Genomic DNA, 57,197 nt, shown 5'->3' with positions numbered 1-57,197 from the left:
CGCAAAAAATCAGCGTACTTGGGCAAACGCTCGCGCAGCACCTTGCCGAGGTTGCCTCCGGCGCCAGTCAGTAGAAGGCGATGGCAACGCGTGGTGACGCCTGCGAGCGGGTCGGTTTGATGAGTCACTTCAGTGGTCATATCAGATCAGGAGATCAGGTTACCGGGGCGGGGTTGAACAGGGCCAGGGCATTATGCAGGCCCAGTTTGTCGGCGCAAACCTGCTTGCGGCCGCTCGCCACGTCAAGAATCAGGTGGAACAGTTCCCAACCGATGTCGGCGATGCTCGCCTCGCCGGTGGCGATGCGGCCGGCGTCGAGGTCGATCAGGTCGTGCCAGCGCTCAGACAGCGCCTTGCGTGTCGACACCTTGATGACCGGCGCCATGGCTAGGCCATACGGTGTGCCGCGTCCGGTGGTGAAGACCTGCAGGTTCATGCCCGAGGCCAGTTGCAACGTACCGCACACGAAATCGCTGGCGGGCGTGGCGGCAAAGATCAGGCCCTTGCGGCGCACCTTCTCGCCCGGGCCGAGCACATCGACGATGGGTGTACTGCCCGATTTGACGATCGAACCCAGCGCCTTTTCCACCACGTTGGACAGGCCGCCCTTCTTGTTGCCCGGCGACGGGTTGGCGCTGCGATCGCTCTGGCCGCCGCTGAGGTAGTTGTCGTACCAGGCCATCTCGCGCAGCAGTGCACGGCCGACGTCTTCGTCGATGGCGCGCGGCGTGAGCAGATGGATGGCGTCGCGCACCTCGGTCACTTCCGAGAACATCACGGTGCCGCCGGCACGCACGATCAGGTCCGCCGCAAAACCAACCGCCGGGTTGGCGGTGACGCCAGAGAACGCATCGCTGCCGCCGCACTGCACGCCGACTACGAGGTCGGAAGCCGGGCAGGTTTCGCGCTGGCGCTTGTTGAGGTGTTCCAGACGACGCTCGGCCATTTCCATGATGGCGTCCGTCATGCCGATAAAGCCGTCGAAGGCTTCGTCTTGCAAACGCAGTACGGGCGAATCTGCAGTGCCAGCCACTTCAATGGGAATGCGGCCACCCGGCGCGAGCTTTTCCGGCACCAGGCGTTCTGGCACGAGCTTCTCGCAGCCCAGGCCGATCACCATGATCTCGCCGCCAAAGTTCGGGTTGAGCGCCAGGTTTTGCAGCGTGCGAATCGGTACGATGGCAGCCGGCGCGTTGATGGCGACGCCGCAGCCGTACACGTGGTTGAGCGCAACCACATCGTCAACATTCGGGAAGCGCGGCAGCAACTCGCGCTTGATGCGGCCGACCACGTAGTCCGTCACACCCGCCACGCACTGCACGCTGGTCATGATGCCGAGCACGTTCTTCGTGCCGACGGTGCCATCTGCGTTGCGATAGCCCTCGAAGGTGTAGCCCTCGAGCTTCGCCAGCTTCGGATCGGGGCGCGTTGCCAGCGGTAGCTCATCCAGCGCGGGGGCAGACGGCAGCTTCACGGCGTGCTCGTTGACCCAGCTACCGCGCGGCAGTGGCTTCACGGCATAGCCGATCACCTCGTTGTAGCGGACGATGGCATCGCCTTCGGCTAGGTCGACGAGCGCCACCTTGTGACCTTGCGGCACGCCTTCGACGAGCACGGTGCCATCGTCCAGTGCCGTGCCGGCGGGCAGGCCGCGCGCGTTGACGACGATGGCGACGTTGTCGCTGTCGTGCACGCGAATGGTCAGCGCCTTCTCGGTTTCATTGCCGGCCGAGGGGGCCAGCGTGGTTTCAGACATCACAGACTCCGTGATTGATTCAAGTGATGATGGAATGTTCGTTCAGCGCCCTAGGCTCGGGCGCTTCGGGTCGTACGTCCAGCCCGGCACGAGGTATTGCATGGCCATGGCGTCATCGCGCGCGCCCGGGCCGAGGGTTTTGTACAGCGCATGAGCTGCCATGACGCGGTCCATGTCGATCTCGATGCCGAGGCCCGGGCGATCAGGCACGGCCACATGGCCGCCCTGGATACGCAGCGGCTCGTGCGTCAGGCGTTCCTCGGCTTCCTGCCAGATCCAGTGGGTATCGATGGCCGTGATGTTGCCTGGCGCAGCGGCCGCCACATGCGTGAACATCGCCAACGACACATCGAAATGGTTGTTGGAATGCGAGCCCCACGTCAGGCCCCATTCGTCACACAACTGCGCCACGCGCACCGAGCCTTGCATGGTCCAGAAATGCGGATCAGCCAGCGGAATGTCCACCGCGTGCAATTGCACCGCGTGGCCCATCTGGCGCCAATCGGTGGCGATCATGTTGGTGGCAGTCGGGATGCCGGTGGCGCGCTTGAACTCGGCCATGACCTCGCGCCCCGAATAGCCGGCCTCGGGCCCGCACGGGTCTTCGGCATAGGCCAGCAGATGGCCCTGCCCCTTGCACAACGCAATCGCTTCATTGAGCGACCAGGCACCGTTCGGGTCCAGCGTCACGCGGGCGTGTGGGAAGCGCGCCTTGATGGCGGCAATCGCTTCCATCTCTTCGGCACCGCGCATGACGCCGCCCTTGAGCTTGAAATCGGCAAAGCCGTAGCGGTCGGTAGCGGCTTCGGCCAGGCGCGCAATGGCATCGGGCGTCATGGCGGCTTCGTGGCGCAGGCGCAGCCAGTCGTCAGCGCCGTTGGCACCATCGAGGTACGGCAGATCCGTTTTGCGGCGATCGCCCACGTAGAACAGGTAGGCAAGCATCGGTGCGCGATCGCGCTGCTGGCCGGCGCCCAGCAACTCGGCCACCGGCACGTCGAGAAACTGGCCAAGCAGATCCAGCAGCGCCGCCTCCACCGCCGTGATGACGTTGTCCATGCGCAGGTTGATCTCGTGCGGTTGGCGCAGCACTGCCGCTTCCGAAGCGGAGGTCACCTGGTGCACCGTCGCCTGATGTGCGGCAGCACCCCCGCCGGCCAACGCGCGGCGGATGCCGTTCAGCACGCCATTGGTACGACCGATCGATTGGCCGACCACCAGCGGAGTCACGCGCTCCAGCGCCTGACGAATGCCCTCGCCGCCCGGGACCTCGCCCACGCCGGTGCGCCCGGCGTTGTCCTTCAGGATGACGAGGTTGCGCGTAAAGAACGGAGCATGCGCGCCACACAGGTTCAGCAGCATGCTGTCGCGCCCGGCGACGGGGATCACCTGCATCTCCGTCACTCGCGGCGTCTGGGTTGCAGCCGTGCGTGCGCTGGATTCGATCGATTGCAAGGTCACGTCGGCTCCTGCTTACAGCGGCTTCAATTCCACGCGCTTGATATCGCCCACCATGAACAGGTAGCAGACGATGGCCACCGCGGCATGGATGCCCACGTACACCAGCGCGCCGTTGAACGAGCCGGTGGTGTTGACGATGTAGCCGATGGCGATGGGCGTGGTGATGCTCGACAGATTGCCGAACGTATTCATCAGCGCGCCCGACAGACCGGCGATCTGCTTGGGTGCCGTATCCGAGTTGACCGCCCAGCCCAGCGCGCCCAGGCCCTTGCCGAAGAACGACAGCGCCATCACCGCCACCACGATGGACTGCGCATCGACGTAGTTGCAGATCACCATGGTCATGGAGAGCAGCATGCCCAGCACGATCGGCACCTTGCGCGCCACCGACAGCGAAGCGCCACGGCGCAGCAGCGCATCGGAAAGAACGCCACCCAGAATGCCGCCCAGGAAGCCGCACACCGCTGGAATCGACGCCACGAAGCCTGCCTTCAAAATCGACATGCCGCGCGCTTGCACGAGATACACCGGGAACCACGTGATGAAGAAATACGTGAGCGCATTGATGCAGTACTGCGCGATGTACACGCCCATCAGCATGCGGTTGCTCAGCAGCTGTTTGACATAGCCAAGCTTCGGGCCTTCGGCCTTGGCCACGCCTGCGCGGTCCATGTTGACCAGGCCGCCGCCCGCTTCGATGTAGTCGATTTCGGCGCGGTTCACTCGCGGGTGGTCCTTCGGGTCGTGCACGAAGGCCTTCCACACGAACGCCATGGCAATGCCGATCACGCCCATCACGATGAACACGTGGTGCCAGCCGAACTCGTGCACCAGCCACGCCATCAGCGGCGCAAACACCACCGTGGCCGCGTACTGCGCCGAGTTGAAGATGGCCGCCGCGGTGCCGCGTTCATTGGCCGGGAACCACGCTGCAACGATGCGGCTGTTGGCCGGGAAGGACGGCGCCTCTGCCGCACCCACCAGAAAACGCAGGCAGAACACCATGATGATGGCGGTCACCCCCGTAAAGAAGCCGATCGCACCTTGCGCCAACGTGAACACCGACCACAGCAGAATGCTGAACGTGTACACGCGCTTCGAGCCAAAACGGTCGAGCAGCCAGCCGCCTGGAATCTGCGCAATCACATAGGCCCAGCCGAACGCCGAGAAGATATAGCCGAGCGAGACGGCATCGATGCCAAGCTCCTTCTGCATGGCCGAGCCGGCAATGGAGATGGTGGCGCGATCGGCGTAGTTGATGGTCGTCACGACAAACAGCATCGTGAGGATCAGAAAACGCACGCGGCTCATGCGTTCTGTGCGGGGCACGCTTTGCGCGCCCGCCTGATTGCCTACAGTCTGGGCTTTGATGTCCATCGTCTCCTCCATCAGCCGGCGCGATGTGCGCCGGGGGGCAAGCTGCCGGGTCCTGTGCGGCCCGGCTTGTTATTGGCTTGCTACTTCAGGGTTACTGCCACTGTCCGTCGACCAGGCGACGCAACTTGAGCGGGTTGGCGTCTTGCAGGGCCTGCGGCAACAGTGCTGCCGGCAAGTCCTGGTAGCACACCGGGCGCAGGAAGCGCTCGATGGCCGCCGTGCCGACCGAAGTTGTGCGCGTGTCGGTCGTTGCCGGCCACGGGCCACCATGCACCATGGCTTGGCAGACTTCCACGCCGGTCGGCCAGCCGTTGGCCAGGATGCGGCCGGCCTTGCGCTCCAGAATCGGCAACAGCGAGCGCGCGAGCTCCGTGTCGCCGGCATCCAGATGCAGCGTGGCCGTCAACTGCCCTTCCAGCGATTCGGCCAGCGCACGCAGTTCTTCAGCATCGCGGCAGCGCACGACCAGGCCGGTGGCGCCGAAGACTTCATCATGCAGCGTCGGTTGCGCCTGGAAGCTCTTGGCATCGGTGACGTAGAAGCCGGCCTGCCCACGGTTGGGCTGGTCGCTACCCTGCCCGCGTGCAACGCAGCGCACGTTGGCTTCACCCGCCAGCTTGTCGACACCGCGCGCATAGGCGGCGTGAATGCCTGCCGTCAGCATCGGCTGTGCGGCCACATCGCCCATGGCGGTGGCAGCGGCGGATTCAAAGGCATCGAGTTCCGGCCCGTCAATGGCGAGCAGCAGGCCCGGATTGGTACAGAACTGGCCCGCACCCATCGTGAGCGAGGCGACGTACTGTTGGCCCAGTGCGGCAGCGCGCTTGGCCAGCGCATCCGGCAGCAGGAAGACGGGGTTGATGGCGCTCAGCTCGCCATACACCGGAATCGGTTGCGGACGTGCCTGCGCAATGCGCAGCAGCGCCTGACCGCCCGCGCGCGAGCCCGTGAAGCCCACGGCCTGAATGTGCGGATCGGCCACCAGCGCGCCGGCCACATCGTTGTCCGCCTGGATGAGCGAGAACACGCCTTCCGGCAAACCGCACTGCGCAACCGCAGCCTGAATGGCGCGGCCGACCAGTTCCGACGTACCCGGATGCGCCGGGTGCGCTTTCACGACAACCGGGCAACCAGCAGCCAGCGCCGATGCGGTATCACCACCCGCCACCGAGAACGCCAGCGGGAAGTTGCTCGCGCCGAACACGGCGACGGGCCCCAGCGCGATACGGCGCATGCGCAGGTCCGAACGCGGCAGCGGCTTGCGCTCGGGCAGCGCCGAGTCCAGACGTGCACCCACTGCATCGCCAGCGCGCACGACGTTCGCAAACAAGCGGAGCTGATTGCACGTGCGGCCACGCTCGCCTTCCAGGCGCGGGCGCGGCAGTGCGGACTCGGCCATGGCGCGCTCGATCAGCGCATCGCCCAGCGCTTCGATCTGGCTGGCGATGGCTTCCAGGAATGCGGCGCGCGCTTCGGGAGCGGTCTCACGGTAAACGTCAAAAGCCGCTGCGGCCAGTTCAGCGGCACGCGCGGCCTGGGCCTTGGTGGCCAGAGTGAATTGTGGTTCGAGCCATTCCCCGGTGGCGGGGTTCATGGCGCGAACCGCGCCGGCACCACCCGCAACGCGGGTCGCGCCCAGCAACAGTTCGCCGCTCAATGTCATGTTGATTCCTCGTGTTTGGATTGCGCTCAGGCTGCCAGTTTTTCCACTTCAGCAATGCGCGACACCAGGGCCGACAGCTCAGCCAGTTCAGCGTCGGTCAGGTCGGTCAGCGGAGCACGCACGGGACCAGCGCTGCGGCCGACTACCTTCATACCGGCCTTGACGATGGACACCGCATAGCCACGCTTGCGATTGCGAAGGGCAATATACGGCAGCACGAAGTCGTTCAGCATTTTGTAGACCTTGGCGTTGTCGTACGCACGCACGGCGGCGTAGAACTCCAGGGCGAACTTGGGCACGAAGTTGAAGATGGCCGACGAGTACGTCGTCACGCCCATCGTCAGGTACGGCAGCGCAAACGTCTCGGCGGTCGGCAGGCCACCGATGTAGGTGAAGCGATCACCCAGGCGGGCGTAGATGCGCGTCATCAGTTCCAGATCGCCCACGCCGTCCTTGAAGCCGACGAGGTTCGGGCAGCGGCCTGCCAGGCGTTCCAGGTGATCGGCGTCCAGCACTTGGTTGGCGCGGTTGTAAATGATCACGCCCAGCTTGGTCGACTTGCAGACCTGCTCCACGTGCGCGGCCACGCCGTCAGCGGAGGCTTCGGTCAGGTACGGCGGCAGCAGCAGGATGCCGTCGGCGCCGGCGGCTTCTGCGGCCTTGCAGTATTCGATGGATTCGGCGGTGCCGCGGCCAGCGGGGGCGATGACTGGAATCTTGCCGCCGGTTTCCGCCACGGCTGCGCGCACGACGCGGTCAGTTTCCGCAGCGGTGAGCGAGAAGAATTCGCCCGTGCCGCCTGCAGCAAACAGGCCAGCGGCGTCGTGGCTGAACAGCCATGCCAGGTTCTTGCGATAGGCCTCTTCGTCAAACGACAGATCGGACGCCTTGAAGTGCGTGATCGGGAACGACAGCAGGCCGGTGCCGATCTGGTGGGCGAATTCTTGGGGGGTATATCGGGACATGTCTCGCTCTACGAATGCGTGTTGTTGGTGAACGGATTCTTGCATCGCCATCGATTCAAGTCCAAGCCAACTGCTGACTCGATTAATACAGAATTTGTATTGATACAGGGTATCCCCTAGCCCGCGATGCCAATGCTGCGGCCGCACGTGATGCATCCACCGCTCGGGCGGCCGCAGAACGACAGCACCTCCTTCGTCCGTCACATACAGCGCGAGCAAGGCGCTCGAACGGGCCGTCTTGCACCGCCGATCTTTCCCATTCAAGATAAGCGCCGACTCAATCCATACCGTTTTTGAATCGATGTTCGAGCTGAGCCAACTCCGTTGCTTTGTCGCCGTGGCCGAAGAACTGCACTTCGGGCGTGCAGCCGAACGCCTGCACATGACGCAGCCGCCGCTGTCACGCCAGGTGCGCTTACTGGAGCATCAGGTCGGCACCGAGCTACTGGAGCGCAATAGCCGCTCGGTGAAGCTGACCGCGGCGGGGCGGAGCTTTCTGCCTGATGCCTCGCGCATCCTGCGCTTGGCCGATGAAGCCGCCGCCACAGCGCGGCAGATCGCCACCGGTGCGGCGGGCGCGCTGGCGGTGGGCTTTACGGCATCGGTGGGGTACGGAAAGCTGCCTTCGCTGGTGAGCGCTGTGCGGGCCGCATCGCCTGGGGTGCGGCTGACGCTGAAGGAAATGGTGAGCGGCGCGCAGCTCTCGGCGCTGGACGCGCGTGAAATCGACGTTGGCCTGCTGCGGCCGCCGGTGGAGCACGGTGAGCTGGTGGCCGTGCCGTGCTCGCAGGAATCGATGGTGCTGGCGTTGCCTGAAGCGGCTGCCGACAGTTGGCCCCTGCGCCCTTCGCTGCGCGATTGCGAAGGCAAGCCGCTGCTGATGTATTCGCCGTACGAGGCGCGCTACTTCCACCAGATGGTGAGCGGCCTGCTGGAGCGCGCCGAAGTGCTGCCCGATATCGTGGAATACGTTAGCCAGATCCACTCGATGCTGGCGCTGGTGCGCGCGGGGATTGGCGTGGCGTTGATCCCGGCAGCTGCGTCGATGCTGCATTTCGAGGGTGTGGTCTACCGCCCGGTGCGCACCACGCCCGCCAAGCCGGTTGAGTTGTGGATGGCCTATCGCAAGGACAACGACAACCCGGTGTTCAACCTGCTGAAAGATACGCTGCGGCAATCGCTGACAGACGAGCGGCGCTGAACTCACGCGGCACCGCGCTTGCTGAGCCATGGCGATCCCACTCCGGAGATCGTCATGTCACCTGCCCGCATCAACGTTGGACGCGTCGCCTGGCCCCTGGCACTTGCAACCGGCTTGGCGATCGCGGCGCTACCCCGTCCTGCCCATGGCAAGTTGCCGCCGCCCACGCCGGCTGAACAAGCCGCCGCAGCCCAGCAGGCCGAGACCGAGCGCACGCAAAAAGCCCAGGAACAAGCACAGCTGACTGAGGTGCAGGATCGCCTGGCAGCACGCTTTGGCAAAGGCGGCAACAACGCTCCGGACACCGCAACATCGCAAACCAACCTGCCCAAGAACGTTGCGGAAGCGCCGGGTTCCACCGGCCCGCACGGCGGCTCTCGACCGAGCGCAGAGTCGCACTCGGGTAATGCACGCTAGGCCGTCAGCGGAAATCCCGTGTCAAAAGTGGAAGCAACCTCGAGCCGCTGCTTGAGCAAACCGACCTTCACGTAGAAATCGGCCGTGCGCTGCTGCTCGGCAACGATCTGCGCATCGATGGGGCGCCACACCGTTTGCCGACGCGCAAACTGCAGCCGCGCGGCCTCCGGGGCAATGCCGATGATGCGTGCCAGCGTGGCCGAATAGCTGTCGACATGCTGGTACGACCACACCTGCGCACGCACCACGCGTTGCAGAAAATCCCGCAGCGCATCTCGCTTGGCAGCCAGCGCGGCATCGGTGGCGGCCAGGTAGCTCAGGCCCGACCACAGCCCACGCCCGCTCACCAGCACGCGCGCGTGCTTGGCGGTTTCGGCCATCGCCGTATAGGGCTCCCACGTTGACCATGCGTCGATCGACCCATTGACCAGCGCAAGCTTGGCATCGGCCGGCGGCAAGAAGCGAAAGTTGGCGTCGTCCGGCCCAAGCCCTGCAGATTCCAGCGCCTTGAGGGCCACGAAATGCCCGATCGAACCCCGGTTGGTGCCAATCGATTTGCCCTTCAGGTCTGCCGCTGTCTTCAATGGCGAATCGGGCCGCACCAGCACCGCCGTGCCGTACGGGTCGGAACGATTGGCGCCGATCAGCTTGATCCGCGTGCCCGCCGCCAGCGCGAAGATAGCCGGCGCATCGCCAATCGGGCCGAGGTCCACCGCGCCGGCGTTGAGCGCTTCGGCCAACGGCGCGGCAGCAGGAAACTCCGTCCACTGGATGTCATAGGGCACGCCCTTGAGCGCATCGGCCGCTTCGAGCAGCGCCCGCAGGCCGCCCTTCTGGTCACCGGCCTTGAGTACGATGCGCGACTGCGGCGATTGCGCGAAGGACAGCGCGGGCACGGCCGCCACGGCCAGACCGGATTGAAGGAAATGTCGTCGAGAAATCGGCATAGGAAATGTCGCGTCAATGAATGAAGCCGCCCTTCACGTAGCGCACCGGTTCGGCGTCCATGCGGGCGATCAGGGCATCGAGACCGCTGGTGGTTGAGGCGGTGGTCCGGCGTGCTGCGGAGGTACACAGAAAGTCGGCATCGGACCAAGCGGTGCCGGGTTCGCCGCGCGCACGCAGCCAGCCGTTGCGATCGGCCAGCAATTGCGTGCCGGCGAATGTCTCCGGTGCCTCGCCCGCGATGGCGGCGAACACGGCCCACGCATCCGGGCTGGCGGCCACACAGCGGGCCTGGAACGAACGCGTCGGCGGCGGCAGCGTGCCATCCGGCGTGATGAGCAGGGTCTGGAAGCGCGGGTCTTCCAATGGAATGCTGCTTGGGGATGTGGCGTTGACGGCGATCACGCGTACGCGTTGCCCATTGCGCCACGCAGCCAATGGCTGGAGCGATGCGTCACCGCAGCGGACGGACAGTGCAGGCATGGCGATTGGCACCGGCCAGCCGCCCGCACGTACGCCGCCATTCGCAGCCAGCACCTTCATGTAATCGAGTGCGGCCCAGATGTCGGTGTCGCTCAGGCGATTGGCAAACGCGGGCATGGTGGCCGCGCCGTGTTCGTCACGCATGCCGTTGGCGATATGCCAGAACAGTTCGCCATCGGCCCGGCGGCCGAGCAGCGGACCGACTACGGTGGGTGGCCAGCGCGTGAGCGTGGCTGCCAATGGGCCTTCGCCACGGCCGTCCACGCCATGGCAGTTCACGCAGGCAGTGTTGTAGACGCGTCCGCCCTGCGTGATGGACGCCAGCGAAAACGCTGTCGGGCTTGTATGGAAGCTCGTCGGCACGGCGGATGACAGCACCACCGTCGACGGCCACGGCGCCACCACCAACAAGCCGGCCGCCACACCGAACAACACCGGCCGCCAGCGACGCACCACCGTGGCAAGCAGCACCGCGAACAGCGCCAGCACCACCGCAATCAACGTCAGCCCGAGCTGGCGTGCCTGGCCGAGATCAATGCGCAGCGTCTCTGCGGCGATGCGGACATCCCACGGCCAAGCCGGTTGCCCATGCACATCGCCGGTGAGGCCGAGCGCGTGCCAGAGTGTCAGCACGCCGTGCTGCACCCATTGCAGAACGCTGAGTAAAGCGTTGAGCCAGACCGTGGCGTCCGGCCCGCTCATGATGATCGGGCCATCTACCAGGTCTCGCCCAGGCCGAGATGGCCGAGTGCCTCGTGCCGCAGCGCGCTCAGGCGCGGGTCGCCACGATGGCGCGGATATGGCAGATCCACCGTCAACTCCGCCGTGATACGCGCCGGCCGCGGGCTGAAGATAATCACGCGCTGCGCCAGGAACAGCGCCTCTTCAACGTCATGCGTCACGAGCACGGTCGAGAAGCGCGCACGCTGCCAGAGCGTCACCAGCTCGCTCTGCATGGCCAGCCGCGTGAGCGAATCGAGCTTGCCCAGCGGTTCATCCAGCACCAGCAATTGCGGATCGTTGACCAGCGCACGCGCCAGCGCCACACGCTGCGCCATGCCGCCCGACAACTCATGCGGAAACGCACGATGAAAGCCGCCCAGGCCAACGCGTTCCAGCGCATCGTCCACGCGGTCGCGCTCCGCTTTGAGCACGCCACGCGCCTGCAGACCAAGGGCAACGTTGTCCCACACGCGCCGCCATGGGTAGAGCGTCGGGTCTTGAAACACCACGATGCGCGACGGGTCGGGCTGGGCGATGGGCGTGTCGTCCTGCAGAATGCGGCCGCGCGTGGGGGCTTCTAGCCCCGCGATGAGCCGCAGCAGCGTGGATTTACCGCAGCCACTGGGCCCCAGCAGCGCGACGAATTCGCCGGGCTGCACGGTCAGGTCAACGTTGTCGAGCACCTGCAGCGGGTTCGCGCGACCACCGAACCAGTGGCTCACGCCCTGCACGTCGATGCGCGCACCGGAGGTGGCGCGGGGTGAGGTCTGAACGGGTGCCTCGCGTTCGAGCACGGCTACCATTTCAGCGTCCCCTTCTGCCAGACCAGCGCGCGGTCACGCACCTTGAACAGCAGCGTGATGATGCTGGAGAACAGCACCGCCATCACGATCAGCGCGGCATACATGTTCACGTACGAGGCCCAGCCCTGCGCCCACGTCAGGTACCAGCCAAGGCCCGACTTCACGCCCATCATCTCGGCCACCACCAGCACCGTAAACGACGCACCCAGCCCCATGAACAGCCCCACGAACACCTGCGGCAGCGCGGCCGGAATCGCCACGCGCAGCACCAGGAAGGCATTGGATGCGCCCAGCGTGCGGGCAACGTCGTAGTAGCTCTTGTTGACGCCGGCCACGCCGGACCATGTGAGCACCGCCACCGGAAACCCCGACGCCAGCGCAATCAGAAACACCGCGGCGGAATAGCTCGACGGAAAGAAGTAGAACGTGAGCGGCAACAGCGCCGTGGGCGGCAGCGGGCCAATCAGCCGCAGCACCGGATGCACCCAGTAGCCCACCGCCCGCGACCAGCCGATCGACACGCCCACCAGAAAGCCCGTGAACGCACCTAGGGCGTAGCCCAGCCCCAGCAGCTTGAGCGTATTGACGACGCTACCGCCCAGGCGCTGCCAGTCCTCGGTGTACACGTCGATCAACGCCTGCGGCGGCGCGAAGAACGGCGTGGGCAAGAGGCCCGACTTGGCTGTCAGGGCTTCCCACGCAGCCAGTGCAATGGGCACAGCAATCAGCCATGGCCCGAGGGGCAGCAGCGTTTCCTGCACGGCACGCAGCGGCGTCACGTACGCACCGGCCAACGCCAGCACGAGCAGCGCAACGCCGACCAGTAACGTGGCGATACCGAGTTCTGCTGTGAAAGCCCAGTCGCTGAAGCCAATCACATGGTTGGGCCAGCGCCACGTCAGTAACCCAAAGGCGGCCCAAGCCAGCGCAGCCACCGTGCCGGTGCGCCACACACGTGCGTTGGCAATCGCGCCGCCAAAGGGGTTGGACAGCGCGCCCGACGCCTCCAGCGTTTGAGGGGCGGTAGTCATGTCGATGCTCTCCTCATGTTGCTCGTGTTGTTCATGCGGCGCGCCCCTACGCCAGCACGTTCACGTACACGTGCTGCGCCAGGCGCTGCGGGTCGGTGGTTTTTTTGATGACGCCAATGCGGCGGAAGTCCTCCGCGTAGAAGGCGATCTCGTCGCGCAAATCAACGCCCGTGGGGTGATGCGTGTAAGTGAGCGTGGCGTAGAGCTTGCGAAGGTCTTCCAGCGGCACCTTGGGCGAGTACTTGGCGAAGACCTTGGCCGCTTCGTTCGGGTTTTCGTTGGCGAAGTCGGTGGCCTGCACGATGGATCGGGCCAGCGCAGATGCGGTCGGCCGGTCATTGCGCACCAGCTCGCCGCGCGCGCCGATCACGCAGCAGACCTTGCGGGCATATTCACCGGTCAGGTTCGTGGCCAGTTCCACGTACGCACCCTGGGTGCGCTTTTCCAGCAGGTAGAGATTCGGGTCGCCATCGGCAATGGCCTGGATCTCGCCCTTGTCTACTGCCACGCCGAGCAGGTCGGCCGGGTACTGGCGCCAGGTGACGTCCTTGTCCGGATCAATGCCGTTCTTGGCCAGCAGGATGGTGAAGAAATGCTTGCCCGGCGCAGCCAGATCGCTTACGCCCACGGTCTTGCCCTTGAGCGCCTGCAGGTTGGTCACGCCCGCCGCCTTGGCGCCCACCAGCCGTACGCAACCGCCATGCGAGCTGCCGATGATCTTCACGTCAAAGCCCGCCTCCAACGGCTTGAGCCAGCGGTGGATCATTCCAACCGCCGCATCGGCCTTGCCGGTGGCGATGGATTCCAGCAACTGATCAGTCGAGCCGCTGTAATTGATCAGGTCAACCTGCAGGCCGTTCTTCTCGAAAAAGCCGCGCTCCTGCGCCACCACAATCGGTGTCAGGCAGAACGCATTCTGGTTCCACGCGAACGTCAGCTTGCGCGGCTGCGAGTACGCCTTGCGACCGAGGATCAAGGCTGGTGCGGCCAGCGCCGTGGCGGCAGCCGCATGCAGGACCTGGCGGCGTGAAATGCCCGCTTTTTCTTCGCTCATTGAATGCTCCCCGTGATGTTGTGTTCGATGTGTTCTGCTTAGTCCAGCAAGTCTGGCTCGGCAGCAACGAGGCCTGCGTAGAGGCTCTCGAAGGCGTGCAGCGCGCCCTCCTGCCCGCCGACCTGGCTATGGGTATGGCGCGCCGTGGCGGCGTCAATGGGCTGTGGTGTGCCAGCGGCTTCGGCCAGCAGTTGCGTGTGCGCCGCGTTGTCCAGGGCGATGTACCACCATGCCGCGGCTTCCACCGTCGGCCCGGCGGCGAGGATGCCGTGGTTCTTCAGGATCACGCCCTTGTGCGTGCCGCCATCCGGCTTGGTGAGCGCGTGTGCAATACGGTCGCCCTCGCTGGCGTCGACCACCATGCCGGTGAAGTCGTCGAACAGCGCGTGGTCTTCGTAAAACGAGCACGCGTCCTGCGTGAGCGGATCCAGCGGCCGGCCCAGCGTCAACCACGCTTTACCGTACGTCGAATGTGTATGCGCTGCCGCCACGATGTGCGGATGCGCTTCGTGAATCGCCGCGTGAATCGCAAACGCCGCCTTGTTGAGCGGCCGATTGCCGATCACCGTCTCGCCACGCGCATTGACGAGCAGCAGGTCCGACACCTTGATGCGTGAAAAATGCACGCCCAGCGGGTTGACCCAAAAGTGGTCCGTCAACTCCGGATCGCGTGCGGTGATATGGCCAGCCAACCCCAGGTCAAAACCATGCCGCGCGAAGATGCGAAAGGCGCCGGCCAAACGCTCTTGCCGATGACGCCGCTCCGCCTCGATCGTGGGCCGCGCAGCGGGCGGATCAAACCAGAACTTCTGCTGCGGCGTCGGGTTCAGTTTGAGCGTGCCCGATACCGGGCGCTCAATGGAAAGCACTGCGCTCATACCCGTGCCTCAAGCAGCTTTGCGTTGCGCATCACGCTGCGCAACCAACTCGCGCACACGCGGGATGAGCGTGCGGCCGTAGTCCACCACATCCTCCAGTGGATCAAAGCCGCGGATCAGGAAGGTGGTGACGCCCAGGTCGTAGTAATCGAGCAGCGCATCGGCCACCTGCTCCGGTGTGCCGACCAGCGCGGTGGAGTTGGAGCGGCCACCGGTTTCCTTGGCGATGGCGGTCCACAACCGTTTGTCGACGCGCTCGCCCTGCTCTGCGGCAGCCAAGAGCCGACGTGCGCCTTCGCTCTGCTGCGGGCCGCCACGGCTGTAGCCCTGCTGCACCCGCAGCGCGCGGGTACGTTCGAGGACGCTGTCTGCGCGTGCCCATGCAGCTTCTTCCGTCTCTGCAAGGATTGGCCGGAACGACACCGAGAAGCGGATGCTACGCCCACGCTTGGCGGCTTCGGCTCGCACACGCGTGGTCAGGTCGCGCACCTGATCGAGCGACTCGCCCCATAGCGCATACACATCGGCGTGCTTGCCCGCCACCTCGATGGCCACGTCGGATGCGCCGCCAAAGTAGATCGGCACATGCGGCTTCTGCGCGGGTTTCACTTCCGAGAAGCCTTGCTCGAAACGATAGAACGCGCCTTCATGGTCGAACGGTTTCGGCTCCGTCCAGATGCGGCGCAGGATGCTCAGGTATTCATCGGTGCGTGCGTAGCGTTGGTCGTGATCGAGGTAATCACCATCGCGGCGCTGCTCGCTGTCGGAGCCACCCGAGATGAAGTGCACACCCAGACGCCCGCCGGTGAACTGATCCAGCGTGGCGATCTGGCGCGCAGCCAGCGTCGGGTTGGTAAAGCCCGGCCGATGCGCCAGCATGAAGTGGATGCGCTCCGTCAGCGCCGCTGCGTACGAAATCGTGAGCGTGGCAGATGGCCCCGTCGAATGGTGCGGCACCAGGATGCGGTCAAAGCCAGCCTGCTCGTGCGCCTGCGCAAAGGCACGCACGTAGTCGCGGTCGATCACCGGCCCATTGGGATCAGGCGGATGGATTTCCGACTGTTTCTGGCTCTGGATCATGCCGATGAAATCGACGCTCATAGCGCTCGCTCCGCATAACGTTAGAAGGCCGGCGAGATTGGCAATGCTGCGCTGCACCTCGCCACGAATGCGAATGAAGTTACGTCACCGCCAGCCTTGCACTAACGAATAATTTCAACGCTGCATATTCGGCATAGGTCGTTCGCTGTGCGTGGCAAGGCAGATACGCTGTGCGGCAATGTCACTTGCTTCGTGCATCCACTGTCATGTCCGCTGTGATGTCCTCTACGCCACTGCATCGCCTGCCGACTCCGCCCGAGCGGCTTGCGGAGGTGCTGGCTGAAATCACGCCGCAACTCGTCGCCTCGGCCGCTCACCATGATCTGCATGGCATGTTTCCACATGAGAACTTCGCGCTGCTGCACGCGTCCGGCCTGATCGCGCAAGTCATTCCGCAGGCACATGGCGGTGGTGGTGCTGACTTGAAGACCGCGCGGCAGATCATTGCCGCCATCGCCCATGCCGACCCTGCCACCGCGCTCGTGCTGACGATGACGTACCTCCAGCACCGCGCCATCGGCCGGGTTGACACGCGCTGGCCCGCGCATGTGCGCCAGCAAGTGTTTGCAACAGCGTTGAATGAAGGCGCGTTGATCAACGCGCTGCGCGTGGAGCCCGATCTCGGCACGCCAGCACGCGGCGGCCTGCCCGCCACGGTTGCCACGCGCGTGGGCAATACCTGGCGCATCCGCGGCCGCAAGCTCTACAGCACCGGCAGTCCGGCGCTGCGCTGGCTGTCGGTATGGGGCCGCACTGACGAGGCCGAACCGCGTGTCGGTATCTTCCTCGTGCCGCGCCCGTTGCCAGAGACGCCCGGCATCCGCATTGAAGAGACGTGGAACCACCTCGGCCTGCGCGCTTCTGGCAGTCATGATGTGGTGCTGGAAGACGTGGAGATTCCGCTGGACCACGCCGTCGACATTCGCCCGCCCGCGGACTGGGCTGCCCATGGCGCCGCGCAAGCCGATACCGGCGCGCACCTCGATCAACAAGCGTGGATGAATGTGCTGCTTGGCAGCCTGTATGACGCCGTGGCCCAAGCCGCGCGCGACTGGCTCACGCAGTTCCTGAACACGCGTGCACCGGCCAACCTCGGCGGGCCGCTGGCGACGCTGCCGCGCATGCAGGAAGCGGCCGGCGAGATTGCTGCCGCCCTACGCACCAACCGCGTGCTGCTCGACCACGCAGCCGAAGTGGCCGATGCCGGCGCGCCGCTCTCCCTGACCGACAGCGGCTTGCTCAAGTACACCGTCACCGCCAACGCCATCCGCGCAGTGGAACTCGCCTTGCAGCTCTCGGGCAACCACGGCCTGTCGCGCCACAACCCGCTGGAGCGGCATTACCGCGACGTGCTCTGCAGCCGCATCCACACGCCACAGAACGATTCCATCCTGCTGGCCGCCGGCCGTACTGCACTTGGGGTTTAGCTGGACGCCCCTGCACAGCCGTCGCATCATGAAGCCGCACCCCACCCCAGGAACCCGTCGATGAGCACGCCAGCCCTCGCCACTGCACCCGTGCAAACGCAGTCCATTGCGCCGCTGCGTGATTTCGTGATCGCGCTATCGCGCCTGCTGGATCAGCAGCCGACCGAAGCCGAGATCCTCTCGCGTGCAGGTGCCCTGCTCAGTGCACTCGTCGCGCGTGATGACTGGCTGCCCGCCGAGTACGCCCAGCCGCACCCCGAGCACTTCCAGCAGTACCTGCTGCATGCCGACTCTGGCGAGCGTTTCTCCATCGTCAGCTTCGTCTGGGGCCCCGGCCAACACACGCCCATCCATGACCACACCACCTGGGGCTTGATCGGCATGCTGCGCGGCGCGGAATACTCCCAACCGTTCAAGCTCGATGCACAGGGCCGGGCCGTGCACGACGGTGCAGCCGTCCGCCTGGAGCCCGGCAATGTGGAGCGCGTCTCCCCACGCGTGGGTGACATCCATCGCGTGCACAACGCGTTTGACGATCGCACTTCGATCAGCATCCACGTGTACGGCGGCAACATCGGCGGCATCCACCGCTCGGTCTATACGGAAGACGGCGAGCGCAAGCCGTTTGTCTCCGGTTATTCGAATACCCATCTGCCTAACCTCTGGGATCGCTCCAAGGACACGCCAGCATCATGAGCACTGCCACCGACACACTCGAAGCCACGCAATCGCCGGCTGCCGCGCCGCTTGCCGAAACGCATGTCCCCACGCTGTCGTATGCCGACGTGCGCGCCGCACTGCTCGCCCGCAAGGAGATCGCGCTGGTCGATGTGCGTGAAGAGGACCCGTACGCACAGTCGCACCCCCTGTGGGCGGCGAACCTGCCGCTCTCGCGGCTGGAGCTTGAGGCGTGGTCGCGCATTCCGCGCCGCGATACGTTGATCGTGCTGTACGGCGTGCACGACGGCGTGGACCTTGCCCCGCGCGCAGCGGCCAAGCTGGCGGAACTCGGCTACACGCGCGTGTACCTGCTCGAAGGCGGCCTCGATGGCTGGCGCGCTGCGGGTGGCGAGGTGTTCCAGGACGTGAACGTGCCCAGCAAGGCCTTCGGCGAATACGTGGAGGCGAAGCGCCACACGCCATCGTTCAGCGCGCAGGAAATCAAGGCGCTGCTCGATGCCAAGCGCGATGTGGTCATCGTCGATGCACGACGGTACGACGAGTTCCAGACCATGAGCATCCCCACCGCGACGAGCGTGCCGGGGGCCGAGTTGGTGTTGCGCATCCGAGAACTTGCGCCAGACCCGAGCACGCAGGTCATCGTCAATTGCGCGGGCCGTACGCGCAGCATCATCGGCACGCAATCGCTGGTGAATGCCGGTATTCCCAACCCGGTGGCAGCGCTGCGCAACGGCACCATCGGCTGGCTGCTGGCCGATCAGGTACTGGACCACGGCGCCAGCCGCCGGCATCCGCAGGCGGTTTCTGCCGACACACGTGCCAAGGCCCAGGCCGATGCACGCGCCGTCGCCGAGCGCGCCAACGTGCCGCGCATTGCGCTGGCGGATGTCGCCAAGCTGCAGGTGCCGGACCGCACGCTCTACAAGCTCGACGTGCGCACACCGGAGGAATACGCCGCCGGCCACTTGCCCGGCTTTGCGAGCGTACCGGGCGGCCAGCTTGTGCAAGAGACGGATCACACCGCCGCCGTGCGTGGTGCCCGCATTGTGCTGGCCGATGACGACGGCGTGCGCGCCGACATGACGGCCTCCTGGCTCGCCCAGATGGGCTGGGAGGTCTACGTGGTCGACCCGGTCGATGCCAGCGAGCGCAGCGTCACCGGGGCATGGCAAGCGCCCGCTGCGGCGTCCCCCTCCGTTCGCACGGTCGATGCGCGTGCGCTGGCCGGCTGGCTGGAAACGGGTGACACCGCCGTCATCGACGTTACGCGCAGCGCCAATTACGTGGCGCGACACATTCCCGGCGCGTGGTTTGCTGTGCGCTCCGACTTGCCTGCCGCGATCAAACGCATCCCACCTGCGCGCCGCTACGTGCTCACCTGCGGCAGCAGCCAGCTTGCCCGTTTTGCGGCGAGCGACTTGGCCAAGCTGACGCAGGCCGAGGTGTGGGTGCTCGATGGCGGCAACGCCGCGTGGGTTGCCGCCGGCTTGCCGGTTGAGGCCGGCGAAACGCACCTGGCCTCGGAGCGCATCGATCGCTACCGCCGCCCCTATGAGGGCACCGCCGCGCCGCGCGCTGCCATGCAGGCGTATCTCGACTGGGAATTCGGCTTGGTGGAGCAGCTCGGCCGCGACGGCACGCACGGCTTCCGCGTGATCTGATTCTGCGGGACGGCCGTGGCGCTATCCGGCTCGTTTCCGGCTCACTTGCTTGCTAACGCCCCTCACAACGAGCGATAACAAAACTCGTTTTGCGCATAAGGCCGCCTTGAGTAGCATCGGGACTTGCTCGCCGAGGTCCCGCCATGTCCCCCTTTATCGCCCTGTGTCTGCTCATCACCTACGTGGTGTGGGGCACGACGTATCTCGCCATCCGCTTTGCGCTGACCGATCTGCCGCCCTTTCTGATGATGGGCTCGCGCTTTCTGGCGGCGGCCCTGCTGCTGGCGCCCGTTGTCATCCTGCGCAAGGGCGAGCGCCCCAGCTGGCGGCAAGTCCGCAACTGCGCGCTGATCGGCGGGTTCATGTTGGTGGGCGGCATGGGCATGACGGCGGTGGCCGAGCAAACGATCTCCTCCGGCGCCACCACGGTGATGATCGCCTCGATGCCGGTGTTTGCCACGCTGTGGACGCTGCTGGCGGGCGGCCGCCTGCGCGGGTATGAAGTCGGCGCCATCGTGCTCGGAAGCCTTGGCGTTGCGGTGTTGATCCATGGCGCGGAGTTCCAGGCCAGTACCGTCGGCGTGCTGGCGTTGACCACCGCCATTGCCTCGTGGTCGTTCGGCTCGCAACTCTCCAAGCGTATCGACATGCCGCGCGGCATGACCGCCTTCGTGCTGGAAATGGCGTTTGGCGGCGTGGCTCTCGTGCTGCTCAGCCTGATCGTCGGCGAAGCGTGGCCGACGCACATCGGCCTGCAATCCGCGCTCGCGTGGGGTTACCTGGTGGTGTTTGGCTCGGCGATTGCCTTTACCGCCTACATGGCGCTGGTGGAGCGCGTGTCCACCGTCATGGCGACGAGCTATGTATACGTCAACCCGCCCATCGCCCTGTTGATGGGCGCATGGCTCGCGGACGAGGTCGTGGCACCGCAAACGGTGGGCGCCACCGGCATCATCCTGGCGGCGGTGGTTGTGCTGACGGCTGGTGCGACGCGCGCCGCGCGGCGGGCGAGCGCCTAAACCCTCAGCCCGCCAGCGACGCCGCGTTGTCGCCCGCGTCAGTCGCCGTATCGCTCTCGCCCAACCGCCTTACCCAGGCCATCAGCGGCTCGGCCTGCAATGGCCGCGCGAAGAGGTAGCCCTGCCCCAGGTCGCAGCCCGCCTTGCGCAGCAGCGCCAGTTGTTCGGGGTCTTCCACGCCTTCGGCCACCACTTCCATATTCAGGCTGTGGGCCATGGCGATGACCGCGCCGGCAATAGCCTCGCCATCGCCTGGCATGCGCTGTACAAAGCTGCGGTCGATCTTGAGCTTTTGGATCGGGAAGCGCTGCAGATACGCCAGCGACGAATAGCCGGTACCGAAGTCATCGATCGACAGGCTGATGCCCGCCGCGTGCAGCGACTCGAGCAGCGCGATGTTGGCTTCGAGGTCTTCCATCAGCACGCTTTCGGTAATTTCGAGTTCCAGCAAGTGCGGCGGCAGGCCAGTCTCGTCCAGCACATCCAGCACGCTCCTTACCAGCCCTGGATCTCGTGCCTGGCGCCCAGACAGGTTGACGGACACGCGCAACGGGGTTTGCCCTTCACGCATCCAGCGTGCGGCTTGATGGCATGCGGTCCGCAGCACCCATAACCCCAGCGGCACAATGAGGCCGGTTTCTTCTGCAACGGCGATGAATTCGCCGGGGCCGATCAAGCCGATCTCCGGATGGCGCCAGCGCACAAGTGCCTCTACGCCGTGCAGATGCGACGCAGACAATGCAGCGCCGTCCCCTTCCAACGCCTGCAGGCGCACCTGGGGCTGATAGGTCAGCAGCAACTCATCCCGATCAAGCGCGCGGCGCAGGTCCGCCTCTACACGCAGGCGGCGGCGCGCTTGCTGGTCCATCTCCGACGTAAAGCTGGCGCACGCGTTCTTGCCGTTGTTCTTGGCGTGGTACATCGCCGTATCGGCATTGCGCGTGAGCGCCTGCACGTCGCGCGCATCGTGCGGATACAGGCTCACCCCCACACTGGCGGTGACGTAGATCTGATGCAGATCCAGCGCAAACGGTGCCGCCAGTGCCCCCAGAACCCGCTTGGCGAGGCCATCGGCAAGGCCCGCGGCCTCATCTTCGGCAATCTGCGCGCGCCCCGACAACTCGGTGATGATCGCAAACTCGTCACCACCGATGCGGCACAGCACGGCACGCAGGTTGGCTTGGTCGATCACGTCGTTCAGACGCCGTGCCACCTGGCGTAGCAGGCGATCCCCATTGTTGTGGCCCAGCGTGTCGTTGACGACCTTGAAGTTGTCGAGGTCCAGCAGCAACAGGCCAACTGCACCGGCCTGCCCGGCACGCTTGAGCGACATATGCAGGCGCTCGTTGAACGCGTGGCGATTCGGCAGTTCCGTGACGGAATCGATGTGGGCGAGGTAGTCGAGATGGGCCTCGGCCTGCAGCACCGCGCGGCGCATGCGAGCGATGACCAGATACGCGAGCCCCATGGCGCCAATGCCCACCAACACCGTCAGCACCGCATAGCCGAGCAGCTGCATGTAAAGCTCGCGCAGGCTCGAGCGGACGACCACGTAGCCGATCACGCGGTGCTCGGATTCCACCGGCTCAACAACTTCAAGCGTGGTCAGCGTGGAGATGTGCTCCTCGCGCAGCATCAGGGCATCCGGTGCTTCCACCGGAGCGGTGTGGCCATGCTGGTAGAGCGCCAGCGGTTTGTGCAGCCCCGTAAACACACCGGCCGCGCGCAGCGAGGGTGATGCCTCCAGCGCGGCCAGCGTTTCTTCGGCCGCGCGCCGGTCATTGAAGAGCAGCGCGGCCACGCTGTTGGCCCCGATGATGCGCGCCTGCACGTGCACGTCGCGGACCAAGGCGGCATGCAGCGCAATGAACTGGAACACGATGAGCAGGAAGCCGGCAATCGTCAGCGCGGCGCCGGCGCCGGCCATGTTGGCCCGCACCACAGAATGGCCCAGCTGGGGCCGATGCATGAGCGGCGGCGTCATTGCACGCTCCTTGCCAGGCGCAGCAGCTGCGAGCTGAGCTGCAGACGGGCTTGCCGCGCTGCTGCAGCATCAATGTCAAACACCACGCGGTTGTCTTGCAGCGCCAGGGCAATCACGCTCGTCGGGCCGTGTGCGACCTTCGGGGTGGCGGATACCGTCAGGATAGGCGCGGCCGGGTCGATGCGCATGTTGCCGGAACCGTGCCCGTCCGATACCAGCACGTGGCAACCCGCCACGCCGCTGTCGTTGATCTTTCGGATTTCGAGCCGGTGTCCGCGCACGGGTTTTCCTGTGAGTTTTTCCAGGGCTGCCTGCAGCGTGGGCTCGGCGGCCACACACAGCACCATGGGCGCATCGGCGCCGATCGCGTCGGCAGGCCAGGTGGTGAACAGCGCAAAGTTGTAGACGAAGGCCGCCTTGACCTGCACCTCGCTGGCCTGCATCTGGGCAAACGTCACGCCCGCGCACAACACACCGGCCGTGACCGCGCCCAGCACCGCGCACAGCCGGCACAGACGCAGCCGTCGGGCGTGTCGGACGCATCGGGCAAGAACATCAAGCGCGGTCATCGGAACGTATAGGTGAACTTCAGGCGAAAGCTGCGGCCGTCCTGTTCGATGGCAGTCGGCACCAGTTCCGGCCCCGCTGGCGAAGCGTAGCGACGATCAAACAGGTTGTAGAAGCTGAGCGCCATGTCCAGGTTGGGCGCCAAGCGTGTTGCGAGCAAAGTCAGGTTGGCGATCCAGTAACCACCCACCGCGCCCGATGTCGTCAACCGATTGCTGATGTACTGCGCTTCCAGACCCGCACGCACGTTGTCGCGCCACAGCGGGGTGGTCGCATTGAGCTTGAGCATGTGCCGGGGCGAATTGCTCAGCGCCTGGTCAGTGTCGATGTCTTCGGAGTGCTGGAAGCTGTAGCTCGTGCGCAGGCGCGTGCCGCCGGGCCAGTGCTGTTCATAGCCCAGCTCCACGCCACGCGTGCGCACGCGTGCCAGGTTGCTGAAAAACAGCAGCCCCGTATTCGGGTCTGTGCTCTGGCTAATGAGGTTGGACACGTTGCTCTGGAACAGCGACAGCGTGGCCTTGCCGCCCGCACTCACCTGCTGTTCCAGCACGGCTTCGTAGGTGCGGATGCGCTCGGCGGAGAGCTTCTTGTCGAGCTGCTGGCCGCCGGGTGCGCTGGTCTGGTAGTACAGCTCGTAATCGTTGGGCGCGCGATACGCCATGCCATAGATCGCCTTGAGCGTGGTCGTGGGGGCGGCATGCCACACCAGGCCTACGCGCGGGCTCAGGATGCCCGGCGTAAAACTGGTGTGGTCATAGCGCAGGCCGGTATCCAGCGCCCAATCCTGATGCAGCATGAATTGGTCTTGCACGTAGATACCGACACGGTTGTTGCTGCGGTGATCATCCAGATAGTTCACATAGGGCGCAACGTCAAAGTTGCGCATCGCATCGCGGTAGTCGCGCTGCAGCTCCGTGCCGACGACGATGGTGTGTCGCTCAATGGCACGCGTGACGAGTTTCAATTCCGTGCCATACCAGGCGGAATCGAAATGATCCTGGTTTTCCGTAACCGGCGGATAGTCGTAGATATACCGCCCCACCCCGGTGTAGTGGCCCCAGAACAGGCGCGCGGTTAGGTCCGTCGACTCGCTCAACGCGTGCTGCCATACCCCATTCACGAACTGGCGCGTGTCAATGGTGCGCGAGCGCGGGTCGCCAAAGAGCTGAGAATACGCCGCCGTCGGCACCCCCTTTGTGCGATCGGCATAGCCGAACATCAGGGAGAGCTCGCCAAAGCTGCCCTTGGCGAACATGCGCTTGGCGCGGTCGAAATCCATGCCGCGCGCGACGCCATCGCTCACGCCAGGCTGGTCGAACTCAGGAAACGACACATCACGCCCCGGCGCATCCATCACGCTGGCCGAAAGCAGCCATTCGGCGCCGTTCTCGGCGCGGTTGCCCCAGGTCACCCGCCCATCGCGCGCACTGGCGCTGCCGGTGGAGCCGCTCACCTGTACACCCCCGATATCGCGCCCGCGCTTGGTGATGACGTTGATCACGCCAAACAGTGCATTCGAGCCATACACGGCAGAGCCCGCGCCCGGGATGTACTCCACGCGGTCGATCAGGTCCACGTTGATCTGCGCTTCCGTGCCGACGGACGCCTGGTCAAAGATCGAATCATTGGTGCGGTAGCCGTCGATCAGCAACAGCAGGCGCGTGTCGTAGTCGCCCGGGCGCAGATAGCCGCGTGCGCCGAGCGTCGTGTAATTGCGGTCGTAGCTGGTATAGAGGCCCGGCAGGCTGCTGAGAACGTCCGCCAGCGTGCGCCAGCCGTAGGCCTTGATGTCTTCGGCGGTGATGACGTGGACGTTGGCGGGGGCTTCGCTGGCCGACTGGGCGTACTTCGAGGCAGCCGTGACCACCTGCACCTGCATGAGCTGCTCGATGGGAAGTGCGGTCAGATCGGCCAGATCGGTTTCAGCGTGCGCGGTGGCGCAGGCCAGCAGACCTGCCAGCGCAAACATTTGCGTTGTGCGCTTTCGCGACAAAAGACCGCGCGACAGGCATTGCCACACACGGGTGGCAGACAACAGCACACAAGCAATGACAGCAGAGGGCAGCATCGGCAAGACCAGCGGAACCGATCACGTCTATCCAGACGTACAACGGGGATTTCGATCGTTCCGCACTTAAACGGAGCGCTGGCGCCGTTCTGAACCCCTCAGTGAGTGGGGCGATGCAATGTTGTGCCTCTGGGTGGCCTATTCGGGGCCTATTGGGGGCCTATTGGGGGGCTATCGACGGCGTTTGCGCAAACGCTCAATGGCGGCAAGCTGCGCCACCGCCTCGGCCAACTCTGCCTGGGCGCGCGCATAGTCGATCTTGCTGTGGCTGTTCTGCAAGTGCTCTTCCGCAGCTTTGCGGGCCTGCTGGGCCTTGGCCTCGTCCAGGTCGTGCGCGCGCACGGCGGTATCGGCCAGCACGATCACCTGGGCAGGTTGCACGTCGACAAAACCCCCAGCGACGAAGAGCAGCACCTCTTCGTCGTTCTCCTGGGTCACGCGTACGGTGCCGGGCCGCATGCGCGTGAGCAAATGGTCATGGCCGGGCAGGATGCCCAACTCGCCTTCCACACCCGGAATGACCACAAACTTGGCACTGCCTTCATACAGCCGTTCTTCTGCCGTGACGACATCGACCTTCAGCACCGGCATGGTGTCTCCTGTGTTGCGCGCATAAGCTCACAAGGTAGCACGATGTGCGCCCGGCGCCCTCCCCGCCGGCCCATTAGTCTGCTCACCAGTGTGGTCCGTTACTGCGGCGCCCCCACGGAATGGCGTCACAGGGCAACCGGAGCAGCCAGGCTTGCCGGCGGCGACCACTGCGGCAGTTCCGTGCCCTTGACCAGCGCATCCACATGCCGATGTGCCAGCGCCGGCCCCACGCTCATGCCGATACCGCTGTGCATCAGCGCCACGGTGGTGCGGTCGTCGATGCGTGTGATCGAGAACGCGCCGCTGCCCGGAACATGGCACTTGGCGCCATACACGCCCTGCCAGCGCTCCACCACACGCAGCTTGCTGCCGAAGGTGTCACGCGCGAGGTCCAACAGGATGTTGTCGACTGACTCCGCGTTGAACGGGCGAGCGTCCTGGCTGTAGTCGTGCGAATCGCCGACGATCCAGTCGCCATAGGGCGTGGGGCTGACCAGCAGGTGGATGCCGTGGCGTGCCAGTTCGGGGCGTTGATGCTCGATCTGCATGGCGAGCGCCTGGGCGGTCGGCAAGTCAGCAAACGCGCCGTAGTGCGTGCAGGACAGGCCCGTCAGCACGGCATGTTCGAGCTGGAAGCCGTCTTCCGGCGTCACGCGCAGCATCTGCAGGCGGCACACCTGAGGTTGCAGCGCACGCAGTTGCTCGGCGCACAGCGTCTGGTAGTCGTGGCCGCTGCAGACGATGGCGCGCTGGGCGTTGCACACGCCTGCGGTCGTCTCCAGCCTGCCGCCCTCCACGTGGCGCACCAGCGTGCCGAAGTGGAAGCGCACGCCTTGCGTGGCCAGCCACGTTGCCAGCGCTGGAATCGCCTCACGCGAATAGAGCTGCAGGTCGTCAAAGCCCTGCAGCGCGGCGCGATGGCGCAAGAAGCGTCCGCCGTAGAGGTTGGCCAGATCGGCGCTGCGCAGTAGCTTCACGTTGTAACCGAAGGCTGGCGCGCGGGTAGACATGAACTCGTCCAGCACCGCCTCTTCTGCCGTATTGCGCGCGAACAGCAGCGCGCCGTTGGCCCGCGCGAAGATGCCGGCGCGCTCCGCCCAGTCGAGATACAACGCGCGGCTTTCGCGTGCGAGGTCCAGCATGATGCCGGGCGGCTGCCCCGTCACCAGCATCTGCCCGAAGTTGCGAATGGAGGCGCCGACCGCGATTTCGCTGCGCTCGAACACCGTCACGCGCAGGCCGCGTTTGACGGCCGCGGCCGCGTGCGCCAAGCCCAGAATGCCGGCCCCGATGATGGCGACGTCGGTGCTGGCATCCAGGCCCCCAGGAGTTGCGGGAGCTTGCATTGGCATCGCTTACTTCTTCTCCGACTTGCCGTCGTAGCGCTTGGTCCACTCGGCGAGGATCCGGTCACGGTTGGCGCTGGCCCACGTAAAGTCGTTCTTGATCAAGCGCTTCTCGTAGTCGGCCGGCAGCAGCGGATCGGGCTTGGAGAAGCCTGGCGTGGCGACCACGGCAAAGTTCTTTTCGTACAGCGCCATCGCAACCGGACTTGCGGAGAAATCCGCCAGCTTCTTGGCGGCGTCGAGGTTCTTCGTGCCCTTCATGATGCCGGTGGCTTCCACGTCCCAGCCCAGGCCTTCAGACGGCAGCACGATGTCGATCGGCGCGCCTTCCTTCTTGGACTTCACTGCACGGTATTCAAACGCGATGCCGATCGGGAACTCACCCGAAGCCGCCATCTTGCAAGGCTTGGAGCCCGAGTGCGTGTACTGGCCGATGTTCTGATGCAGCGCGTCCATATACGCCCAGCCCTTCTGTTCGCCCAGCATCTGCAGCCAGGCACTCACATCCAGGTAACCCGTGCCCGACGAGGCCGGATTCGGCATGACGATCTTGCCGGCATACACGGGCTTGGTCAGATCAGCCCACGACGTCGGCTTCGGCAGGTTCTGCTTTTGCGCTTCGACCGTGTTGAAGCAGATGGCAGCGCCCCAGGCGTCCATGCCCACCCATGCTGGCGGGTTGGCCTTGTCGCGGTACGTGGCACCGATCTTCGACAGATCCGTCGGCGCGTACGGCGTCAGCATGCCTTCCTTGTCCAGAATGGCCAGGCTCGATGCGGCGAGGCCCCACACCACGTCAGCGCGCGGGTTGGCCTTCTCGGCCAGCAGCTTGGCGGTGACGACACCGGTGGAGTCACGCACCCACTTGATTTCGATGTCCGGGTTGGCCTTCTCGAAGGCGTCCTGGTACGCCTTCACTTGGTCAGCTTCCAGCGCCGTGTACACGGTCAGCGTGGTCTTGGCATAGGCCGACGTGGCAAGCGCCATCGCGGCGGCAGCGGCCAGTAGGGAAAGACGTGCGGTCATGGTTTCCTCGGTGTGTGTGATGCAGCGGAAAGGACAACAAACAGGACGACAAACTCAGAGGCACTGTGGGCGTTCACCGCGCGCCAGACGGCGGTTGATGTCGGCCACGACTTCAGGCAAATCGGCAATCGTGTCGATCTCGTAATGCGGGCGGCAAGCGGCAAAGCCAGCAGAAATGGCAACGCGATGGCGTGCACGCTCGTCGGCATCCAGCGCGGCGTATTGCTCGTACGGCAAGCCCAGCGCGTTGCCCGACATCAGCAGGGCCACCGTCCACATGCCGGCGCGGCGGCCTTCTTCGATACCGGGCACGGTGTCGTCCACCTTGACGCAAGCGGCCACGTCGCCAATGGCGAGATCGACCACGCAGCGCAGCGCCTGAGCCGGCCACGGGCGCGCACGCGGTACCTCATCGCAGGCGATCACACAGTCGGGCGTGTAGCCGGCCTTGGCGGCCAGTTCAACCACGCGGTCCATCACCACGCGCGGATAGCCAGAGCACGTGCCGATCTTCAGGCCGGCCTCACGCAGCGCGGCGATGGTCTCCAGTGCCCCGGGAATCAACGCGGAATGCGCCCCCACCTTCTCGATCTGCAGCGGCATGAAGCGGTTGTAGATGGCGGTGACGTCGTCGTCAGTCGGCATGCGGCCGTGCGCGAGTGAGAAGCGCGCGGCAATCGCACCGTCGTTGCACAGCGTGCGGATGTGGTCCCACTTGCCCAGGCCCATCGGGCCGCGCGCTTCGTCCAGCGTGATGGCGACACCGAACTCGGCAAACGCCTCCACGAAGATCTGCGTCGGCGCAAACGAGCCGAAATCGACCACGGTGCCGGCCCAGTCGAGCACGGCGGCTTCCAGGCGCAGCGGTGCGCTGCGGGTATTGCCCGGCTGGCGGGTCGTCATTGGGAATGCGTCACCCATGTTCTGTTTCCTTCCTTCTACGGACTGCGAATTCAATGCGTCGCCACGCGCCAAGCCTGCGTGCGACGCATCACGCCGCGCATGGCAAGCTCCAGCAGCAGCGATACGACAATCGACGTGACGAGAATCAGTGTGGACATGGCCGCAGCGGGGCCGATGTCGCCGGCGTCGTCCATGTTCAGCACGGCCACGGAGGCGAGCACCGTGTCGGGGCTGTAGAGAAAAATCACCGCCGACACGGTGGTCATGGCCGACACGAACAGATAGCGCGCGCACGACAGCACGGCCGGCAGGCACATTGGCAGCGTCACGCGCCAGTACGTGCGCAGCGCCGACACCTTGAGCGAAGCCGACACGGCTTCAAACACCGGATCCATCTGCCCCAGCGCCGCCACCGACGTAAGGTGCGCGGCCGTAGCGCAATGCATGATCGTGCAGAGCACCATCAGCGCCATGCCGCCGTACAGGCCGTTCAGCGGATTGGCCGGATGGTTGAAGAAGAACACGTAGCCCAGGCCAAGCACGAGCCCTGGCACCGCCATCGGCAGCAGCACTGCAAAGCGGATGGCGGCGTGCAGCCACGCTGCGGGGCGCGTCTTTTCGACAAGCCATGCGCCGGTGAAGATCAGCGCGGTGCCAAACACGGTGGTCAGCGCGGCCAGCTTCAGGCTGTTGCGGTAGGCCAGCCAGCCGCCGCCGTCCATGTTGTCGAAGTCGTAATTGCGCAGCGACAGCTCGAGGTTGTACGGCCACAGCTTCACCAGCGATGCGCCTACCGCCGTGGCAAGCATCAGCAAGATCCCGCCGACCACGAGCACGCTCAGCAACAGGAAGAACCCATCGCGCACGCGGTCGGGTTGCGGGTGATATGGCTGCGCACGGCTGGCCAACGCGGCATGCTGACGGCGCTGCACGAGGCGCTCCACCGCAAACGTCAGCAACGCGGGCAGCAACAGCATCAAGCCGATGACCGCGCCACGCGCAAACTGCTGCTGGCCCACGACCGCCTTATAAGCCTCTACGGCCAGCACCTGATAGCTGCCGCCCACCACGGTCGGCACGCCAAAGTCCGTAGCGACGAGCGTGAAAACCAGCGCAAAGGCACCAAACACGCCATAACGCGCACCCGGCAGCGTGACCGTGCGGAACGTGCGCCACGGGCTCGCCCCCATGGCACGTGCCGCGTCATACAGACGGCCATCCGCCAGCGTGAGCGTGGCCGCCAACAGCATCAACGCATACGGGAACGTGTAGAACACCTCGCCCAGCACAATGCCCCAGAAGCCGTAGATGTTGCTGCCGCCCAGCCATGCCTTGAACAGCCCCTGGTTGCCGAACAGATAGACCAGCGCAATGCCCGGCAGCAGTGACGGCGCAAACAGCGGCAGCATCGCTAGCGTGCGCATCGTGCCGCGCAATGGCATGCGCGTGCGCTGTACCGCGTAGGCCAACGCAAACGCCAACGGTACGACGATGGCCGCGACCGCGCCCGACACCGCCAGCGTGCGCCCCACCATGTCGAGGAAATTGGGCGCCCCCACCACGTGGGCAACCAGCGCCAAGCCGTGCTCGTCCGTACTGCGCACGCTGGCGACCAGACCCGTGGCCTGCAGCAACATCATCGCCGTGGGCAGCAGCAAGCCGATGGTCAGCAGCAACAGCCAGCCGACCTTCATGCCGGCCAACACCGGCGCATCGGTGCGCCAGAACGGCGTGCGCGCGGCGCGGGTGGATTCGGATCGGGTGGCGGCAACCACGTTGGCCTCTGGCGGCAGCATCGACATGGCCACCTCAGGCACGGTCGTGCGGATACAGCCGCAGGCCGTTGCGCTCCAGCGCGATCCACAATTTGCTGTCACCCAGATCGCGGGCCAGCGTGCCCGATGCCACTTCGGCAACGACCGGCGCGTCGATCAGCCCGTCGATGGCCAATGTCACGCGCGTGCGGCTACCCAGGTAGATCTGGTCGACAACGCGGGCGAGATGGCGATTGGGGGCGTTGTCGTCGGGGTTCAGCGTCACCGCTTCCGGGCGGCAGAACAGACGGCCCTGGGTCGATGCCGTATCCGCACAAGCAGGATCCAGTTGCAGCGGCTGGCCTGCCAGCGTGGGCGTGCCGTCTTCTGTGCGCTCCAGCGGCAGCCAGTTGGCTTGCCCGACAAATCCGGCAACGAACGCCGTGGCCGGGCGCGCATAGATGTCTGCCGGAGCGCCCGTCTGTTCGATGCGGCCGTTGGACATGACCGCAATGCGATCGGCCATCGCCATGGCCTCGTCCTGGTCGTGCGTGACCATCAGCGTGGTGACGTTCAGCTTGCGCTGCAGGCGACGCAGCTCGGTGCGCAGGTGTTCGCGCACCTGGGCGTCCAGCGCCGACATCGGCTCATCCAACAGCAGCAGTGACGGCGCGGGCGCCAGCGCGCGGGCCAGTGCCACACGCTGTTGCTGTCCGCCCGAGAGCTGCGATGGGTACTTGGCTTCGCTGCCGGCCAGGCCGACCAGCGCCAGCATCTCCGACACCCGTTCGTGCACGCGTGCCCGGTTGCCGTTGCGCGTGTCGAGACCGTAGGCAACGTTCTGCGCAACCGTCAGGTTGGGAAACAGCGCGTACGACTGGAAGACGATGCCGTAGTCGCGCTCACGCGGCGCGAGGTTCGAGATATCGCGGCCGCCGGCGATGATCTGGCCGCCGTCCTGCGCTTCCAGCCCCGCGATGATGCGCAGCAAGGTCGTCTTGCCACAGCCCGAGGGCCCAAGCAAGCAGACGAATTCACCCTGCGCCACATCCAGCGAGACACTGTCGAGCGCGGTGAAGGTGGTAGCCCCTGCGCCAAAGCGGCGCGTAACTTGCCGCACGGACAAAAACGGCGTGGCGAAACCCGACGTCGGGTCAATGGCAGGCTGGGGTATGGACACTGGCAGCGGGGGCGGTAGCGAAAACGCTGGCCACTGTAGCCAGCGGACATGTACCGCATGTGGCAGTTACCCCAAAAGCGCCAATGTGCGCATTTCCAGATTTGGGTTGCGCGGACTACGCCACCGGGCGGACTTCCCTCAGGAAGGCCGCAATGAGCCGCGCCTCGCGGCGGTCCTGCAGGCAATAGAGGTACTCGCTCAACTCCGGCGCCCCGCCCTCAAACGGCAGCACGCGCAGGTCCGGGTGGCTGGGCACCTCCTGGCGGGCAATTACGCTGACGCCCAGGTTGCGCATGATGGCCTCGCGGATGGATTCACGGCTGCCGATTTCCACGGTGGACGCCGCGGTCACACCCGCCTGCGCCATCATGGTTTCGGTCATGGCACGGGTGGTGGAACCCACCTCGCGCACCAGCAGCCGGCATTGTGACAGCGCTGCCACCGGCACCGTGGTCTGCGCGGCCAGCGGGTGGCTGCGATGCACCACCAGCACCAGCGGATCACGCGCCAGCTCAATGCGCAGAAACCGCGCGTCGTCCACCCGCTGCGACGACGAGGCCACGTCCACACGGTATTCCTGCAGCGCATCCAGCATCTGCACGGAGTTGCCCGCCTCGATGCTCACGTCGATGCCAGGGTGGCTTTTGCAGAAGCGGTCAACGATATCGAGCACGTAATACGGGGCGGTGGCGCCAATGCGCAGGTGGCCCGCGCCCATATCGCCGGAATTGCGCAGGAAGAAGTCGATCTCGGTTTCCTGACGCACGAGCTGGTCGACCAGCGGCATCAGCCGCACGCCTGCATCCGACAGCGCCAGCCGTCGCCCGCCGCGGTAGAACAGCTCCACACCGTAAGCCTCTTCCAGCGCGCGGATCTGCGAAGTCACGGTCGGCTGAGACAAACCGAGCTGCTTGGCGGCCAGCGTGATGCTGCCCAGGCGGGCGACCATGAAGAAGGATTTGAGCTGCGCGACGAGCATTGGCGGGTGGCGAATGGAGCACCGAGGCGGTGCCAATGAGCGCAATGTGCGCAAACGCGGCCCATTCTAGCGGAGCGCCCCACCACTGCCTTCCATGTGCGCGGGCCGGCTCTCGTCCATTTTCCGCATCTACATCCTGCGGCTACGACTTTTTCAACCTTTTCGCCAACGCAAATGCTGCGCACCCCCGAATCGTGGGGAATTGGAGGCCGCCGGCCCTTTATTTCCACGGATCGAATTCATCACCCCGCCGCCAGAATCCATTCGCGCGCCACAGTCACGAGCCGACCGCGCGCGGGTTTCGGTTTTGGGGATTTGGAGAGAAGTGGATGGAACGCATCAGCAGCAACGTGCGCGGCAAGCGCTCGTTTAAGAAGCAGTGGACCGTCGCAATGATGGTGGCAGCAGCAGGCACGCTGTCAGCCTGTGGTGGTGGCGGTGGCAGCAGCAGTTCGGGGGCGGCACCCGCCGCTACGCAAAGCACGGCGTCCAACATCACCCTGGCACCGGCATGCAGCGGCAGTGGCTGCGGCGCCCTGGGCAACACCTACGCCGGCTCCGGCGTGGGCGTGTGGCAGGCAACGAATACGGGTGGCACGGCCGGCACGGTGAATGTGTCGATCGCCGGGCTCACCGGCCAGAACGTCACGCTGGTCTACACCAACCAAGGGGCGGCCGCACAGCCGATGCCGTCGGTGTCGCTCTCCATCCTGTCGAACAACACCGGCGCATCGGTGGCCAAGCCGGCTGCGGACGTGGCGGGCAATGACAGCAATGCCGCGTTTGATCGCCAGCTGTCCGATTTCAACGCGCACGCACTGGACGGTTATGCCACCGGCGCCGCGCCAGGCACCAGCGGGCTCAAAACGCAGAGCACGTCCAACAGCACGGTGCTGCGTCCGCAATCGGTGCCGGCTGTCGGCGCACAGCGCTCGTGGAACCACCAGCAGCCGGACGGCACCGCCGTCGTCATCTCGGCAACGCTGCACCAGCAGACCACCGCCACGGACGGCCGCATCGTTAACCTGTGGGTGCAGGACTCGGAATACGGCAGCAGCAAGATTTCCGACGGCATCATCAACACGCTGGTGACCAAGTTTGCGTCGGGCGGCCAGTCGGTTTATTCGCTGGCGACCTCGCTGGTGGGCCAGCCGTGGGGCAACTATTCCAGCTCCGCCAGCCTGATCGATCCGAACCAGGCGCTCGACATCGTCGTGCTCAACATCCAGCCCGATGGTCAGGCCTATGGCCGCGTGGGCTATTTCTGGGCGCGCAACAACTTCACGACCAGCGCACAGCCGCTGTCGAACCAGTCGCTGTCGTTGTACGTGGATTCGGAAACCATTTACCTGGGCGGTACGTCGGGCCTCAACACCGTGGTCTCCACGCTGGGCCACGAGTTCACGCACATGGCCAACTTCTACCAGCGTGGCGTGCTGCACGGCTCGCAATATATGTATGGCACGTGGCTGGAAGAAATGACGGCCATGACGATGGAAGACGTGCTCTCCAGCCAGATCGACCCGAGTTTCAACAACGTGCGCGACAGCCGCTTCCCGGCCTGGCTCCAAAGCGCCTATGACTGCTCGCTGACGGCGTTCGACCCATCGCTCAGCGCGTCGTGCCCGGGGTATCCGATCTCGGGCAGCCTGGGCGGCTTCCTGCTGCGCCAGTACGGCATTGCGTATTACACGAACCTGCTGCAGAACTTCTCATCCACCGACTCGGCCACGATGCTGAGCAACGCCATCCAGGCCGGCGGCGGCGCGGGCCTCGGCGATGCCGTGGGCCGCTGGGGCACGGCGGCGGCGCTGTTGCCGGTGCCGGGCAGCCCGGCCGGCTTCGCGTATCCGGCGCGCTCGGACAGCGGCTTCTCGATTCTCGCCATCAACGGCCAGAACTACAGTGGCCAGCGTACGATGCCGAGTTCCGTACCGGCCACGCTGCAAGGCTTCGGCCAGTTCCCGGTCGCACGCGGCTTCAAGGTCGGCACGTATGCCGAAACGATTACGGTACCGGCCAATTCCACCGTGTCGATCATCGCTAACTGAGTCGCCTCACGAAGCATAAAAAAAGCGCCGCAGGCATTCCACCTGCGGCGCTTTGCTTTGTCGCTACGGCGAGGCTAACTCGCCGTAGCTCGACTGCGTGCTTACATCTGCACGGTGTCGGCCACTTCCTTGAAGTCTTCGATCTGGTCGAAGTTCATGTACTGGTAGATCTTGTCGCCGTTGGCGGTGAGCACGCCCATGTCGGCCATGTACTCTTCCTTGGTCGGGATCTTGCCCAGACGCGAGCAGATCGCCGCCAGTTCCGCCGAGCCGAGGTACACGTTCGTGTTCTTGCCCAGACGGTTCGGGAAGTTACGCGTCGACGTCGACATGACCGTTGCGCCTTCGCGCACCTGAGCCTGGTTACCCATGCACAGCGAGCAGCCCGGCATTTCGGTGCGCGCACCGGCCGTGCCGAACACGCCGTAGTGGCCTTCTTCCGTCAGCTGCTTCTGGTCCATCTTGGTCGGCGGTGCCACCCACAGCTTGACCGGAATGTCGCGCTTGCCTTCCAGCAGCTTCGATGCGGCACGGAAGTGGCCGATGTTGGTCATGCACGAGCCGATGAACACTTCGTCGATCTTGGCGCCGGCTACGTCGGACAGCGTCTTCACGTCGTCCGGATCGTTCGGGCAAGCGACGATCGGCTCGTGGATGTCAGCCAGATCGATCTCGATGACGGCAGCGTACTCAGCGTCGGCATCCGGTTGCAGCAGTTGCGGATCAGCCAGCCAAGCTTCCATCGCCTTGATGCGGCGTTGCAGGCTGCGGGCGTCCTGGTAACCCTGCGCGATCATCCACTTGAGCAGCGTGATGTTGCTGTTCAGGTATTCGATGATCGGTTCCTTGTTCAGGTGCACCGTGCAACCGGCGGCCGAACGCTCGGCAGACGCATCCGACAGTTCGAACGCTTGCTCGACCTTCAGATCGGGCAGGCCTTCGATTTCGAGGATGCGGCCCGAGAAGATGTTCTTCTTGCCTTGCTTGGCGACCGTCAGCATGTCTTGCTTGATCGCGTACAGCGGGATCGCGTTGACGAGGTCACGCAGCGTGACGCCCGGCTGCATCTTGCCCTTGAAGCGGACCAGCACCGATTCCGGCATGTCCAGCGGCATCGTGCCGGTGGCGGCCGCGAAGGCGACCAGGCCCGAGCCTGCCGGGAAGCTGATGCCGATCGGGAAGCGCGTGTGCGAATCGCCGCCGGTGCCGACGGTGTCGGGCAGCAGCATGCGGTTCAGCCACGAGTGAATCACGCCGTCGCCCGGGCGCAGCGCGATACCGCCGCGCGTGCTGATGAAGTTCGGCAGCGTTTGGTGCGTCTTCACGTCCACCGGCTTCGGATAGGCGGCGGTGTGGCAGAACGACTGCATGACGAGGTCGGCCGAGAAGCCGAGGCACGCGAGGTCCTTCAGTTCGTCGCGGGTCATCGGGCCCGTGGTGTCTTGCGAGCCGACCGAGGTCATCTTCGGTTCGCAGTACGTGCCCGGACGCACGCCCTGGCCTTCCGGCAGACCGCATGCACGGCCGACCATCTTCTGCGCGAGCGAGAAGCCCTTGCCGCTGTTGGCCGGCTGGTGCGGCAGGCGGAACAGCGTCGACGGCGCGAGGCCAAGCGCTTCACGCGCCTTGGCGGTCAGGCCACGGCCGATAATCAGCGGAATGCGGCCGCCGGCGCGCACTTCGTCGAACAGCACGTCGGACTTGACCTGGAATTCGGCGATCACGGCGCCGTTCTTCAGCGCCTTGCCTTCGTACGGGCGCAGCTCGACGACGTCGCCCATTTCCATCTGCGACACGTCGAGTTCGATCGGCAGCGCGCCGGCGTCTTCCATCGTGTTGTAGAAGATCGGGGCGATCTTGCCGCCGAGGCACACGCCGCCGAAGCGCTTGTTCGGGACGAACGGAATGTCTTCGCCGGTGAACCACAGCACCGAGTTGGTGGCCGACTTGCGCGAGGAGCCGGTGCCGACCACGTCGCCCACGTAGGCAACCAGGTGACCCTTTTCCTTCAGCGATTCGATGAACTTGACTGGACCGCGCTTGCCGTCTTCTTCCGGCGTGATGCCGGGGCGTGCGTTCTTCAGCATCGCCAGCGCGTGCATCGGGATGTCCGGGCGGGTGGTGGCGTCCGGGGCCGGCGACAGGTCGTCGGTGTTGGTTTCGCCCGTCACCTTGAACACGGTGATGGTCAGGCTTTCCGGCACTTCCGGACGGCTGGTGAACCATTCGGCGTCGGCCCAGCTTTGCAGCACGGCCTTGGCGTGCACGTTGCCCTTGTCGGCCAGTTCCTTCACGTCGTGGAACTGGTCGAACATCAGCAGGGTTTTCTTCAGTGCGTCGGCGGCGACAGCGGCGACGGCTTCATCGGACAGCAGCTCGATCAGCGGCTGGATGTTGTAGCCGCCCAGCATCGTGCCGAGCAGTTCGGTGGCGTGGGCACGCGAAATCAGCGCGCAGGCGGTTTCGCCCTTGGCCACGGCGGCCAGGAAGCCGGCCTTCACGCGGGCGGCTTCGTCCACGCCTGCCGGCACGCGGTGGGTGATCAGGTCGACCAGGGTCTGCTCTTCGCCAGCGGGCGGGTTGGTCAGCAGTTCGACCAGTTCGGCGGTCTGTTGAGCCGTCAGCGGCAACGGGGGAATACCGAGCGCGGCGCGAGCGGCCACGTGAGCGCGATAATTTTCAAGCATGGAAGACCTGCTGAGATGACGTTACTGGGGAAGGCTTTCTGGTTTCTGGCACCCCGAGGCGGACCACGGGCGCTGCGTGGGCGCGATTTTAATCGCAATGCCCACACAACGTCAAATGTCTTATATCTTATATAAGACTCACCCTCGGACAGCCCTCCGCCGGGCCTGCCCCAGCCGCCCCGCCGTCACTCAATCGTCAAAGGTCCCCTGATATTCCGGGGCGGCATCCGAGCGCGTATTCAGCTCAAACATGACCCCGCCCGGCGCGCGGCAGAAGAAACGCGACCCGCGGCCATTGTTGAACACATCGGTTTCCATCTTCACGCCCTCTGCCTGGAACCGCGTGTGCAATTCCCGCACGGCGTCCAGGCTCGGCAGCTCAAAGCCGACGTGGAAATTCCGGGGCCAGTCCGGCGCCTCGCCATTGACATGGTCGATCACAACATCAAAGCCGGCTCGCTTGAGGATGCAGGACTTTTCCCACATGCCGGCGAGCGTGAAACCCAGGTGACGCTCGAAGAATTGGGCCGTTGCGAGGGCGTCGGCCGATGGAAAGCTCAGGTGATTGAGCTTCATGCGTTGAGTGATGGCAGTCATCGTCGTTCTCTGTTGGTGGCGGTGGCCCGATGCCGTAACCGCCTGACGACGTCAGAATATTGGCCAAAGCCCACACCCAACAACTCGCATCGAGCCAGGCCGCGCGTTGCCCGCAAACCCTTACCGCAGCTCGGTTTGCAGCGTGATGCTGGCCTTGCCGAACTCGCTTGCTCACATTGCTGACGGCCAAGCCTCGTTTAGCGCCGGCCCGTTCTGGCCAGATAGCCGAACACGGCGGCGCCGACGCGGCGCTCCAGATCGTCAACATCGCGTTCGCCACGCTCACCTGCCGCGTCGACCATGCCGCGAATCATGGCGAACAGGTCATCCGCAGCCACTTGCGGTTGCGGATGCCGAGGCGCGGCACGTCGCACGATCGCGCCGGCGAGCGCCTCAAGGTCGGCGTCATCCGCCTCTTCACGCAAGATGGGGCGGCGCCCCTCTTCCATGTCGAGCAGCTTGGCCAGCACCGGGCGCTGCAACTGTTGCCGCACCGACGCCTGCAGCAACGCCGCCAACGCCGCCTTGCCGCTACGCATGGCCAGCGCCGCGGCGATGTCGTCTTTGAAGCGCGCCTTCTCACGCCGGATGAGGGCCGCCGTGAGCGCATCCTTGCCGGGGAAATATTGATAAAGCGAACCGATGCTGACACCCGCTCGCCGGGCCACCGCGTTGGTATTGAACCCCTCGAACCCGTCCATCTCCAGAACCTGCGCCGCCGCCTCGATGATGACGGCCACCGTTTCCTCAGAACGAGACTGGCTGGGCGCTTTCCTGGGCCGCAGCGTCGTACGTGGCGACCTTGAATTCATGCGAGAGAAGCGTGAACGGATGAGGCAACTGCGTACGCGGTCGGCAGTGGTTGTCGGCAGTCATTCAAGCGGTGCACACCTTGCTCCAGTCGAGGTTCAAATCGATACGGCATAATTTTGAACAAATTTCGAATGCTCCGCACCGCTATGCCGTACGTCGTCACCCAATCCTGCATCCAATGTAAGTACACCGACTGCGTGGCCGTCTGCCCGATGGACTGCTTCCACGCCGGGCCCAACTTCCTCGTCATCGACCCGGATGAATGCATCGACTGCTCGATCTGCGTGCCCGAATGCCCGGTGGGCGCGATCTATCCGGCGGCAGAAGTGCCGGCAGATCAGCAGGAGTTCATTGCTTTGAACGCGCAACTCTCACGCCGCGCCGATTGGCCCCGCCTGACCCAGATGGAGCCGCCACTGCCCGACCATGCGCACTGGGCGCAGGTCAAAGACAAGCGCGATGCCTTGGTCATCAGCACCGAATAACGCCTCCACACGGAACCCCTCATGACCGAACGCATCCTGCTCAGCATCGACGCTGGTGTCGCTGAAGTCTGGCTCAATCGGCCGGACAAGATGAACGCCATCGACCCGGCCATGTTCGAGGCGCTCGTCGCCACGGGCACGCGCTTGATGCATGAGCCGGACCTGCGCGCCGTGGTGCTGTCCGGCGAGGGCCGCGCCTTCTGCGCCGGGCTCGACATGGCCAGCATGGCGAGCCTGGGCAACAACGCAGGAGCAGAAATTGCCGGCGGCCGCCTCGCCAAGCGCACGCATGGTGCAGCCAATCTGCCGCAGTACGCGTGCACCATCTGGCGCGATCTGCCGGTACCTGTGTTGGCAGCCGTGCACGGCGTCGCTTACGGCGGCGGCCTGCAGATTGCCCTGGGCGCGGATGTACGCTACGTGCGCGCCGACACGCGGCTGTCCGTGATGGAAATCAAGTGGGGCCTGGTACCTGACATGGGCGGCATGGCACTCGCGCGCGGACTGGTTCGCCCGGACCGGCTACGCGAGCTGATCTACAGCGGCCGCGTCGTCAACGGCGAAGAGGCCTGCGCCCTAGGCTTGGCCACGCAGGTGGTGGACGATCCGCGCGCGGCGGCACTGGCTGCAGCACGCGAGATCGCACAAAAGAGCCCCGATGCCATTCGCGCCGCCAAACGCCTGCTGCGTGTTGCCGAAGACGGCGACACCGCCGCCATTCTGCTGGCGGAATCGGTCGAGCAGGACCGCTTGATCGGTGGCGCCAACCAGCGTGAGGCAGTGGTTGCCGCGATGGAGAATCGCGCACCGGTCTTTCAACCGGCCGCGACAGACAACTAAGCGCAGGCGACGCACTCAGGCGACAGCGGGCTTGCCGGCCAAAGCCGCACGCATGGCACGCGCGCGGCTCACCACCTCATCGCGCAACGTTGCACGCAAGCCCATCGCAAACGCCGTCTCCGCCACCAGAAATAGCGGGCCAATCACCAGCCCGACCAGATCGTCCACAAACGCCGGTTTGCGCCCCTCGTAATAGTGGCCGACAAACTGGATGATCCAGCCGATCACGAACAGGCCCAGGCCGGCCGACAGCCACGCCGCCGTTGAGTGCCCCGCCACATGGCCCCCCACCCACACGCAGGCGCCGATCAACGCAAACATCACCACGCCGAACGCCGCGTCCAGACGCAGGTAGAACACCGTCACCGCCGCCAGGAGGATGAGCGCGGGCGTCACCGCTACACCGCCGAAGTCCGCCAGCACAGGCCGCGACAGCAAGATCGCCACCGCCAGCACAATGGCCGGAATGCCAACAAAGTGCGTGGCGATATTGCGGCCATCCTGGTGATACGCGGCGTAGTTGGAAAGGTGGTCCGACAGGGTACGCATGGTGGGCTCCTATTTTGTGCGTTTGCAGCATGGACGCTGCCGTTTTCCGCTCGTTATGATCCTTTCATCCTAGTCAGTGGATCGCACTGCGCTCTGTCGCATAGCCGACAAATTGGCCGCCCGAGGCCACCTCTCCGCCCCAGCAACGCCCCATGGATCACCCGATTACGTCATCCGCCGCATCCGACGTCGCGCCATACCGCGAACGCCTGCATGCCAGCAGCTGGTTCGGCTCGCTGGAAACATCATTGCAAGACGCGTTGATCGCCATTGCCACCGTGCGCCGACTGCGTGCCGGCGAAGTGCTGTTCCGGCGCGGCGCCCCGCCGGATGGCCTGTACTGCGTGGTGGAAGGCACGATCTGCATCGGCGCCACCAGCGCAGACGGGCGTGAAGCCTTGCTGGCCGTGTTGGAGCCCGTCAATTGGTTTGGCGAGATCGGCGTATTTGACCGCCAGCCGCGCACGCATGACGCCAGCGCGGATACCGCTGCAACCTTGCTGCACATGCCGCAAGCCGCCCTCATTGCTTTGCTGGAGGCCAACCCGGCGTTGTTGCACGCTTTCGCCCTGCTGCTCACCCACAAGCTGCGCCTGACTTTTACCGTGCTGGAAGAAACCGCCCTGCTGCCCGCCCCCGTGCGCGTGGCCCGTCGCCTGCTACTCATGGCCGAAGGCTATGGCGACCTGCGCCTGGGCACTCGCCGCGTGCTGCGCGTGCCGCAGGAGCAGCTGGCGCAGTTGCTGGCGCTGTCCCGCCAGACCGTCAACCAGGTGCTGAAAGATTTGCAGGCGCGTGGCATCCTCAAACTGGCCTATGGGGAGATCGAGTTACTGGACCTTGAAGGCCTGCAGGCACTGGCTCATACAATCGGCCGGGGGTGAAATTTCATCCAATACCCCTACATGCGGTCAGATAGGACAAATCCTATAATGTGTTCCCACTCGCACATTCGCCCTTCGCATGGTGTGGAGACGGCGATGCGAGTCTTTCTCGAAGAGAACCATCATGCCCCGCCAGACCCCCATCGAGCGCTATCGCAACATCGGCATCTCGGCGCACATCGACGCCGGCAAAACCACCACGACCGAGCGCATCCTGTTCTACACCGGGGTCAACCACAAGATTGGCGAGGTGCATGACGGCGCGGCCACGATGGACTGGATGGAGCAGGAGCAGGAACGGGGCATCACCATCACGTCGGCGGCCACGCACTGCATGTGGCGCGGCATGGCCGGCAACTACCCGGAACACCGCATCAACATCATCGATACCCCGGGCCACGTGGATTTCACCATCGAGGTGGAACGCTCCATGCGCGTGCTGGATGGCGCCTGCATGGTCTACGACTCCGTGGGCGGCGTGCAGCCGCAGTCGGAAACCGTCTGGCGCCAGGCCAACAAGTACAAGGTGCCGCGCATTGCGTTCGTCAACAAGATGGACCGCATCGGCGCGGATTTCTTCCGCGTTGAGCGCCAGATGCGCGAGCGCCTCAAAGGCAACCCGGTGCCGATCCAGATTCCGGTCGGCGCGGAAGACGGTTTTCGCGGCGTGGTTGACCTCGTCAAGATGAAAGAGATCCTGTGGGACGATGCCTCGCAGGGTGTGAAGTTCGAGTACACCGACATCGACCCGGCGCTGCTGGCCACCGCGCAGGAATGGCGCGAAAAGATGGTCGAAGCCGCAGCCGAGGCAGATGAAGAGCTGCTCAACAAATACCTCAGTGGCGAAGAGCTGACCGAGGCAGAGATCAAGCGCGCGCTGCGCGAACGCACGATCAGAGGCGAGATCGTGCCGATGCTGTGCGGCTCGGCCTTCAAGAACAAGGGCGTGCAGGCCATGCTCGATGCGGTGGTCGACTACCTGCCCTCGCCGGTGGACATTCCCGCCATCGTTGGCCACGGCGAGAAGGACGAGCCGCTGGAGCGCCATCCGAGCGACAGCGAGCCGTTCTCCGCGCTCGCCTTCAAGATCATGACCGACCCGTTTGTCGGCCAGCTCGCGTTCTTCCGCGTGTACTCGGGCAAGATCAATTCGGGCGACACGGTTTACAACTCGGTCAAGCAGAAGAAGGAACGCCTGGGCCGCATCCTGCAGATGCACGCCAACCAGCGCGAAGAGATCAAGGAAGTGCTGGCCGGCGACATTGCCGCCGCCGTGGGCCTGAAAGACGTGACGACTGGCGAAACGCTGTGCGATCCAGAACACGTGATCGTGCTCGAGCGCATGGAATTCCCCGAGCCCGTCATCAGCCAGGCCGTGGAGCCCAAGACGAAGGCTGACCAGGAAAAGATGGGCATCGCCCTGAACCGCCTGGCGCAGGAAGACCCGTCGTTCCGCGTGAAGACGGATGAGGAATCCGGCCAGACGATCATCTCGGGCATGGGCGAGTTGCACCTGGAAATTCTGGTCGATCGCATGAAGCGCGAGTTTGGCGTGGAAGCCACGGTTGGCAAGCCGCAGGTGGCCTACCGCGAAACCATCAAGAAGGCCGCCGAAGACGTCGAAGGCAAGTTCGTCAAGCAGTCGGGCGGGCGCGGCCAGTACGGCCATGCCGTCATCACGCTGGAGCCGAACCCAGAAAAGGGCTACGAGTTCATCGACGAGATCAAGGGGGGCGTGATCCCACGCGAGTTCATCCCGGCGGTGGACAAGGGCATCCGCGACACACTCAACACCGGCGTACTGGCCGGCTATCCGGTGGTGGACGTGAAGGTGCGCTTGACCTTCGGCTCATACCACGACGTGGACTCGAACGAAAACGCGTTCCGCATGGCGGGCTCGATGGCCTTCAAGGATGCGATGCGCAAGGCCGGCCCGATCCTGCTTGAGCCGATGATGCACGTGGAAGTGGAAACGCCTGAGGACTACATGGGCAACGTGATGGGGGACTTGTCTTCCCGGCGCGGCATGGTGCAAGGCACGGAAGACATTGCGGGCGGCGGCGGCAAGATCGTCAAGGCCGAGGTGCCGCTGGCTGAGATGTTCGGGTACTCCACCGCGCTGCGCTCCGCCACGCAAGGCCGCGCGACGTACACGATGGAGTTCAAGCACTACGCGGAGGCGCCGCGCAATGTGTCTGAAGCGGTGATCTCGGCCAAGAAGGTCTGACGCTGTTTTCTGTATCCGCTGCGGCCGCCTCGTGCGGCCGCGGTGCTTCCGGGGCTAACCCGCCGGCAGGTTCTCGACGCAGAAATCGATGAACGCGTGCACCTTGGCCGGCAGATAGCGCCGCGACGGATACAGCGCATACAACGCAAAGCGCTCATCCGGCCAGTCAGGAAACAGGTCGACGAGTTGGCCGCTGCGCCGCAGTTCTTCCGTACCCAGCGCCATCACCTGAGCAATGCCCGCCCCCGCCACGCAAGCCGCGTGCATCGTGCGCACGTCCGAGACCATCAACCGCCCGGCAGGCCGGAGCTCGATGCGCTCGGCGCCACGCCAGAACTCCCACTCGTAAGGCCGCCCCGTCACCGGGTTGTAGAACAGGATGCGCTCGTGTGATGGCACGTCGCGCGGGTGCGCGGGTTGCCCATGCTTGGCGATATAGCCTGGCGACGCTACGGTGATGATGCGCGTCTCCACCAGCTTGCGCGCCAGGAACGAGCCCACCGGCGGCGGACCAAAACGGATCGCCAGATCAAACCCATCCGCCACCAGATCGCCCACGTCGTCGCGCATGATGAGCTCCAGCGACAGATCAGGATGGCGCTCCAGAAAACCCGCCACCGGCGTCGCCAGCGCCATCCGCGAGAAAAACGGATCGACGTTCACCCGCAATCGGCCCTGCACCGCGCCAACTGCACCCGAGGCCATCGCCGCGGCATCAGCGATGCCCGTCAGGTGAGGGCTGACTTGCTCATAGAGGCGTCGGCCCTCGTCCGTGAGCGTGAGCGAACGCGTGGTCCGCTCGATCAGGCGCACGCCGATGCGCGCCTCCAGCCGGCTGACCGCACGGCTCACCCCCGACGGCGATAACCCCAGCGCATCGGCCGCGCGTACAAAACTGCCGCTTTCCGCCACGGCGGCCAGCAGCGTGATGCCGGAGAACAATTGCCCATCGAATGTCATGCCACGCCTTTTTGCACGAAATCATTGCGAGAGTTTTTTCACGAATGATTTGCATGGTACGCACTTTATTCAAAGATCGGCAGTCGGCACCATGGCGTCCACTCTTCCGGCAACCCAAAGGAGCCACAAATGCAGCAAGTCGTACATACGCAAGGTGTTTCCATCCCCCGCCTGGGGCTCGGTACATTCCGCGTGCCGAACAACGAATGTCAGCCCGTGGTCGAGAGCGCGCTGGCGCTCGGCTACCGGCATATCGACACCGCCGCCATGTATGCCAACGAAGATGCCGTGGGCGCAGCCATCGCGGCATCGGGTCTGCCGCGCGATGCGGTCTTCGTCACCACCAAGGTCTGGCACGACCAGCTCGCGCCGCGCGCCATTCCGCAGGCGCTGGAGCGCAGCCTTGCCAAATTGAAGCTGGATTACGTCGATTTGTACCTCGTCCACTGGCCGGCGCCCGACATGGACATGGCAGCAACGATGGACGCCATGATGGCGCTGCGCGAAAGCGGCCGCGTACGGGCCATCGGCGTATGCAATTTCACCCTGCCGATGCTCAAAGCTGCGATCGACACGGTCGGCGCGCCGCTGGCCTGCGTGCAGGTGGAATACCACCCGTTTCTGGATCAATCCGCACTGTTGGGCTATCTCGGTGGCAAGGGGATCCCGCTCACCGCCTACGCGCCGCTGGCGCAGGGTCGCGCGGCACAAGACGCCACGCTACAGGCCATCGGCGATAAGTACGGCGTATCGGCATCGCAAGTGGCCATTGCGTGGCTGATGGATCAGCCCGACGTCATCGCCATCCCCAAAGCCCAGCGGCGCGCAAGCCAGCAAGCGAATCTCGATGCACTACGCCTGCGCCTGGACGACGCCGACCGCGCCGCCATTGCCGCGCTGCCCAAGACGCTGCGCTACGTGCAACCCGCCTTCGCGCCGGATTGGGATGTCGTGTCGGCCTAACGCAACCACCTAAGCCACGCGTACACGATGCCCGCCGCAGCGACCAGGAACGGCATCGAGTATGCGTGAAACACCCACCAGGCACGCCGGTCGCCCAGCATGCGCAACGCGATCAGGTTGGCCAAGGAGCCGATCAGCGTACCAAAACCACCCACGCTCACGGCAAAGGCAATGATGGGCCAGTCGTGTGAATACTCAGCCAGCAAAATCGCCGCCGGCACGTTGCTGATGAACTGCGATACGCCAATGCCCGCCCAGTACAGGTGCATCGGGTTACTCAACGCCAGCGCATCCAGTGCCTGCCGCACGACACCAAGCTGCGCCACCAGCCGCAGGTCGATGAACATGAGCACGAACACCAGCAGCAAGCCCCAATCCACGCGTGCCAGCACATAGCGTGCGCCGACGAGGTACAGCACGATCAACCCCGCTGCGGCCGCCAGCGGGTGCCCCAAATCGGTCAACACCAGGAACGGCACGTACAGCACCAGCGCTGGCAAGAGCAGGCGCTTGTGCAGCTCTACGTCGTCGGCCTCGGCATGCAGATGAATCTCTTGCGACGAAAACGCCAGCCACGTCAGCGCCAGTAGCAAAGCCATCAACAGCACCACCATCGGCGCCATCTGCCAGACAAACGCCCCAAACGACAGCCCCGATTGGTGCCACAAGAAGAGGTTCTGCGGATTGCCGATCGGCGTGAGCGCAGAACCAGCATTGACCGCCAGCGCCTCGAATATCACAAGACGCGACACCGGCAGCTTCGCCACTTCTCGCAGGCTCACGGTCAGCGGCACGATCACGAACAGCGCCACATCGTTGGTCAGCACCGTCGAGAGCACCGCCGAAGCTGCAACCAGGCTGAGCGCCAGCACACGCTGGCTACTGACCACCTCGACGAGGCGCCTACCGAGCAGTTGCAGCATCCCGCTGGCTTCGACCGCCTTGGTCAGAATCAGCAACCCGGCCAGCGCGGCGATGGTGTGCCAGTCCACCAAGCTCGGATACTCGGGAATTCGCCGCGGCGCCACGAGCGTAAGCGCGCCGCAAATCGCCAGCAGCGACCAGAAAAAAACGTCCTGCTTGAGGTTGTGCCAGAACGGCGAGTGGGAATGCGCGGCAGACGCGGAAGAAGAAGGCGACACGGCTTCTGCCGTGCGCGAGCGAGGCGGATCGCCGTGCATAGAGACAAAAAAGGAAACGTTGGCGCGGGCGCGCACAAACCAACCGAGCGCGGTTTGCCCGGCGGATTGTACGTGCGCCGGCCTCCGGCGCTCAATCGCAGACCGGGCACGCCTGCTGGGCGCGCCCGATCAAAGGCCGGTGGCTTGGCTCAGGATTCGCGCGAGCCAGAACCCGAGCCGGGGCGGTCCGAACCGCCGCCCGACGTGCCACCCGCACCGGGCCGGTCAGACGTGGCCGTGCGCGAGCGGTCTTCAGTGCTGCCGGCATGCGGCGCGCCCTGTTGGCCCGCTTGGCTATGCGAAGCGCCCGGGTGATACGCCGACTGCGGATGGCGTTCCGGGCCGCGGTACTGGCCCGCCAGCCCATGACCGCCAGTCGATCCACCCATCGAACCCGCTTGACTGACGTCCGAGCTGCCAGCATTGCCGGACAGCGGCTGGGTCGGGTGGCTGGCGATCACGCGTTCGATCTCGGCAACCGCCTCGCGCGGGGCCAATACCACTTCCAGGCCCAGCGCGCCGGCCACGGCCATCAGCGTCGACAGGCGCGGGTCAGCACGACCGGATTCCGCGCGCAAATACGCCTCGCGGGAGATGCCAGCCATCTTGGCCACATCTTCCTGTTTGAGCTTGCGCGACTTGCGCAGACTGTGCAACTGCTTGAAGGGCTGTTCCATCTGTTCGCTCCTGCACCTGAGATGGGAAACACCGCCGGGCCGGGGAGACCCGTGCGATGGGCTGAAAATATGCGGATATCGGGTGGGCTGCACCTTGTCCGCGGTCATACACAGGCGTGGCAGCGGCGCTTTCGTGCCTGTTACGTTGCCGATTGCACACCGTTGCACACGTTTTGGGTGACGGCCTCCGTGATGTGTTTTCTACAGAGTAGACGTAATTTCGACTGCACCCAACATTGACGCGTGATGAAAGCGCATCCCGCCATGCCTCCTCTTGGTGACACGCCCGACGGGCTGTCGGTTCCCTCGCAAATGCCGCTTTCTGCGCTTGATGCACCGTTTTTGTGATGCATCAAGCGCAAATCGTGGCATCTGCACCCTGATCCGTCGATCCGCGCTTGCCCTATCCGTCAATCGGAGGAGAGCACGGCGGGAGAGAACCGTCGGGGCCTCCTACGTCACGGACGAGGCACTGCGCGCGGTTTCCGTCACGCAAATGCCGTGCCGGGACGTGACGCGGCGGCCGGTTGGCGGCGGGACAAAAAGCTCAGTGGAAGTCGCGGCTGGAGGTCGCCAGGCGGCCCAGAAGTGGGGTCAGATCAACTAAGTGCTGGGCGACGAGGTGACGGGTCTCGCGCTCGCACTGCCATTTGCCGTAGACGCCCAGCAATTGGGCGTGCAGCACTTCCCGGCGCTGGCGCTCGATCAGGTGCGGCCAGAGGATGACGTTGATGGCGCCGGTTTCGTCTTCAATGGAGACGAAAATCGTACCGTTGGCCGTGCCAGGCCGCTGCCGCACGGTGACCAGACCGCAGGCGCGCGCCAGTTGCCCGTTGCGGTAACCCGCCAGCGTGGCGGCCGTGGCAAAGCGCATGCGCGAGAGGCGATCCCGCAGCAGGCTCACCGGATGGCTTTGCAGCGACAGACCCAGGCTGCCGTAATCGGCCAACACCTCTTCGCCGATGGGCGGTGCAGGCAACACGAGCGGCGGCTCCACCGGGCGGGCTTGGCGCAGCAAGGCGTGGTCGTGGCCGGGCTCCTGCAGAGCGAGCGTTTGCCATAGCGCCTGCCGGCGGTGGCCGGCCAGCGGTTTGAGCGCGTTGGCGGCCGCCAGCACGTTCAAGTCGTGGCGATCGAGGTCAGCACGGTGTGCGAGGTCATCGACGCTGGTGAACGGCGCTTGGGCACGGGCTGCTTCGATACGCTCGGCCGCCGGTTGACGCATGCCTCGGATGCGGTTGAAACCGAGGCGGATATCGGGTTGCCCGGTGCCGTCGTCGTCGGCACGGGAATGCAACGTGCTGTCCCACTCGCTGGTCGTGACGTCCACCGGCAGCACCCGCACGTGGCTGCGCCGCGCTTCCTGTACCAGTTGCGATGGCGAATAGAACCCCATCGGCTGGCTGTTGAGCAGCGCTGCAAAAAACGCGGCCGGCTCGTGGCACTTCAAGTAGCTGCTGATATAGGCCAGCTTGGCAAAGCCAGCGGCGTGACTCTCGGGAAAGCCGTATTCGGCAAAGCCTTCCATCTGATCGCACAGCGCTTTGACGAACGCTTGGTCATAGCCCTTCTCTTCCACCATCACCCGGAGCAACCGCTCCTGATGTTGCGTGAGATTGCCCTTGCGCTTCCAGGCGGCCATGTCGCGGCGCAGACGGTCGGCCTCATCGGGGGTGAAGTCCGCCGCGTCAATGGCGATCTGCATGACCTGCTCCTGGAAGATCGGCACACCGAGCGTGCGCTTGAGCACGCCCTCCACCTCCTTGCCGGGATACGTCACGCAATCGGTTTGCCCGTTGCGCACGGCTTCGCGCCGCTGCAGGTACGGATGCACCATACCGCCCTGGATTGGCCCAGGGCGCACGATGGCGACTTGGATCACCAAGTCGTAGTACGTTTCGGGCCGCAATCGCGGCAGCATCGACTGCTGTGCGCGCGATTCGATCTGGAATACGCCGATGGTGTCGGCGCGGCAAATCATCTCGTAGGTTTTCTTGTCCTCATCGCGGATGTTCTGCATGGCGATCTTGCCATCGGCACCGTAGTGCTCACGCCGCCCTGGCAGCGCATCGACCATATCCAGCGTGCGGCGGACGGCGGTGAGCATGCCCAGCGCCAGCACGTCCACCTTCAACAGGCGCAGCGATTCAAGATCGTCCTTGTCCCACTGGATGACGCGGCGGTTTTCCATGGCCGCGTTTTCGATCGGCACCAGGCGGGAAAGCTTGCCCTGCGCAATCACGAACCCACCCACGTGCTGCGACAGATGGCGCGGGAAGCCACGCAGCTGGTCTACCAGTTGGGCCCAGCGCAACACCAGTGGCGACTCCGGATCCAGCCCCTGCTGCCCGGCGCGCTGAGCGAACTCCTTGCGGCTGTCCCACCACGCTTGTCCCTTGGTCACCTGCTCGATGATGCCCAGATCGATGCCCAGCGCGCGGCCAACGTCGCGCAATGCGCTGCGTGTGCGGTAGGTGATGAGCGCAGCTGCCAGCGCGGTGCGCGTCACGCCGTATTTTTCGTAGATGTACTGGATGACGACTTCGCGGCGCTGGTGCTCGAAATCGACGTCGATGTCGGGCGGCTCGTTGCGCGCACGTGAAAGAAAGCGCGCAAACAGCGTGTTGCCGCTTTCCGGGTTGACCTCGGTAATACCCAAGCAGTAGCACACCGCCGAGTTGGCCGCCGAACCACGCCCCTGGCAGAGAATCTCTTGACTGCGGGCAAATTTCACCACGTCATAGACGGTGAGGAAGAACGGCTCGTAACGCAATTCCGAAATCAGCCCAAGCTCTTCTTCAATCTGTTCGCGCACCTTGCTGGGGATGCCCTTCGGATAGCGCAGAGCAGCACCCGCCTCCACTTCGGCCCGCAGGTATTGGGCTGGCGTCATACCCTCGGGCACGACTTCGCTCGGGTATTCGTATTCGATCTCGTCGAGCTCGAACGTGCACAGGCGCGCCAGCTCCACAGAGCGCTGCAACGCCTGCTCACCGCGCTTGCCCCGATAGAAGAACGCGAGTTGCATGCGCGTGCGCATGGCTTGCTCGGCGCTGGGAGCGAGTTCCAGCCCGCACTCCGCAAGCGGCTTGGACAGGCGGATGGCCGTCAGCACGTCGTGCAGGGGCTTGCGCTGGCGCGTGTGCATCTGCACGCCACCGGTGGCAACCATGGGTACATCGGTCTGCTCCGACACGGCCGCCACCGTGCCGCGATGGCGGTCGTCCGCATGGCGCAGCGGCATCTCCAACGCAATCGATAGCCGATCGCCAAACACGCGCTGGCACCACAGCGTCTGGGCCAGCAGATGCTGCGGATCGGGGTCGTAGTCGGGTAGCAGGATCGCCAGACAGCGAGGGACGCCGCACAGGTGGGCGAGCTCGCCTTGCGGTGCGGCCAGATCGTCAGCCAGCAGGTGGTACTCGCCCTTGGGCGCCGCCAGCCGTGCGTGTGTGATGACCTCGCTCAAGTTGCCGTAGCCATCGATATCTTGCGCCAGCAGCACCAGCCGCAGCCAGGGTTCGCCTTGCGCGTCCCGCACGGTAAAGCGGCTGCCGATGATGAGCTTCAGCTCCTCATCCCTGGCTGCCACGAGTGCGCGCGCGGTGCCGGCCACAGAGCATTCGTCCGTGAGCGCCAGCGCTTGGTAGCCGTACAGCTTGGCACGCTCCACCAACTCGTGCGGATGCGACGCGCCGGTCAGGAACGTGAAGTTGCTGATGCAATGCAGCTCCGCATACTCGGGCAGGAGGATGGACGTTGGCGTGGTCGCAGCCATGATGTGCCTAGCCAAACAGGCCGTGCAGATACCAGCGGCCGTCTTCGTCGCTGGTCTGGGCAGCGGCGGAAACGCGTTCGCGGTAGAGCCAGTAACGCACGCCGCCCTCCCCTTCTGCGATGAAGTAGTCGCGCTTGATGAGCTCGTCATCCCACCAGCCCGATTCAATACGCTCGGGCATCGACACCAGCCGCAACGGCCCGCGGTAATACGGATAGTGCTGACGCGTCAGCAGCGGGATCGGCTTCTCCAGCAGCCACAGCGGGCGCTCGGGCTGTTGCGCGTGCCATTGCGCAAGCGCCTGGCGCGCGGCGGCACGGCTCTGGGCCGTCGTGGCGGCGTTCACGTCGACCCAGTGGTTGGCGCGCTCGGGGCGGTGGTCAGCACACGGTTGCGGGTGCCGCACGTTGCCGGCACCCAGCCGGGCGATGAGCGTGTCGATCAGGCGGGCCGCATCTTCGGCGCGTCCGCCTGGCTCGGGGAACAACGACGCCGTGGGCGGAGCAACCGGCGTGGCGTCAGTCACCGTCAAACGCAGTTCAACCACTGGCGCAATCAACGTGAGCCGATGCACGCGTTCGTGCAGCACACGGGATAGATGCGCCAACGTGCGGACCGGCTGGGCCAGCGCGATCTCCACCGGCGTGGCGGACGCGGCATCTTCACTGCTCCGACCGCGCCGGCGTTCGTGTTCCAGCGTGAGCCGATACGTCTTGGCACCCAGTTGATGCGCCGACAACCAGCCGACCAGCTGCAGCAGCAGTTGCTCCGATGCCGCCAGCACCCCTTCCGCGCTGTCGATGCGGCCGGGCAGCTCCAGCGGCACATCAAAGCGCAGTGGCGCGGCAAACCACGTGAAACTCTCGTGTCCGCTGCCATACGCCGCGTCCAGCGTATCCACCAACAGCGCCCCGCAGCGACGGCGCAGCCCCGCGCGTGGCAAATCGCGCAAGTCGGCCAAGGTGCGGCAACCCAGGCCTTCGAGCCACTCGGGCCGCGTAAGGCGGGCTACCGCATCGACTGACAACTGGTCCAGCAACGAAGACAAGCGCTCCTGCCGCACAGCGCGCCGCACGCAACCCTGGCGTACCGCACGCCGACGCCCGCGCCCTGGTGCCGGTCGCGTACTGGCCAACCATGCCGCGCCACGTGCCGTCGGCCCGGTGCCAAGCTGCGGCATGGCACCCAGCCGAATCGCGCAATACTTCACCGCCCGGCACAGCGCGCGATGTCCGCCAAACAGGCGCAGGCTGGCTTCGACCTCCAACAGCACGGTCGCCTCGCTCACCACATCCAAGGTGACATGTGGCGTGAAGGCCAGCAGCGCCAGCGCCAGCGACTGCATCAGCCGCGCCTCGGCGGCTAGATCGCGCTCCAACTGAACGGCATGCGGCACCAGTGCCTGCGCGCCCGCCCGCCGCAAGCCAGCGTGCACGCCTTCGCGCATCGCCAAGCGGTTGGCTGCCACCACGCGCTCCTGCTCTAGCACCACCACCGGCAGAGGCAACGCAGCGGGGTCAGACCACAGGGGACGAAGTGCGTCGAGGGGCAGACGGGGCAGATGCACCGCGATCCAGAACGGCATGATCGGAGGCGTCCTGATCAGCAGCGCCCGATACGGCATCGAGCGCAGCAAAAGACGAAGGAGACGAAAGCGCGGCCAGCAACGCCGCAGTGGCCGGGTCCATGGTGAAGGTTTCAGTAGACGGCTCGGGCAACGGGCGTACGGAGGCGCGGCCAGCCTGCAGCGGATCGGCCAGCGGCAGCAGCAACGGTGTTTCGCGCAACGGCCCGCGCCGCTTATGGAAGCGGATGGACAGCGCATCCCCACCCGCCGGCTCCAGCCCCAGCCGCAGCACCGCCGGCGACGACTCGCGCAGCGCCTGCTCTGGCCGGAACACCCAGATCGCGCTCTCGCCGGCTTGCGCCAGCACCTGCAGCCGACGCAGCGCCCCGGGGCGCACCTGGTTCAGCCAGATCAGTACGCCGCCAAAGGCTTGGCTGCGCACGATCTGCTCGGCGGCCCATAGCAGGTCAGCCGGTTTGTCAGCGCGCACCCAGACGATCTGTTCAGGAGAGAAATCCCAACCGACGAGTCGCACGGCATTCGGCAGATAAGGCGGGCCGACCAAGGCAATGCGCCCCGCACTCTCGCACAGGGTGGATAAAGCCGGACGCAGCAGCCGGCATTCGCCAATGCCGGGTTGCAGGCACAGCAACTCCGTCAGTCCGCCAAGGGGCCAGCCGCCGCCAGGCAGTTCGGCATTCAACGCGTCATAACCCGTCGTCAGAACACGCCCACCACCTCGCGCCAGGCTGCCGGCACGCCACAGCGCCGGGTGCAGCGTTTCGGGCGCTGGTACTATCCGGGCTCTTTGCGTAGGCAGGCGCGGCCCGTGCACCGCCGTCCCAGGGGCGACGAGGCAATCCGCTTCACTTTCAGCGGGAAAAAGAGACGGGGACGACGCAAACATGGAAAGCGCAAGGCAAGCCGCGAATACTGTATGGATATACAGTATCACAACTTCCGCCCTACGTTGCCCTGTTTCTAAAGCATCCTCGTGCTTCTTCTTTCTGACAGACCCACCAGTGAAACCGGACCAGCGTTACCCTGTTTAACATTGCCGGGCGTTCCCGATCCAGCCACCTCGTCACCGAGGTGCCACCGAATCCATTTAGAGAAAACCGTGTTCACTTGCATCAACCAAAGCTGCCGCGCGCAGTGGGAGCCGTCCGACGTCGTCATCAAGGATGAGGGCCAGGGGCCACTGTTCCGCTGCGCGCTATGCGGCGCGCGCAACTATGTCAAACGCGTCGAAACCAAAGACAGCCGGGTCATCTACAAGCAAATCGAAGGCAAGCCGCTCAAGTGATCCAACGCAATAACATGACCATCGAACCGACCGCCACGCCCTTCAGCACCCTTGCGCTCGCGCCTGCTGTGCTCGCGAATCTCGCGCAGCTGGGCTACACCGACATGACGCCGATCCAGGCCGCGAGCCTGCCGATTGCGCTTGCAGGCCACGACCTGATCGCGCAGGCGAAGACCGGCAGCGGCAAGACCGCGGCGTTCTCGCTCCCGCTGCTCACGCGGCTCGACGCCCGCCGTTTCGACGTGCAAGCGATGGTGCTCTGCCCGACGCGCGAACTCGCCGATCAGGTTGCGCAGGAAGTCCGCCGCCTCGCACGCGCCGAAGAAAACGTGAAGGTGCTGACGCTCTGCGGCGGCACGCCGATGCGTCCGCAGGCGGAGAGCCTCGAGCACGGCGCGCATATCGTCGTCGGCACGCCGGGGCGCATCATGGACCATCTCGAACGCGGCAACCTCACGCTCGGTGCGCTGAAGACGCTCGTGCTCGACGAAGCGGACCGGATGCTCGACATGGGCTTCTTCGACGATATCGCGACGGTTGTGCGCCAGTGCCCGACCGACCGGCAGACGCTGCTGTTCTCGGCGACCTACCCGGACGGGATCGCGAAGCTGAGCCAGCGCATCCTGCGCAACCCCAAAGAAGTGAAGCTCGAAGAACGCCACGATGACAGCAAGATTCGTCAGCGCTTCTACGAGGTGCCGGACAACCAGCGGCTGCATGCGGTCGGGCGGCTGCTCAAGCACTACCGGCCGGTCAGCACGCTGGCGTTCTGCAACACGAAGCAGCAATGCCGCGACCTGCTCGACGTGCTGCGCGCGCAGGGCATTCACGCGCTTGCACTGCATGGCGAACTTGAGCAGCGCGAGCGCGATCAGGTGCTGATCCAGTTTGCGAACCGGAGCTGCTCGGTGCTCGTGGCAACCGACGTTGCCGCCCGTGGGCTCGACATCGCGCAACTCGAAGCGGTGATCAACGTTGACGTGACGCCCGACCCCGAAGTGCACGTGCATCGGATTGGCCGCACGGGCCGCGCCGACGAGAACGGCTGGGCGCTGAGCCTGGCGAGCATGGACGAGATGGGGCGCGTCGGCAATATCGAAGAGGCGCTCGGGCGCGAGGTCGAATGGCACAAGCTCGACGAGCTGGATGCTGGCAACGACGCCCCGCTGCTGCCGCCCATGGAAACGCTGCAGATTCTCGGCGGCCGCAAGGAGAAGATCCGCCCCGGCGATGTGCTCGGCGCGCTGACCGGCGACGCGGGCTTTCGCGGCGACCAGATCGGCAAGATCAACGTGACGGAGTTTTCGACCTATGTCGCGGTGGAGCACAGCATTGCACGCGATGCGCTGCGCAAGCTCAACGGGGGCACAGTCAAGGGCAAGAAGGTCAGGGTCCGGTTGATGGACTGACAACCACCGCGCCCGCAAGGCAAAAAAGGCCGCTCCAACCTCAGTCGGAGCGGCCTTTTTTCTATGGATTGCCCGTCAGCGCTTGGCCGGCGCCTTGCACAACGCCTGGTTGTACAGAATCGCCTTGCTGGTCGAGGCGTAGTTTTCGGCATCGCACGGGGGCAGGAAGCTGGAACTGTCGCCCTGCGAGCGCACGGCCACGGTATCGGATAGCGCCGCCAGGCATTGCGCGTTGTCGCCGCGGTGGTATTCCGTGACGGCGAGGTCGCTGCGGGCCTTGTCGCGTTCGATCCAGTCCATGAAGGTGTCGCATTCGGAGAGCAACGCACGCAGCGTTGTGCGGGCGGCGTCGTAGTTCTTGGCGGCGTATTGCTTGTGCGCCTGACCGATGCGCGCCGTGCGCTGGCGATCGGTACAGGCGGCTGGCGCGCGGCGGTATTCGCCGTCGAACATGGCACGCATGCCGCAGAAGTCGCGGCAGGCATCTTGTGTGGCGGAGGTGTCCACTTTGAGCGTGCCATCGTTCGATACGCTTGAGATGGCAATGCGGCAGGCGTCGGCTACGCCGGTGCGGCCTTTGAGCGTGCCATCCACCGAACACGAATGGCAATTCCCACCCATGGTTTCGATGTTGAAACGGTTGCCCTTGATGCTGAGGATGCCGTGCGCGCTGCCGCCTTCCACATAGACGTACTCGCCGGGCTCGACCGTCGGCGTTGAGCCAGCCGCCATGGCCAGCGTGCTCGCCGAAAGGCCCAGGATCATCAATGCGCGCCGCATCCGCATGCCGAGTGTCATCGTCTTCACTCCAGATTGTGTGGGCGCAATTCTGGCGGTGGCGGCTGCTATTGCGCAACCGCCAGCACGGTCAACGATGCGGTGAATCAGATATGCAGCATCGCCAGCACGGCCAGCACGCCACCAACGGCACCCACGCCATATGACAGCCCCTGCAGCCAGCGGCGGCGCGACAGCAGCGTGATGGCCGCCAGCGCAATCGACACCTGAATGGCGACCACCGCCTGCGCCCACCGGTGGTGATGGTGCACGGCAAGTTCGCTGGCTTCATCGGCCTCTTTGGCCTGGCGCTCCTGGTCTTCGGCCTGGCGGCGAATGTCTTCTTTCTCGGCGGCGTAGCGTTGCGCGTCGCGTTTGGCGGCGGCCTGGTCGGTACCGGGC

At 65.1% G+C, this 57,197-nt stretch carries 50 protein-coding genes (2 of these 50 cut by a window edge); 14 read left to right on the top strand and 36 right to left on the bottom strand.

The features are described 5' to 3' along the window. The 6 genes from ACS7SF_RS27255 to kdgD form a co-directional block, all read right to left on the bottom strand. Nucleotides 1-140, bottom strand: the start of a protein-coding gene (locus ACS7SF_RS27255; RefSeq protein WP_439893574.1) for an NAD-dependent epimerase/dehydratase family protein. 706 nt of this gene lie to the left of the window's left edge; only the first 140 of its 846 coding nucleotides appear in the window; the start codon lies at nt 138-140; its stop codon lies beyond the left edge, outside the window. Nucleotides 141-154: 14 nt separating this feature from the next. Continuing rightward, nucleotides 155-1,756 (bottom strand): galactarate dehydratase, encoded by a 1,602-nt coding sequence (garD, locus tag ACS7SF_RS27250; protein WP_439893573.1) that lies wholly within the window; start codon nt 1,754-1,756, stop codon nt 155-157. Nucleotides 1,757-1,798: 42 nt separating this feature from the next. After that, entirely contained in the window at nt 1,799-3,217 is a 1,419-nt protein-coding gene (locus ACS7SF_RS27245) for an enolase C-terminal domain-like protein (RefSeq protein ID WP_439893572.1), read from the bottom strand. A 12-nt stretch (nt 3,218-3,229) separates the two neighbouring features. Then, nucleotides 3,230-4,594 (bottom strand): MFS transporter, encoded by a 1,365-nt coding sequence (locus ACS7SF_RS27240; protein WP_439893571.1) that lies wholly within the window; start codon nt 4,592-4,594, stop codon nt 3,230-3,232. A gap of 91 nt (nt 4,595-4,685) precedes the next feature. Continuing rightward, nucleotides 4,686-6,257 (bottom strand): aldehyde dehydrogenase (NADP(+)), encoded by a 1,572-nt coding sequence (locus ACS7SF_RS27235; protein ID WP_439893570.1) that lies wholly within the window; start codon nt 6,255-6,257, stop codon nt 4,686-4,688. 26 nt (nt 6,258-6,283) lie between these two features. Further along, complete coding sequence (gene kdgD, locus ACS7SF_RS27230) at nt 6,284-7,222, bottom strand: 5-dehydro-4-deoxyglucarate dehydratase (RefSeq protein ID WP_439893569.1); 939 nt, start codon at nt 7,220-7,222, stop codon at nt 6,284-6,286. A 301-nt stretch (nt 7,223-7,523) separates the two neighbouring features. Between kdgD and ACS7SF_RS27225 the strand changes: the two genes are divergently transcribed. Both ACS7SF_RS27225 and ACS7SF_RS27220 read left to right on the top strand, forming a co-directional pair. After that, nucleotides 7,524-8,423, top strand: a complete 900-nt coding sequence (locus ACS7SF_RS27225) for a LysR substrate-binding domain-containing protein (protein WP_439893568.1) — start codon at nt 7,524-7,526, stop codon at nt 8,421-8,423. Between the two features lie 54 nt (nt 8,424-8,477). Then, on the top strand, nt 8,478-8,840 hold the full coding sequence (locus ACS7SF_RS27220; protein ID WP_439893567.1) for a hypothetical protein: 363 nt from the start codon (nt 8,478-8,480) through the stop codon (nt 8,838-8,840). Here ACS7SF_RS27220 and ACS7SF_RS27215 read toward each other — a convergent pair. Genes ACS7SF_RS27215 through ACS7SF_RS27185 form a run of 7 tightly spaced genes read right to left on the bottom strand, consistent with a single transcriptional unit; the run spans nt 8,837 to nt 15,858 of the window. Beyond that, entirely contained in the window at nt 8,837-9,787 is a 951-nt protein-coding gene (locus ACS7SF_RS27215) for an ABC transporter substrate-binding protein (protein WP_439893566.1), read from the bottom strand. The genes ACS7SF_RS27220 and ACS7SF_RS27215 overlap by 4 nt on opposite strands. A gap of 13 nt (nt 9,788-9,800) precedes the next feature. Next, nucleotides 9,801-10,970 carry a c-type cytochrome gene (locus ACS7SF_RS27210; protein ID WP_439893565.1) on the bottom strand — a complete coding sequence of 390 codons (1,170 nt, stop codon included), beginning with the start codon at nt 10,968-10,970 and terminating at the stop codon, nt 9,801-9,803. Nucleotides 10,971-10,984: 14 nt separating this feature from the next. Beyond that, the gene (locus tag ACS7SF_RS27205; protein ID WP_439893564.1) at nt 10,985-11,794 is read right to left on the bottom strand and encodes an ABC transporter ATP-binding protein; all 810 of its coding nucleotides are present in this window, start codon (nt 11,792-11,794) and stop codon (nt 10,985-10,987) included. Next, the gene (locus ACS7SF_RS27200) at nt 11,788-12,825 is read right to left on the bottom strand and encodes an ABC transporter permease (RefSeq protein WP_439893563.1); all 1,038 of its coding nucleotides are present in this window, start codon (nt 12,823-12,825) and stop codon (nt 11,788-11,790) included. Before ACS7SF_RS27200 ends, ACS7SF_RS27205 begins: the two co-directional genes overlap by 7 nt. Nucleotides 12,826-12,871: 46 nt before the next feature. Next, complete coding sequence (locus ACS7SF_RS27195; protein ID WP_439893562.1) at nt 12,872-13,879, bottom strand: ABC transporter substrate-binding protein; 1,008 nt, start codon at nt 13,877-13,879, stop codon at nt 12,872-12,874. A gap of 38 nt (nt 13,880-13,917) precedes the next feature. After that, nucleotides 13,918-14,757 (bottom strand): class II aldolase/adducin family protein, encoded by an 840-nt coding sequence (locus ACS7SF_RS27190; protein ID WP_439893561.1) that lies wholly within the window; start codon nt 14,755-14,757, stop codon nt 13,918-13,920. A gap of 9 nt (nt 14,758-14,766) precedes the next feature. Next, a complete protein-coding gene (locus ACS7SF_RS27185; RefSeq protein WP_439893560.1) occupies nt 14,767-15,858 on the bottom strand; it encodes an LLM class flavin-dependent oxidoreductase in 1,092 nt (363 codons plus the stop codon). 218 nt (nt 15,859-16,076) lie between these two features. Between ACS7SF_RS27185 and ACS7SF_RS27180 the strand changes: the two genes are divergently transcribed. The 4 genes from ACS7SF_RS27180 to ACS7SF_RS27165 all read left to right on the top strand — a co-directional run bounded on the left by ACS7SF_RS27180 (nt 16,077) and on the right by ACS7SF_RS27165 (nt 20,646). Then, a complete protein-coding gene (locus ACS7SF_RS27180; protein ID WP_439894494.1) occupies nt 16,077-17,285 on the top strand; it encodes an acyl-CoA dehydrogenase family protein in 1,209 nt (402 codons plus the stop codon). 60 nt (nt 17,286-17,345) lie between these two features. Continuing rightward, on the top strand, nt 17,346-17,981 hold the full coding sequence (locus tag ACS7SF_RS27175) for a cysteine dioxygenase (RefSeq protein ID WP_439893559.1): 636 nt from the start codon (nt 17,346-17,348) through the stop codon (nt 17,979-17,981). Next, entirely contained in the window at nt 17,978-19,627 is a 1,650-nt protein-coding gene (locus ACS7SF_RS27170; protein WP_439893558.1) for a rhodanese-related sulfurtransferase, read from the top strand. The genes ACS7SF_RS27175 and ACS7SF_RS27170 overlap by 4 nt, the downstream gene beginning before the upstream one ends. Nucleotides 19,628-19,770: 143 nt before the next feature. After that, on the top strand, nt 19,771-20,646 hold the full coding sequence (locus ACS7SF_RS27165; protein WP_439893557.1) for an EamA family transporter: 876 nt from the start codon (nt 19,771-19,773) through the stop codon (nt 20,644-20,646). 4 nt (nt 20,647-20,650) lie between these two features. On the opposite strand, the gene ACS7SF_RS27160 is transcribed toward ACS7SF_RS27165, so the two are convergent. From ACS7SF_RS27160 to ACS7SF_RS27115, 10 genes are all read right to left on the bottom strand, one after another. Then, a complete protein-coding gene (locus ACS7SF_RS27160) occupies nt 20,651-22,630 on the bottom strand; it encodes a putative bifunctional diguanylate cyclase/phosphodiesterase (RefSeq protein WP_439893556.1) in 1,980 nt (659 codons plus the stop codon). Beyond that, entirely contained in the window at nt 22,627-23,199 is a 573-nt protein-coding gene (locus tag ACS7SF_RS27155) for a YfiR family protein (protein WP_439893555.1), read from the bottom strand. Before ACS7SF_RS27155 ends, ACS7SF_RS27160 begins: the two co-directional genes overlap by 4 nt. Further along, on the bottom strand, nt 23,196-25,166 hold the full coding sequence (locus ACS7SF_RS27150) for a TonB-dependent receptor plug domain-containing protein (RefSeq protein WP_439893554.1): 1,971 nt from the start codon (nt 25,164-25,166) through the stop codon (nt 23,196-23,198). The genes ACS7SF_RS27155 and ACS7SF_RS27150 overlap by 4 nt, the downstream gene beginning before the upstream one ends. A 270-nt stretch (nt 25,167-25,436) precedes the next feature. Further along, nucleotides 25,437-25,856 carry a F0F1 ATP synthase subunit epsilon gene (locus tag ACS7SF_RS27145; protein WP_439893553.1) on the bottom strand — a complete coding sequence of 140 codons (420 nt, stop codon included), beginning with the start codon at nt 25,854-25,856 and terminating at the stop codon, nt 25,437-25,439. Nucleotides 25,857-25,981: 125 nt separating this feature from the next. Further along, the gene (locus ACS7SF_RS27140; RefSeq protein ID WP_439893552.1) at nt 25,982-27,202 is read right to left on the bottom strand and encodes a TIGR03364 family FAD-dependent oxidoreductase; all 1,221 of its coding nucleotides are present in this window, start codon (nt 27,200-27,202) and stop codon (nt 25,982-25,984) included. 9 nt (nt 27,203-27,211) lie between these two features. Then, nucleotides 27,212-28,228 (bottom strand): putative 2-aminoethylphosphonate ABC transporter substrate-binding protein, encoded by a 1,017-nt coding sequence (locus ACS7SF_RS27135; RefSeq protein WP_439893551.1) that lies wholly within the window; start codon nt 28,226-28,228, stop codon nt 27,212-27,214. Nucleotides 28,229-28,282: 54 nt separating this feature from the next. After that, entirely contained in the window at nt 28,283-29,149 is an 867-nt protein-coding gene (phnX, locus tag ACS7SF_RS27130; protein WP_439893550.1) for a phosphonoacetaldehyde hydrolase, read from the bottom strand. A 32-nt stretch (nt 29,150-29,181) separates the two neighbouring features. Beyond that, nucleotides 29,182-30,933 carry a putative 2-aminoethylphosphonate ABC transporter permease subunit gene (locus tag ACS7SF_RS27125; protein ID WP_439893549.1) on the bottom strand — a complete coding sequence of 584 codons (1,752 nt, stop codon included), beginning with the start codon at nt 30,931-30,933 and terminating at the stop codon, nt 29,182-29,184. A 7-nt stretch (nt 30,934-30,940) separates the two neighbouring features. After that, on the bottom strand, nt 30,941-32,065 hold the full coding sequence (locus ACS7SF_RS27120) for a putative 2-aminoethylphosphonate ABC transporter ATP-binding protein (protein WP_439893548.1): 1,125 nt from the start codon (nt 32,063-32,065) through the stop codon (nt 30,941-30,943). Nucleotides 32,066-32,180: 115 nt separating this feature from the next. Continuing rightward, the gene (locus tag ACS7SF_RS27115; RefSeq protein ID WP_439893547.1) at nt 32,181-33,044 is read right to left on the bottom strand and encodes a LysR family transcriptional regulator; all 864 of its coding nucleotides are present in this window, start codon (nt 33,042-33,044) and stop codon (nt 32,181-32,183) included. A gap of 329 nt (nt 33,045-33,373) precedes the next feature. Between ACS7SF_RS27115 and ACS7SF_RS27110 the strand changes: the two genes are divergently transcribed. Beyond that, complete coding sequence (locus ACS7SF_RS27110; protein WP_439893546.1) at nt 33,374-35,095, top strand: M30 family zinc metallopeptidase; 1,722 nt, start codon at nt 33,374-33,376, stop codon at nt 35,093-35,095. A 101-nt stretch (nt 35,096-35,196) separates the two neighbouring features. Here the strand turns inward: ACS7SF_RS27110 and acnB are convergent, their stop codons facing one another. From acnB to ACS7SF_RS27090, 4 genes are all read right to left on the bottom strand, one after another. After that, nucleotides 35,197-37,782, bottom strand: coding sequence for a bifunctional aconitate hydratase 2/2-methylisocitrate dehydratase (gene acnB / locus ACS7SF_RS27105; RefSeq protein WP_439893545.1), 2,586 nt, complete (start codon nt 37,780-37,782; stop codon nt 35,197-35,199). Between the two features lie 189 nt (nt 37,783-37,971). Next, a complete protein-coding gene (locus ACS7SF_RS27100) occupies nt 37,972-38,379 on the bottom strand; it encodes a VOC family protein (RefSeq protein ID WP_439893544.1) in 408 nt (135 codons plus the stop codon). A gap of 197 nt (nt 38,380-38,576) precedes the next feature. Then, on the bottom strand, nt 38,577-39,119 hold the full coding sequence (locus ACS7SF_RS27095; RefSeq protein WP_439893543.1) for a TetR/AcrR family transcriptional regulator: 543 nt from the start codon (nt 39,117-39,119) through the stop codon (nt 38,577-38,579). A gap of 7 nt (nt 39,120-39,126) precedes the next feature. Further along, a complete protein-coding gene (locus ACS7SF_RS27090) occupies nt 39,127-39,255 on the bottom strand; it encodes a hypothetical protein (RefSeq protein WP_439893542.1) in 129 nt (42 codons plus the stop codon). 83 nt (nt 39,256-39,338) lie between these two features. On the opposite strand from ACS7SF_RS27090, the gene fdxA reads away from it, so the two are divergent. Together fdxA and ACS7SF_RS27080 are read left to right on the top strand one after the other, a co-directional pair. Beyond that, entirely contained in the window at nt 39,339-39,677 is a 339-nt protein-coding gene (fdxA, locus tag ACS7SF_RS27085) for a ferredoxin FdxA (RefSeq protein ID WP_439894493.1), read from the top strand. 21 nt (nt 39,678-39,698) lie between these two features. Beyond that, the gene (locus tag ACS7SF_RS27080; protein ID WP_439893541.1) at nt 39,699-40,517 is read left to right on the top strand and encodes a crotonase/enoyl-CoA hydratase family protein; all 819 of its coding nucleotides are present in this window, start codon (nt 39,699-39,701) and stop codon (nt 40,515-40,517) included. A 15-nt stretch (nt 40,518-40,532) separates the two neighbouring features. Here the strand turns inward: ACS7SF_RS27080 and ACS7SF_RS27075 are convergent, their stop codons facing one another. Continuing rightward, nucleotides 40,533-41,066, bottom strand: a complete 534-nt coding sequence (locus tag ACS7SF_RS27075; protein WP_439893540.1) for a DUF962 domain-containing protein — start codon at nt 41,064-41,066, stop codon at nt 40,533-40,535. A gap of 152 nt (nt 41,067-41,218) precedes the next feature. On the opposite strand from ACS7SF_RS27075, the gene ACS7SF_RS27070 reads away from it, so the two are divergent. Together ACS7SF_RS27070 and fusA are read left to right on the top strand one after the other, a co-directional pair. Further along, nucleotides 41,219-41,950 carry a Crp/Fnr family transcriptional regulator gene (locus tag ACS7SF_RS27070; protein ID WP_439893539.1) on the top strand — a complete coding sequence of 244 codons (732 nt, stop codon included), beginning with the start codon at nt 41,219-41,221 and terminating at the stop codon, nt 41,948-41,950. A gap of 124 nt (nt 41,951-42,074) precedes the next feature. Further along, nucleotides 42,075-44,177 (top strand): elongation factor G, encoded by a 2,103-nt coding sequence (fusA, locus tag ACS7SF_RS27065; protein ID WP_439893538.1) that lies wholly within the window; start codon nt 42,075-42,077, stop codon nt 44,175-44,177. 54 nt (nt 44,178-44,231) lie between these two features. On the opposite strand, the gene ACS7SF_RS27060 is transcribed toward fusA, so the two are convergent. After that, entirely contained in the window at nt 44,232-45,137 is a 906-nt protein-coding gene (locus ACS7SF_RS27060; RefSeq protein ID WP_439893537.1) for a LysR family transcriptional regulator, read from the bottom strand. 129 nt (nt 45,138-45,266) lie between these two features. On the opposite strand from ACS7SF_RS27060, the gene ACS7SF_RS27055 reads away from it, so the two are divergent. Further along, nucleotides 45,267-46,100, top strand: coding sequence for an aldo/keto reductase (locus tag ACS7SF_RS27055; protein WP_439893536.1), 834 nt, complete (start codon nt 45,267-45,269; stop codon nt 46,098-46,100). Here ACS7SF_RS27055 and ACS7SF_RS27050 read toward each other — a convergent pair. From ACS7SF_RS27050 to imuA, 5 genes are all read right to left on the bottom strand, one after another. Further along, nucleotides 46,097-47,281, bottom strand: a complete 1,185-nt coding sequence (locus tag ACS7SF_RS27050) for an SLC13 family permease (RefSeq protein WP_439893535.1) — start codon at nt 47,279-47,281, stop codon at nt 46,097-46,099. The two genes, ACS7SF_RS27055 and ACS7SF_RS27050, sit on opposite strands and share 4 nt — an antisense overlap. Before the next feature lie 149 nt (nt 47,282-47,430). Next, nucleotides 47,431-47,958 (bottom strand): helix-turn-helix domain-containing protein, encoded by a 528-nt coding sequence (locus ACS7SF_RS27045; RefSeq protein ID WP_439893534.1) that lies wholly within the window; start codon nt 47,956-47,958, stop codon nt 47,431-47,433. A 547-nt stretch (nt 47,959-48,505) separates the two neighbouring features. After that, a complete protein-coding gene (locus ACS7SF_RS27040; RefSeq protein ID WP_439893533.1) occupies nt 48,506-51,736 on the bottom strand; it encodes an error-prone DNA polymerase in 3,231 nt (1,076 codons plus the stop codon). Between the two features lie 7 nt (nt 51,737-51,743). Next, nucleotides 51,744-53,321, bottom strand: coding sequence for a Y-family DNA polymerase (locus ACS7SF_RS27035; RefSeq protein WP_439893532.1), 1,578 nt, complete (start codon nt 53,319-53,321; stop codon nt 51,744-51,746). Next, nucleotides 53,254-54,210, bottom strand: a complete 957-nt coding sequence (imuA, locus tag ACS7SF_RS27030) for a translesion DNA synthesis-associated protein ImuA (protein WP_439893531.1) — start codon at nt 54,208-54,210, stop codon at nt 53,254-53,256. The genes ACS7SF_RS27035 and imuA overlap by 68 nt, the downstream gene beginning before the upstream one ends. 213 nt (nt 54,211-54,423) lie before the next feature. On the opposite strand from imuA, the gene ACS7SF_RS27025 reads away from it, so the two are divergent. Together ACS7SF_RS27025 and dbpA are read left to right on the top strand one after the other, a co-directional pair. Then, nucleotides 54,424-54,609 (top strand): hypothetical protein, encoded by a 186-nt coding sequence (locus ACS7SF_RS27025; RefSeq protein ID WP_439893530.1) that lies wholly within the window; start codon nt 54,424-54,426, stop codon nt 54,607-54,609. A gap of 14 nt (nt 54,610-54,623) precedes the next feature. Beyond that, entirely contained in the window at nt 54,624-56,018 is a 1,395-nt protein-coding gene (gene dbpA, locus ACS7SF_RS27020; protein ID WP_439893529.1) for an ATP-dependent RNA helicase DbpA, read from the top strand. Between the two features lie 75 nt (nt 56,019-56,093). Here dbpA and ACS7SF_RS27015 read toward each other — a convergent pair whose 3' ends face one another. Continuing rightward, the gene (locus ACS7SF_RS27015) at nt 56,094-56,798 is read right to left on the bottom strand and encodes a hypothetical protein (RefSeq protein WP_439894492.1); all 705 of its coding nucleotides are present in this window, start codon (nt 56,796-56,798) and stop codon (nt 56,094-56,096) included. Nucleotides 56,799-56,902: 104 nt separating this feature from the next. After that, nucleotides 56,903-57,197 carry the 3' portion of a DUF4337 domain-containing protein gene (locus ACS7SF_RS27010; protein ID WP_439893528.1) on the bottom strand. Its footprint extends 278 nt past the window's final position, so the window shows 295 of its 573 coding nt (coding positions 279-573); its start codon lies beyond the right edge, outside the window; the stop codon is at nt 56,903-56,905.

Source organism: Ralstonia sp. 25C, from assembly GCF_051904805.1.
GTDB lineage: Bacteria > Pseudomonadota > Gammaproteobacteria > Burkholderiales > Burkholderiaceae > Ralstonia.
The sequence above is the reverse complement of the archived record's forward strand: the minus strand, read 5'-3'. Positions and strand labels throughout refer to the sequence as shown.

Excerpts from the sequence above, each read along its gene's own strand:
- ACS7SF_RS27055 (WP_439893536.1), top strand. The coding sequence starts at position 45,267 with ATGCAGCAAGTCGTACATACGCAAGGTGTTTCCATCCCCCGCCTGGGG.
- ACS7SF_RS27115 (WP_439893547.1), bottom strand. The coding sequence starts at position 33,044 with ATGCTCGTCGCGCAGCTCAAATCCTTCTTCATGGTCGCCCGCCTGGGC.
- kdgD (WP_439893569.1), bottom strand. The coding sequence starts at position 7,222 with ATGTCCCGATATACCCCCCAAGAATTCGCCCACCAGATCGGCACCGGC.
- ACS7SF_RS27090 (WP_439893542.1), bottom strand. The coding sequence starts at position 39,255 with ATGACTGCCGACAACCACTGCCGACCGCGTACGCAGTTGCCTCATCCG.
- ACS7SF_RS27205 (WP_439893564.1), bottom strand. The coding sequence starts at position 11,794 with ATGGTAGCCGTGCTCGAACGCGAGGCACCCGTTCAGACCTCACCCCGC.
- ACS7SF_RS27155 (WP_439893555.1), bottom strand. The coding sequence starts at position 23,199 with ATGACCGCGCTTGATGTTCTTGCCCGATGCGTCCGACACGCCCGACGG.
- ACS7SF_RS27100 (WP_439893544.1), bottom strand. The coding sequence starts at position 38,379 with ATGACTGCCATCACTCAACGCATGAAGCTCAATCACCTGAGCTTTCCA.
- dbpA (WP_439893529.1), top strand. The coding sequence starts at position 54,624 with ATGACCATCGAACCGACCGCCACGCCCTTCAGCACCCTTGCGCTCGCG.
- ACS7SF_RS27200 (WP_439893563.1), bottom strand. The coding sequence starts at position 12,825 with ATGACTACCGCCCCTCAAACGCTGGAGGCGTCGGGCGCGCTGTCCAAC.
- ACS7SF_RS27185 (WP_439893560.1), bottom strand. The coding sequence starts at position 15,858 with ATGAGCGTCGATTTCATCGGCATGATCCAGAGCCAGAAACAGTCGGAA.
- ACS7SF_RS27150 (WP_439893554.1), bottom strand. The coding sequence starts at position 25,166 with ATGTTTGCGCTGGCAGGTCTGCTGGCCTGCGCCACCGCGCACGCTGAA.
- ACS7SF_RS27140 (WP_439893552.1), bottom strand. The coding sequence starts at position 27,202 with ATGCAAGCTCCCGCAACTCCTGGGGGCCTGGATGCCAGCACCGACGTC.
- ACS7SF_RS27060 (WP_439893537.1), bottom strand. The coding sequence starts at position 45,137 with ATGACATTCGATGGGCAATTGTTCTCCGGCATCACGCTGCTGGCCGCC.
- ACS7SF_RS27195 (WP_439893562.1), bottom strand. The coding sequence starts at position 13,879 with ATGAGCGAAGAAAAAGCGGGCATTTCACGCCGCCAGGTCCTGCATGCG.
- fusA (WP_439893538.1), top strand. The coding sequence starts at position 42,075 with ATGCCCCGCCAGACCCCCATCGAGCGCTATCGCAACATCGGCATCTCG.
- ACS7SF_RS27070 (WP_439893539.1), top strand. The coding sequence starts at position 41,219 with ATGGATCACCCGATTACGTCATCCGCCGCATCCGACGTCGCGCCATAC.
- ACS7SF_RS27045 (WP_439893534.1), bottom strand. The coding sequence starts at position 47,958 with ATGGAACAGCCCTTCAAGCAGTTGCACAGTCTGCGCAAGTCGCGCAAG.
- ACS7SF_RS27235 (WP_439893570.1), bottom strand. The coding sequence starts at position 6,257 with ATGACATTGAGCGGCGAACTGTTGCTGGGCGCGACCCGCGTTGCGGGT.
- ACS7SF_RS27240 (WP_439893571.1), bottom strand. The coding sequence starts at position 4,594 with ATGGACATCAAAGCCCAGACTGTAGGCAATCAGGCGGGCGCGCAAAGC.
- ACS7SF_RS27175 (WP_439893559.1), top strand. The coding sequence starts at position 17,346 with ATGAGCACGCCAGCCCTCGCCACTGCACCCGTGCAAACGCAGTCCATT.
- ACS7SF_RS27170 (WP_439893558.1), top strand. The coding sequence starts at position 17,978 with ATGAGCACTGCCACCGACACACTCGAAGCCACGCAATCGCCGGCTGCC.
- imuA (WP_439893531.1), bottom strand. The coding sequence starts at position 54,210 with ATGTTTGCGTCGTCCCCGTCTCTTTTTCCCGCTGAAAGTGAAGCGGAT.
- ACS7SF_RS27210 (WP_439893565.1), bottom strand. The coding sequence starts at position 10,970 with ATGAGCGGGCCGGACGCCACGGTCTGGCTCAACGCTTTACTCAGCGTT.
- ACS7SF_RS27180 (WP_439894494.1), top strand. The coding sequence starts at position 16,077 with ATGTCCTCTACGCCACTGCATCGCCTGCCGACTCCGCCCGAGCGGCTT.
- ACS7SF_RS27215 (WP_439893566.1), bottom strand. The coding sequence starts at position 9,787 with ATGCCGATTTCTCGACGACATTTCCTTCAATCCGGTCTGGCCGTGGCG.
- ACS7SF_RS27110 (WP_439893546.1), top strand. The coding sequence starts at position 33,374 with ATGGAACGCATCAGCAGCAACGTGCGCGGCAAGCGCTCGTTTAAGAAG.
- acnB (WP_439893545.1), bottom strand. The coding sequence starts at position 37,782 with ATGCTTGAAAATTATCGCGCTCACGTGGCCGCTCGCGCCGCGCTCGGT.
- fdxA (WP_439894493.1), top strand. The coding sequence starts at position 39,339 with ATGCCGTACGTCGTCACCCAATCCTGCATCCAATGTAAGTACACCGAC.
- ACS7SF_RS27160 (WP_439893556.1), bottom strand. The coding sequence starts at position 22,630 with ATGACGCCGCCGCTCATGCATCGGCCCCAGCTGGGCCATTCTGTGGTG.
- ACS7SF_RS27050 (WP_439893535.1), bottom strand. The coding sequence starts at position 47,281 with ATGCACGGCGATCCGCCTCGCTCGCGCACGGCAGAAGCCGTGTCGCCT.
- ACS7SF_RS27080 (WP_439893541.1), top strand. The coding sequence starts at position 39,699 with ATGACCGAACGCATCCTGCTCAGCATCGACGCTGGTGTCGCTGAAGTC.
- ACS7SF_RS27035 (WP_439893532.1), bottom strand. The coding sequence starts at position 53,321 with ATGCCGTTCTGGATCGCGGTGCATCTGCCCCGTCTGCCCCTCGACGCA.
- ACS7SF_RS27165 (WP_439893557.1), top strand. The coding sequence starts at position 19,771 with ATGTCCCCCTTTATCGCCCTGTGTCTGCTCATCACCTACGTGGTGTGG.
- ACS7SF_RS27190 (WP_439893561.1), bottom strand. The coding sequence starts at position 14,757 with ATGAGCGCAGTGCTTTCCATTGAGCGCCCGGTATCGGGCACGCTCAAA.
- ACS7SF_RS27225 (WP_439893568.1), top strand. The coding sequence starts at position 7,524 with ATGTTCGAGCTGAGCCAACTCCGTTGCTTTGTCGCCGTGGCCGAAGAA.
- ACS7SF_RS27220 (WP_439893567.1), top strand. The coding sequence starts at position 8,478 with ATGTCACCTGCCCGCATCAACGTTGGACGCGTCGCCTGGCCCCTGGCA.
- ACS7SF_RS27145 (WP_439893553.1), bottom strand. The coding sequence starts at position 25,856 with ATGCCGGTGCTGAAGGTCGATGTCGTCACGGCAGAAGAACGGCTGTAT.
- ACS7SF_RS27135 (WP_439893551.1), bottom strand. The coding sequence starts at position 28,228 with ATGACCGCACGTCTTTCCCTACTGGCCGCTGCCGCCGCGATGGCGCTT.
- ACS7SF_RS27040 (WP_439893533.1), bottom strand. The coding sequence starts at position 51,736 with ATGGCTGCGACCACGCCAACGTCCATCCTCCTGCCCGAGTATGCGGAG.
- ACS7SF_RS27075 (WP_439893540.1), bottom strand. The coding sequence starts at position 41,066 with ATGCGTACCCTGTCGGACCACCTTTCCAACTACGCCGCGTATCACCAG.
- garD (WP_439893573.1), bottom strand. The coding sequence starts at position 1,756 with ATGTCTGAAACCACGCTGGCCCCCTCGGCCGGCAATGAAACCGAGAAG.
- ACS7SF_RS27125 (WP_439893549.1), bottom strand. The coding sequence starts at position 30,933 with ATGTCGATGCTGCCGCCAGAGGCCAACGTGGTTGCCGCCACCCGATCC.
- phnX (WP_439893550.1), bottom strand. The coding sequence starts at position 29,149 with ATGGGTGACGCATTCCCAATGACGACCCGCCAGCCGGGCAATACCCGC.
- ACS7SF_RS27015 (WP_439894492.1), bottom strand. The coding sequence starts at position 56,798 with ATGCGGCGCGCATTGATGATCCTGGGCCTTTCGGCGAGCACGCTGGCC.